The 57671-nt window shown below is 45.3% G+C and carries 48 protein-coding genes (1 of these 48 running past the window's edge); 19 read left to right on the top strand and 29 right to left on the bottom strand.

Features of this window, described 5'->3' with window-relative positions; all coding sequences use genetic code 11:
- The 4 genes from H528_RS0107020 to H528_RS14060 form a co-directional block, all read right to left on the bottom strand.
- On the bottom strand, positions 1-856 hold the start of the coding sequence (locus H528_RS0107020; protein ID WP_022853626.1) for a c-type heme family protein. Its footprint begins 1058 nt before the window's first position; only the first 856 of its 1914 coding nucleotides appear in the window; its start codon is at positions 854-856; its stop codon lies off the left edge, out of view.
- 46 nt (positions 857-902) lie between these two features.
- A complete protein-coding gene (gene feoB, locus H528_RS0107015) occupies positions 903-3050 on the bottom strand; it encodes a ferrous iron transport protein B (protein WP_022853625.1) in 2148 nt (715 codons plus the stop codon).
- Positions 3051-3334: 284 nt separating this feature from the next.
- A complete protein-coding gene (locus tag H528_RS0107010) occupies positions 3335-4681 on the bottom strand; it encodes a multiheme c-type cytochrome (protein ID WP_022853624.1) in 1347 nt (448 codons plus the stop codon).
- Positions 4682-4700: 19 nt separating this feature from the next.
- Entirely contained in the window at positions 4701-5261 is a 561-nt protein-coding gene (locus H528_RS14060) for a cytochrome c3 family protein (protein ID WP_022853623.1), read from the bottom strand.
- Positions 5262-5470: 209 nt separating this feature from the next.
- Between H528_RS14060 and H528_RS0107000 the strand changes: the two genes are divergently transcribed.
- Positions 5471-6994: a sensor histidine kinase gene (locus H528_RS0107000; protein ID WP_169352780.1), complete on the top strand. Its 1524-nt coding sequence runs from the start codon at positions 5471-5473 to the stop codon at positions 6992-6994.
- Entirely contained in the window at positions 6960-7661 is a 702-nt protein-coding gene (locus H528_RS0106995) for a response regulator transcription factor (RefSeq protein ID WP_022853621.1), read from the top strand. The genes H528_RS0107000 and H528_RS0106995 overlap by 35 nt, the downstream gene beginning before the upstream one ends.
- Here the strand turns inward: H528_RS0106995 and H528_RS0106990 are convergent.
- The 7 genes from H528_RS0106990 to H528_RS0106960 form a co-directional block, all read right to left on the bottom strand.
- Entirely contained in the window at positions 7642-8445 is an 804-nt protein-coding gene (locus tag H528_RS0106990; RefSeq protein WP_022853620.1) for a 4Fe-4S binding protein, read from the bottom strand. The genes H528_RS0106995 and H528_RS0106990 overlap by 20 nt on opposite strands.
- The gene (locus H528_RS0106985; RefSeq protein ID WP_245540432.1) at positions 8438-8893 is read right to left on the bottom strand and encodes a 4Fe-4S dicluster domain-containing protein; all 456 of its coding nucleotides are present in this window, start codon (positions 8891-8893) and stop codon (positions 8438-8440) included. The genes H528_RS0106990 and H528_RS0106985 overlap by 8 nt, the downstream gene beginning before the upstream one ends.
- A gap of 109 nt (positions 8894-9002) precedes the next feature.
- Positions 9003-9302: a chaperone NapD gene (locus H528_RS0106980; RefSeq protein ID WP_022853618.1), complete on the bottom strand. Its 300-nt coding sequence runs from the start codon at positions 9300-9302 to the stop codon at positions 9003-9005.
- A gap of 48 nt (positions 9303-9350) precedes the next feature.
- Positions 9351-10670 (bottom strand): alginate export family protein, encoded by a 1320-nt coding sequence (locus H528_RS0106975; protein ID WP_022853617.1) that lies wholly within the window; start codon positions 10668-10670, stop codon positions 9351-9353.
- 57 nt (positions 10671-10727) lie between these two features.
- The gene (locus tag H528_RS0106970; protein ID WP_022853616.1) at positions 10728-13130 is read right to left on the bottom strand and encodes a molybdopterin oxidoreductase family protein; all 2403 of its coding nucleotides are present in this window, start codon (positions 13128-13130) and stop codon (positions 10728-10730) included.
- A 14-nt stretch (positions 13131-13144) separates the two neighbouring features.
- Positions 13145-13528: a cytochrome c3 family protein gene (locus H528_RS0106965; RefSeq protein WP_022853615.1), complete on the bottom strand. Its 384-nt coding sequence runs from the start codon at positions 13526-13528 to the stop codon at positions 13145-13147.
- 114 nt (positions 13529-13642) lie between these two features.
- A complete protein-coding gene (locus H528_RS0106960) occupies positions 13643-14251 on the bottom strand; it encodes a GAK system XXXCH domain-containing protein (RefSeq protein ID WP_022853614.1) in 609 nt (202 codons plus the stop codon).
- A 329-nt stretch (positions 14252-14580) separates the two neighbouring features.
- Between H528_RS0106960 and alaS the strand changes: the two genes are divergently transcribed.
- Positions 14581-17226, top strand: a complete 2646-nt coding sequence (gene alaS / locus H528_RS0106955; RefSeq protein WP_022853613.1) for an alanine--tRNA ligase — start codon at positions 14581-14583, stop codon at positions 17224-17226.
- 380 nt (positions 17227-17606) lie between these two features.
- Here alaS and H528_RS13045 read toward each other — a convergent pair whose 3' ends face one another.
- The gene (locus H528_RS13045) at positions 17607-18488 is read right to left on the bottom strand and encodes a metallophosphoesterase family protein (RefSeq protein WP_022853612.1); all 882 of its coding nucleotides are present in this window, start codon (positions 18486-18488) and stop codon (positions 17607-17609) included.
- Between the two features lie 69 nt (positions 18489-18557).
- Here H528_RS13045 and H528_RS0106945 point away from each other — a divergent pair, with 69 nt between their 5' ends.
- The 5 genes from H528_RS0106945 to H528_RS0106925 are packed head-to-tail and all read left to right on the top strand — an operon-like array spanning position 18558 to position 22809.
- A complete protein-coding gene (locus tag H528_RS0106945; protein ID WP_022853611.1) occupies positions 18558-19391 on the top strand; it encodes a diacylglycerol kinase family protein in 834 nt (277 codons plus the stop codon).
- Entirely contained in the window at positions 19385-19978 is a 594-nt protein-coding gene (locus H528_RS13040) for an acyltransferase (RefSeq protein WP_022853610.1), read from the top strand. The genes H528_RS0106945 and H528_RS13040 overlap by 7 nt, the downstream gene beginning before the upstream one ends.
- 39 nt (positions 19979-20017) lie before the next feature.
- Entirely contained in the window at positions 20018-20782 is a 765-nt protein-coding gene (locus H528_RS0106935; RefSeq protein WP_022853609.1) for an ABC transporter ATP-binding protein, read from the top strand.
- Entirely contained in the window at positions 20782-21516 is a 735-nt protein-coding gene (locus H528_RS0106930; protein WP_022853608.1) for an ABC transporter ATP-binding protein, read from the top strand. The genes H528_RS0106935 and H528_RS0106930 overlap by 1 nt, the downstream gene beginning before the upstream one ends.
- A 9-nt stretch (positions 21517-21525) precedes the next feature.
- Positions 21526-22809, top strand: coding sequence for a phenylacetate--CoA ligase family protein (locus H528_RS0106925; RefSeq protein ID WP_022853607.1), 1284 nt, complete (start codon positions 21526-21528; stop codon positions 22807-22809).
- A gap of 408 nt (positions 22810-23217) precedes the next feature.
- Here the strand turns inward: H528_RS0106925 and H528_RS0106915 are convergent, their stop codons facing one another.
- A complete protein-coding gene (locus H528_RS0106915; RefSeq protein WP_033396388.1) occupies positions 23218-24564 on the bottom strand; it encodes a M23 family metallopeptidase in 1347 nt (448 codons plus the stop codon).
- A 126-nt stretch (positions 24565-24690) separates the two neighbouring features.
- Here H528_RS0106915 and H528_RS0106910 point away from each other — a divergent pair, with 126 nt between their 5' ends.
- Complete coding sequence (locus tag H528_RS0106910) at positions 24691-25200, top strand: ATP synthase subunit B family protein (protein ID WP_022853605.1); 510 nt, start codon at positions 24691-24693, stop codon at positions 25198-25200.
- Here H528_RS0106910 and H528_RS0106905 read toward each other — a convergent pair.
- The 10 genes from H528_RS0106905 to pyrF form a co-directional block, all read right to left on the bottom strand.
- Entirely contained in the window at positions 25187-25375 is a 189-nt protein-coding gene (locus tag H528_RS0106905) for a 4Fe-4S binding protein (RefSeq protein WP_022853604.1), read from the bottom strand. The genes H528_RS0106910 and H528_RS0106905 overlap by 14 nt on opposite strands.
- Positions 25376-25386: 11 nt before the next feature.
- Positions 25387-26850, bottom strand: coding sequence for a cobyrinic acid a,c-diamide synthase CobB (locus H528_RS0106900; protein WP_022853603.1), 1464 nt, complete (start codon positions 26848-26850; stop codon positions 25387-25389).
- Between the two features lie 57 nt (positions 26851-26907).
- A complete protein-coding gene (gene dsrP / locus H528_RS0106895; protein ID WP_022853602.1) occupies positions 26908-28068 on the bottom strand; it encodes a sulfate reduction electron transfer complex DsrMKJOP subunit DsrP in 1161 nt (386 codons plus the stop codon).
- Positions 28069-28081: 13 nt separating this feature from the next.
- Positions 28082-28882: a sulfate reduction electron transfer complex DsrMKJOP subunit DsrO gene (gene dsrO, locus H528_RS0106890; protein ID WP_028845835.1), complete on the bottom strand. Its 801-nt coding sequence runs from the start codon at positions 28880-28882 to the stop codon at positions 28082-28084.
- A complete protein-coding gene (gene dsrJ / locus H528_RS0106885; protein WP_022853601.1) occupies positions 28816-29259 on the bottom strand; it encodes a sulfate reduction electron transfer complex DsrMKJOP subunit DsrJ in 444 nt (147 codons plus the stop codon). Before dsrJ ends, dsrO begins: the two co-directional genes overlap by 67 nt.
- Positions 29252-30886, bottom strand: a complete 1635-nt coding sequence (gene dsrK, locus H528_RS0106880; protein WP_022853600.1) for a sulfate reduction electron transfer complex DsrMKJOP subunit DsrK — start codon at positions 30884-30886, stop codon at positions 29252-29254. Before dsrK ends, dsrJ begins: the two co-directional genes overlap by 8 nt.
- Positions 30887-30904: 18 nt before the next feature.
- Entirely contained in the window at positions 30905-31933 is a 1029-nt protein-coding gene (dsrM, locus tag H528_RS0106875; protein ID WP_022853599.1) for a sulfate reduction electron transfer complex DsrMKJOP subunit DsrM, read from the bottom strand.
- A gap of 21 nt (positions 31934-31954) precedes the next feature.
- Positions 31955-32494: an RsbRD N-terminal domain-containing protein gene (locus H528_RS13035; RefSeq protein ID WP_022853598.1), complete on the bottom strand. Its 540-nt coding sequence runs from the start codon at positions 32492-32494 to the stop codon at positions 31955-31957.
- 221 nt (positions 32495-32715) lie between these two features.
- A complete protein-coding gene (locus H528_RS0106865) occupies positions 32716-33798 on the bottom strand; it encodes a DUF763 domain-containing protein (RefSeq protein ID WP_022853597.1) in 1083 nt (360 codons plus the stop codon).
- Complete coding sequence (pyrF, locus tag H528_RS0106860) at positions 33791-34525, bottom strand: orotidine-5'-phosphate decarboxylase (protein ID WP_022853596.1); 735 nt, start codon at positions 34523-34525, stop codon at positions 33791-33793. The genes H528_RS0106865 and pyrF overlap by 8 nt, the downstream gene beginning before the upstream one ends.
- 33 nt (positions 34526-34558) lie before the next feature.
- On the opposite strand from pyrF, the gene H528_RS0106855 reads away from it, so the two are divergent.
- The 4 genes from H528_RS0106855 (at position 34559) to H528_RS0106835 (ending at position 40789) form a co-directional block, all read left to right on the top strand.
- Positions 34559-35242 (top strand): hypothetical protein, encoded by a 684-nt coding sequence (locus H528_RS0106855; protein WP_022853595.1) that lies wholly within the window; start codon positions 34559-34561, stop codon positions 35240-35242.
- 658 nt (positions 35243-35900) lie between these two features.
- Positions 35901-36656 (top strand): outer membrane lipoprotein-sorting protein, encoded by a 756-nt coding sequence (locus H528_RS0106850; RefSeq protein WP_022853594.1) that lies wholly within the window; start codon positions 35901-35903, stop codon positions 36654-36656.
- A complete protein-coding gene (locus H528_RS0106845) occupies positions 36650-37999 on the top strand; it encodes a DUF1302 family protein (RefSeq protein ID WP_342664971.1) in 1350 nt (449 codons plus the stop codon). Before H528_RS0106850 ends, H528_RS0106845 begins: the two co-directional genes overlap by 7 nt.
- A 549-nt stretch (positions 38000-38548) precedes the next feature.
- The gene (locus H528_RS0106835) at positions 38549-40789 is read left to right on the top strand and encodes an efflux RND transporter permease subunit (RefSeq protein WP_022853591.1); all 2241 of its coding nucleotides are present in this window, start codon (positions 38549-38551) and stop codon (positions 40787-40789) included.
- 474 nt (positions 40790-41263) lie between these two features.
- Here H528_RS0106835 and H528_RS0106830 read toward each other — a convergent pair whose 3' ends face one another.
- Entirely contained in the window at positions 41264-42154 is an 891-nt protein-coding gene (locus H528_RS0106830; protein WP_157608175.1) for an N-acyl amino acid synthase FeeM domain-containing protein, read from the bottom strand.
- A gap of 267 nt (positions 42155-42421) precedes the next feature.
- On the opposite strand from H528_RS0106830, the gene H528_RS0106825 reads away from it, so the two are divergent.
- Positions 42422-43129: an N-acyl amino acid synthase FeeM domain-containing protein gene (locus tag H528_RS0106825; protein ID WP_022853589.1), complete on the top strand. Its 708-nt coding sequence runs from the start codon at positions 42422-42424 to the stop codon at positions 43127-43129.
- On the opposite strand, the gene H528_RS0106820 is transcribed toward H528_RS0106825, so the two are convergent.
- The gene (locus H528_RS0106820; protein ID WP_022853588.1) at positions 43126-43932 is read right to left on the bottom strand and encodes an N-acyl amino acid synthase FeeM domain-containing protein; all 807 of its coding nucleotides are present in this window, start codon (positions 43930-43932) and stop codon (positions 43126-43128) included. The genes H528_RS0106825 and H528_RS0106820 overlap by 4 nt on opposite strands.
- A 443-nt stretch (positions 43933-44375) precedes the next feature.
- Between H528_RS0106820 and H528_RS0106810 the strand changes: the two genes are divergently transcribed.
- The 5 genes from H528_RS0106810 (at position 44376) to H528_RS0106785 (ending at position 52631) form a co-directional block, all read left to right on the top strand.
- A complete protein-coding gene (locus tag H528_RS0106810) occupies positions 44376-45230 on the top strand; it encodes a PEP-CTERM sorting domain-containing protein (RefSeq protein WP_022853586.1) in 855 nt (284 codons plus the stop codon).
- Between the two features lie 268 nt (positions 45231-45498).
- Entirely contained in the window at positions 45499-47340 is a 1842-nt protein-coding gene (locus H528_RS0106805) for a methyltransferase domain-containing protein (protein WP_022853585.1), read from the top strand.
- Between the two features lie 334 nt (positions 47341-47674).
- On the top strand, positions 47675-48610 hold the full coding sequence (locus H528_RS0106800; RefSeq protein ID WP_022853584.1) for a hypothetical protein: 936 nt from the start codon (positions 47675-47677) through the stop codon (positions 48608-48610).
- A gap of 692 nt (positions 48611-49302) precedes the next feature.
- Entirely contained in the window at positions 49303-50370 is a 1068-nt protein-coding gene (locus tag H528_RS0106790) for a metallophosphoesterase family protein (RefSeq protein ID WP_157608173.1), read from the top strand.
- Positions 50367-52631: an ATP-binding protein gene (locus H528_RS0106785; RefSeq protein ID WP_022853581.1), complete on the top strand. Its 2265-nt coding sequence runs from the start codon at positions 50367-50369 to the stop codon at positions 52629-52631. The genes H528_RS0106790 and H528_RS0106785 overlap by 4 nt, the downstream gene beginning before the upstream one ends.
- Before the next feature lie 487 nt (positions 52632-53118).
- Here the strand turns inward: H528_RS0106785 and H528_RS0106780 are convergent, their stop codons facing one another.
- The 4 genes from H528_RS0106780 to H528_RS0106765 form a co-directional block, all read right to left on the bottom strand.
- Positions 53119-54120 (bottom strand): hypothetical protein, encoded by a 1002-nt coding sequence (locus H528_RS0106780; protein ID WP_022853580.1) that lies wholly within the window; start codon positions 54118-54120, stop codon positions 53119-53121.
- Between the two features lie 109 nt (positions 54121-54229).
- Positions 54230-55021: a TorF family putative porin gene (locus H528_RS0106775; protein ID WP_022853579.1), complete on the bottom strand. Its 792-nt coding sequence runs from the start codon at positions 55019-55021 to the stop codon at positions 54230-54232.
- Positions 55022-55134: 113 nt separating this feature from the next.
- Positions 55135-55473, bottom strand: a complete 339-nt coding sequence (locus H528_RS0106770) for a P-II family nitrogen regulator (RefSeq protein ID WP_022853578.1) — start codon at positions 55471-55473, stop codon at positions 55135-55137.
- 5 nt (positions 55474-55478) lie between these two features.
- Positions 55479-56843, bottom strand: a complete 1365-nt coding sequence (locus H528_RS0106765) for an ammonium transporter (protein ID WP_022853577.1) — start codon at positions 56841-56843, stop codon at positions 55479-55481.
- Between the last annotated feature and the right edge of the window lie 828 nt (positions 56844-57671).

Genomic DNA, 57671 nt, shown 5'->3' with positions numbered 1-57671 from the left:
TAAGCTCGGTATGTATGCGCTTAACCTCAATGGCCAAATCTTCAAGGGAGGCGGCCATTTTTTCTATGTTATCATCTTCAGGGGAAGGGCCTTCAGCTTCTCGCCCAGGAATTATGCTTCGTAAATAAAAGGACAATTTTCTTAAATGAGGTAAAAACTCATAATGGATAAGGAGTCGCAAAGAAAAAACAATGAATATGAGAACGATTAAGCCAATTAAAAAGGTGGAAACAACCTGCTTTTTAAGGTTGCTAATAGCCGGACCAACAGGAATATAAACCGCATCAACCGCAACAATATCTCCTGGGCGATAATTAAAGCCCCCGCTTTTACCATAAAGCTTAAGCAAATCCTTGGGAGCATCTTCTGGGCGTCCGTGACATTTAAGACAGGAATTTTCCGCGTAGATAGCCTTAAAACGCGCAAAATAAAGGGTCCCCTTACGATTTAAAAGTCGGGTAACTTCTTTTTCTTTTAAAGCTTTTACCTCTTCGATAACATTTTTTTCTAAGTCATCAGCGCGGTTGATGGGATTTCGAGGGTTTAAGGCTGCTCTTTTGTATTCCATATAGGGAAAGTTTTTCCCTATACGGCGCATAATTTCTCGGCCGATATGGGAAGTTGACATAGCCTCTGGAATAAAGCGCTCATCATGGAAAATCTTATACATCTTGGGACGCAAGACTTCCTTTACATAAGACCTTGTAGCCTCAGCAGTAGCAATGAAAATCTCCGTCTCTTTGTTGGCTCGTTCGATGATTTTTTCGCGGTGATAGGAGTAATAAAAAAGACAAGTAGATAAAAAAAGCGGAAGCAAAAATAAAATCAGCCAGCTCTGGCGCAGTATGCTAACCATTATGTTTATATTTTGGCCCAGGTGCTAAATTATGGCAACCAAATCTTCAAAGACCCAAGGCCTTTGTCACCTGCGGACCTAGAAAATGAACCCAAAAGAACGTTACTAACCAGGCCACGGTCAAAGTCCAGCAGACCATGAGCCCAGGCCAGCGCCAGGAACCTGTTTCCATTTTCATCACCGGAAGGGTTGCCATACACGGCACCATGAGCAAGGCAAAAAGCATGAGTCCTATAGCGGTGACGGGATTGAAAAGCGGGTCTTTTTTGATGTTTTCCAGGAGAGAGACTTCGTCGCTTCCTCCACCACCAAGGGCGTAAATCTGGGCAAGAGTTGAGACTAGAACCTCTTTAGCAGCAAAGGCAGAGGTCAAGGCAATACCAATACGCCAGTCAAAACCAAGAGGCTTTATCAGCGGCTCGATAAGTCTGCCAAAGCGGCCTGCATAGCTTTTTGAGAGCCTTTCCGCGGCTTCTTCATTGGCAAGCTTTATTAAAGTTTCTTGGTCCTGGGCTTTGCCCTTCAAGGCCTCGTAATCTTTAGAAAGCTCTGGATTCATGGGAAAAGTAAAAAGGGCCCACATAACGATGGAAATACCGAGAATAACTGTCCCTGCTTTACGCACGTAAAGCACCGAGCGATTCCACATCTGGAGCAAAATGCTTTTAAGCGTGGGGAAACGATAAGGTGGAAGTTCCATAAGAAAAGGCGAAGGCTCCCCCCGGAAAAGCATAAAACGAAAGATAATGACCGTTACCAAGGCAACGATAAGGCCTGTGACATACATAGCCGCCAAGACAAGACCCTGGAGATTAAAAACACTCCAGACTTTTTTATCAGGGATAAAAGCTGCAATGAGTAGCGTATAAATAGGGAGCCTTGCAGAACAACTCATAAAAGGCGCGGCAAAGATGGTCAAAAGGCGCTGGTGATAATTTTCAATGGTGCGCGTGGCCATAATCCCCGGAATATTACAGGCAAAGGAAGAAAGAAGCGGCACAAAGGATTTTCCGTTTAGACCAAAAGGCTTAAGGAGCCTATCAACCACAAAGGCTGCCCGGGGCATATAGCCTGAGTCTTCTAAAAGGGAAATCAAAAAGAAAAGAATTAGTATCTGCGGTAAGAAGACAAGGACGCCGCCTACTCCTGCGATCATGCCGTCCACTACAAGGCTCTTTAAAAGGCCATCTGGTAAGCGAGCACCAACAAAGTTTCCTAGCCAGCTAAAAAAGCTGTCTATTAGTTCCATAAAAGGTGCGGACCAGGAAAATACCGCCTGGAAAAGAAGAACCATCACGGTAATAAAGATAGGTATCCCGAAAATCCGATGGCAAACAATGGCATCAATACGGTCGCTTAAGGTTTTGCGTGGCACATAGTTCACCACGTCTTTTAAAAGCTGCTGAATGGCGTAATAGCGGTACTCTGCAAGCAACGGCTCAGGCTCATCACCCAAAAGCTTCTTAATACGTTCCTGAGAGGCTTTCAGTCTTTGCAAAAAAGAAGATCCCAGGGCTTTTTGAGAAACCAGAAAAGAAATAATTTCTTCGTCCCCTTCAATAGCCTTTAAAGCAAGCCATTTAAGGGGATAGTCGCGAAGAGATCCTTGCTCCTTTAAAAGATCAGAAAGCTTTTCAATCTCTTCTAAAAGCTCCCTGGGGTATGGTAAGGGGAACTTGGGTTTTGCTTTTTCTGGTGCTTCAATCACCTGCCTGATAACCTTTTTGAGCTGATCAATCCCTACGCCCCGGTGGCCGATAGTGGTAACCACCGGCACCCCAAGCTTTTTTTCAAGGGCAGAAACGTTGATCTTAAGCCCCTTTTTCTTGGCATCGTCAATCATGTTGAGTACGAGAATTAGCGGCACCCCGAGCTCCAGCAGTTGCATGGTGAGGTAAAGATTGCGCTCAAGATTTGAGGCATCGATGATATTAACCACCACCGCGGGTTTTTCCTCGACTATGACCTGGCGGGCAACTACTTCTTCAGGGGAATAAGATGAAAGCGAATATGTGCCAGGAAGATCAATTACCCTTATGCGATAGCTGTTAAGCTTAAGGAAACCTTCCTTACGTTCAACGGTCACGCCGGGGTAGTTGCCAACTTTTTGCTTGGCCCCGGTAAGGGCGTTAAATATGGTGGTCTTGCCGCAATTAGGGTTCCCCGCAAGGGCTATTTTTATCTCTTTTTCCATGACGGGCATTCTTTCGCGGAAAAGTTGGTTGGGCAATCCTTTGAAAAGGCGCAACCAGTGCACAAGTCCTTGGGTTTACGCCAAAAGGCCCAAAGGCGCCACGAGAGATAAACGGCAGCAATCAATACTATTGCGGCTGCGATAAATTCTGTCATTCAACTACCCCTTTTATTGAGAACACGTTGCAATTAACACGTAAAAAGGCTAGTGTCAAGCTAGAGAAAAGAAAAAGGGGCAAAGCCCCGCAGGACTTTGCCCCTTTTTTTGGGACTATGCCATTAGCTTTAATATGGTGCACTGGACATTACCGGGCTTAGTTCTTCTATCTTTCCGTGCTTCATACGGTAGTTGTAAAGGGCCTGAATATCTTTATACACTTGGAAAAGCTGGAAAAATCCGTGCCAATGGGCGTAATCCGGACCGGCCATAGCGGCACCGTGACGGGCTCGACGACCAACATGATGCCAGAAATAGTACGTTAATTCCTGTACCGGATCACTCCATTTGTCTTTTTTCAGAAGACCTTTTTGTTTTAGATCATTGACCATAGCTGTAACTTTGTCCCAATAGAAGTTATAAAGGGCTACGGAATTGTCTAATTTATTGAAGTGGGCGTCAACAAAAACCTTGCTATGACAGTTTACACATACCTTACGCATAAGAATGCGGCCACGTTCGCCATCTCCTCTTTCGCCACTCCTTATTACACTTTTCTTATGAACTAAATCCCATTTAAGACGTTCGGTAACATTGTGAGTAGTGGCAAGCTCACCTATACCGCTCATGTGACAGGTAGCACAGGTAGGAGCGGAATAATCACCAGGCTCCCAGGCATCAGGAGCAGCATCCCACTTCCATTCTTCTCCTTCAGTGAGATAGCGCTGCCCGTGAGCACTTTCATAGTAAATTTCGATGTTAGGATGATCTGGACCTAAGTGACATTTGCCACAGGCTTCAGGTTTACGGGCTTCGGCAACGCTAAACTTATGTCTGTTATGACAAACTACACAATTACCAATCCCACCATCTGGATATCGGTGTCCGATTCCTCCAGGCCAGCTATCTTTAGTGGGTTTATTATCAGGACCAAGTTTCACCTCTGCACCGTGGCAGGCCTGACAGCCAGACTGGCGGGGAGCCGTAGTAAGTTTACTTTTGGGGTCCATCCCCGCAAAAACACCACCTTCAAGGTCACGCCAGAGCTTTACAAATTTAGTAAGAACGGGCCTGCTTGCCATAGCTGCGTGAGCGCTTTTGGTAAACTGTTCCACTTCAGAGGGGTGACATTTTGCACATGTTTTTGGGGACACCATGGGAGAGGTGAAAATATTGGTTCCCTTTACCCCTTCACACTGGCTGGCCATGGGAGAACCCTTGGGCACCACGTGACAATCGTAACAAGAAACCCCGGCATGGGCCATGCGGCTCATCTTCCAGTCCTGCACAATCCCCGGAGTCTTTTTGGAATGACACTCGATACACTTGATTGCGTCTTTGGAATAACCGCGGGTGATGACTAATTTCTTGCCAGCAAGATTGGTATACTCCTGCTTGGCTTGGACTTGTGAGCCTAAAACCCCGATAATCAGGGCCAAAAGAAAACTTAGACTTAAAAAACTGCGCACCCTCATACAAATCCTCCTTCGCTTTTTATTTTTCATTTTTTGCTAACTTTTGCTTGGCCATCTTTTTCTGCATCACCAGCATCAAGTTTCCGTGACCAACGGTTTTGTGGCAGGTGATGCAGGTTTCTTTGGTCATGCCAAGTTCATACTGGCGGTGGGCTAAGAAGGCTTTAATAGGAATACCAGGCGCAACGAGCTCTTTATGACAATTACGACAACTTGATTCGTAAACGTGATTTAAGGAGCCCTGCTTTGCCCAACGATCAAGCCAATACTGCGGCTCCTGCCCCTTGCCCTGCATGTTGGCGATATAGTCGTTAAGGCCTGCTTTAGCCTTGGTGATAAGGTAGTTCATAAAACCATCATGAGGGAGATGACAATCTGCACATTTGGCCTTAGCTGCACCTTTTACAGCCGGGCCGTGAACACTTGCCTGCCAGGTCTCGTGAAAGATTTTCATCGGATGACATGATGCGCAAAAAGCCGGCTTATTAGTTGCGACTATTTTTGAGGCCGTAATCAAGGAAAAAACTCCCGCAACAACAATTCCTACAATTAAACCCAGGATAATGCCACTTTTTTCCATAGAGCCTTCCCCTTTGTTTTTATTTTCAAGATTTAAAGCTTCAATCCATCAGAATGTTTCTATTTTTCTTTTAGATGATTCTGGCGTAAATGTGGAGTTAAACTTGTAACAAAATTGTTAACGTTCTATAGTAACTTACAAAAAAATAATCCAACAAAGCTGCGGGAGGACTCTTGTTTTCCCTCGTCGGAAGAAAAATTCTTTTCACCTTGGCGTTCATCATACTCGCCTTCTGGCTCTTTTTCGTATCCTGGTCCCTTAAAGAGCAGAAAAAGTTTTACTTAGAGCAAATGCGCCGCGAAGCCAAAGCCATTTATGAATTCGTAGTGCTTGCCAGAGAATGGATTTCAAGCAAAGGCGGCATTTACATCAAAAACAAAAACGAATTTGAAAAAGTAACCCCCTCTCACTTCACCAAAGAGCTTGCCGCCTTTGCTAAACCCCACAAAATGGCCTTCACCTTTAAAGTGGCTGTAATAGGAACCAAAAACCCCTATCACGTGCCTGATGACTTTGAAAAAGAAGCCATCAAGGCCTTTCAAAACTCCAGAATCCATGAATACTGGAAACTTTATACTGACCCTAAAAATCCCCTTTTTCGCTACGCTGCTCCCCTGGAATTTCAAAGTGTTTGTGCGTCTTGCCACCAGGAAGCCAAATACCACCAACCCCCTGCATGTATTAGCATCACCCTAACGGCCAAGCCCTTTTTAAAAGAACTCAAACGCAGCTATTATGGGCTTATTTTTTCGTCAGTATCGGTAACTTTAATCATTTTTATTGTTCTCTGCTTCTTACTCAAGATATTTGTCCTAAATCCCCTAAACAAATTTATAAATGTTGCTAAGCAGGTAGAACAAGGCAATCTTGATGCTAGAGTCAGCATAAAAAGTAACGATGAATGGCAAATACTCAGCGAATGTTTCAATGATATGCTTGAATCCTTAGCAAAACACCAGGAAAAACTGAAAGAAAAAATAAAAGAGGCTACGGAAGAGCTCTTCCAAGCTTACTCAAACCTAAAAAAAGCAGAAAAATATCGTTCAGAATTTTTCTCAAACATTACCCACGAATTAAAAACACCTGTCACTGCCATCAAAGGGACCATAGAACTCATAGAAAGAAAAGGCAGTATTGACGAAAGACAAATAGAAATCCTAAAGAAAAACGCTGAAAAACTTTCTAAAATGATAAAGGATCTTTTGGACTACTCTAAAATAGAAAGTGGACAAATCGAACTATTAAAAGAAGAAAATAGTATTTTTGATGCTATTGAAGATGCTATTCTTTTAGTAAGCCCGCTAGCCAGCCAAAAAAACTTGACCATTCAACTGAGAGGCAAAGATACTGTAGGATTTTTTGATCATGAGCTCATTCAAAGGGTAATAACAAATCTTTTGATAAACGCTATTAAATTTTCCCCAGAAGGGGAAAAAATCATTGTCTCTGTCTCTGAAGATGAAACAAACATCATCGTTTCTGTAGAAGATTTCGGCCCAGGGATTCCCGCAGAAGAACGCGAAAAAGTCTTCCAAAAATTCTATCGTCTGGCCAAAGATAAACGCGAGGGCATAGGCCTTGGGCTAGCTATTTGTAAGGGAATCATCGAAGCACATGGTGGAAAAATCTGGGTAGGAGACTCTAAACACAAAGGCTGCGTCTTTTACTTCACCATTCCCAAAGGAAAGAAGGAGCCTAATGATGCACGGAAAAACCAAAATTCTCATAATTGAGGATGACCTTGACATTATCTACGTGTTAAAAGAACACCTTGAGCTGGATGGTTTTGAGGTTTTTGAAGCAGAAACAGCCAAAAAAGGGCTTAAAATCCTTGAAGAAGAAGCTCCAGATTTAATCCTCCTTGACTTAAATCTTCCGGACATAGACGGCATAAAGCTTTGTAAGATGATACGCCAAAAAAGCGATATCCCTATCATCATGCTTACGGCCCGCGATAGCCTTTCGGATAAAGTTCGCGGGCTTGAAAGCGGGGCTGACGATTACTTAGTAAAGCCCTTTGAATACCTGGAGGTAGCCGCACGTATCAAGGCCTGTTTAAGACGTGTAAAAAGAGGTACCCCTCAACAAGAAGTATTTGAGGCCGGGGCTTTTAAAATCGATTTTAACCGACGCGAAGTTCACCTAAACGGAAAAAGCATTAAACTTACCCGCAAAGAATTTGATCTTTTAAAAATTCTTGCCTCACATCCCAACGAAGTACTGAGCCGCGAATTTTTGCGCAAAGAACTCTGGCCTGGTAAAGAAATTTATCCCTGGAGCCGAGCTTTAGACGTTCACATCCAGCGCCTGCGACAAAAAATAGAACCTGACCCCGAAAAACCACGCTACATTATCACTCACCCAGGGGTGGGCTATCGTTTTAATCCTGAGGGGGACTAGCGCGCCAGGAAAACTTAAGCGCCTCGAACTTACAGGCGTCAAGACAGGCCCCACAGTTCCAACAATAGGCACCGCTTGCTTCGCCCTTTTCAGGAGAAAGCCCAAGAGGGCAAGCCTTTTGACAGAGCCCACAGTGGGTGCAGGCTTCTTTTTCTTTGATTATGCGAAGTTTGCGTTTAGTGCCAAGAAATGCAAGCAGCCCCCCCAAGGGGCAAAAATAACGACAGAAAAAACGCCAGGTAAAAAAGTTAAGGATAAGCACCAGGATGATAACCACACCTTCAAGGGCCAGGGTGTGAAAAAAGACCGCCATCATGATCTCGCGCCCTACAAGCCCTGGAGGTGATAGAAAAACAAATAAAGGCGCTCCGATTATCATGGCGAGCACGATATCGCCAATCAAAGTGAACCAGATAGTTTGTTTGGGAAGGACTATCAAGTCTTTGCGGCGTTTTATCCCAAATAAACGCATAAGGCGGTCTTGCACTTCGGAAAGGAAACTTATCGGGCAGATCCAGCTACAAAAAACCCGCCCCAAAAAAGAAGCCAAAAGAACCGGAAGAAGCATTCCTATAAGCAAGGGAAGATAAATCGTCTTTGAGATCAAAATGCTTTCCAACCCTTCAAGGGGGGAAACAAACCACAACTTGCCGATAGCAAGGGACTGGTACCAACCCTGGATAAAAGAAAACTGGAAGTAGTAATTGAGAAAAGGATTCACTAAAATAATCAGAAAAGCGCAAAACAATACCAAAAATCTGAAAAAACTGTATTTTTTAGGCATTTCTCCCCTTGGAAAACGCGTAAATTGGTTCGATGTTTATGGCTTTGGGAGTCAGTGGACAACCGTGGGCACAAAGGCCACAACCAGTGCAGGCATCTTCGATTATCACCGGCCTTAACTGGTCAAGCTTAATGGCCTTTTCTTTAAAAGGACAAACGTTGTAACAGGTGCGGCAAAGGGCCTCACCACGCCAGGTAATACACCTGCGGTGATTTATCACCGCAAGGCCCATGCGGGTCTCTTCCATGGGGATAGGTTTAAGGGTGCCGGTGGGGCAAACTTCAACACATTTCATGCAAAGATAGCAGGGGACCTTGAGAACGTCTATTAAGGGAGTGCCAGCGTAAACCCCGTAGCGAATATCAAGAATTTCAATAGAACGATAGGGGCAGATCTCTGCACAGCGGCCACAGCGAATACATTTGGCCGCAAAGATTTCTTCAGGCACTGCCCCAGGCGGGCGGAGGTGATTTTCTTTTACTGGAGAATCGAAAAAGCCCTTAGCTTTTGCTCCCGTGGGAGCAAAAGCTAGCGCAAGTAGGCTTAAAAGAAAACTTCTACGATTCTGGGCGAAAGCGGCTGAACCGGATTTTGGGCTTATATTCTCCCTTTTCAATGCGTTCCACCTCGTCTTCACCGTGAAGATAGGCAAGATCAAAAGTGATGATCCCGTCAATCTCTGCCAGGGAATCTACCATTTTTTCCATTTCTTCTGAAGTTTCAGTCTCAAGAACAACAATGATATGGCCGCGCTCGTCATAGCCATAAATTGTTAAGCACTCAACCTGGGAAAGCTCATCAAGGACACGGTCTTTTTTTTCTGGTAAAACGTGAACTACAAATCCACCTATCGGCATAATAACCTCGTAAAGAAATGAGGGGAGCTTAAGCTCCCCCCACGATTTTTAGAATTTTATGGTCAAACGCGTCCAGAAGACTGTTTCGTCCTCCACAGGAACGCCGTTTGCCTCTGCGTCATTGTCAGCATCGAAAAAGGCCGCCTTTATCAGGCCTGTAATATTTTTGTTAAATGGCTTTACCAACAGGAGATCAAATTCCTGTCCGTACTTACCATCATAGTTATTGTAAAGCCCGTCGACCTTTGTCTCGGTATCAAAATAGTGGTAAACAGCTTTAAACTTCACCCCCGCAAATTTAACGGCAGCCTCTACCCAATAATCTTCAAGACCATTCCAAAGGGTTCCGCCGTTAGTGGCGAGGAACTGGTCAGCCCAGCCGTTCCATTTGTGGGCGGTAGAAAAAAGAGTATCAAAAGGTTTGTCCTTTCCATGGGCACCTTCAAGCATCTGGTAACCAAAACCAAAGCTTCCCATCTGGATGTAAGGCAGGTTGAGCTTTAAATCCGTTGCCACAAAAAGATTTAGCATCATAGCCCCGTGTTCTTCTAGGGTTTCAGAACCAACCGTTATAAAAGAGCTGGGATCACCGTCTTCGGCAAAATCGGTCTGATAAGCAATGGTGAAATCATAACGCAAGGCCGCGTTATCCTGGAAAGGAACCTTTCCAAACGCCCGCAAGCCATAAGTAACAGAGTCGCGGTAGTCGTTGTCTTCAAAATCGTTTAAGTAAGCGAAAAGGCTTATCTTATGGTTTTTAAGGCCAGCGTAGGTGACGTGGAACCAGTAGCCGTTTAAGTCAAAATGAGTCAAGAAAATGGTATTTACCCTGCTCACATAAGCAGCATCAAAAGTGACGTCTTTAATGGGACTGATAGATACCTTGGCAGCATCGAAAGACTGGCCATTCTGACGCCAGCCAATGTTACCAATCAGGCGTACGTCATCAAAGAGAATCTCCTGTTTACCAATACGCACCAGGCCAGCATGCTTGGGGCATTTGATATCAAGGTATGCCTGATGCACCCTTGAGCCGTCGGGGTCTCCGATAACATCATAGCCCGCATCTCCACCACCAGGCCAGCGATAGTTTTCAACCAGGTTGGTGACGTTGTGCAACTGAATGTAAGCAGAAAATTTGTCGTAAAGGTCTGCAGTCCGGTAACCAATACGGGTGCGAACGTTAAGCCCTACAGCCTTAGCTTTTTCTCCGTCGTTTAAGTCAGAAACTTCAAAACTCCAACGCATTTCAAAGGTGGGGGTGCCATTTTTTAGCGCCTGGGTTACATCGTCAAGAACCGCTGCCTGTGTAGTTGAAGTAAAGAGCAGTGCTAGGAAAAAAATGATAGCTGAATACATCAAACGCATAAGCCCTCCTCCTTCCCTGCTTTTTAGCCCCGCCCTCAGGCGGGGCCTTTTTAGGTTCTAGATCTTGTGCCCTACCACGTAAGGCTTAAGTGGTCTGGGGCCAGAAACGCGCTTAATCCGGCATGCGCAAATCTTAAACTCTGGCTCTTTTGAACCGGGATCAAAGGCGTCTTTGGTCACCCGGTTAATCATGCGTTCTTCTGCCATGTCATGCCAATAAACAAAGACCATCCCTTCCATGGGGCCCTCATAGACCTTGGCCGGAAGGATGTTCTTGCCACGGCGCGTTTCCACCAGCACCATATCGCCAGGGTTAATCCCTAAACGCCTGGCGTCTTTGGGGTTGATTTCCACGTAGGCATACGGATTAGCACGCAGAAGCTCTTTGATGCGGCCGGTCATACTGGTGGTGTGCCAATGGTCAATAACGCGGCCTGTGGAAAGATAGAAGGGATACTCAGCATCTGGCTCTTCAGCGGCACCTTTATATGGCCTTAGCCAAATCCAGAGCTTATGGTCTTTATGGGCTGGTCCGTAGAACTGATAGGGTTTTTCGTCCACGGCGTGTTCGTCAGCAAGGGGATCAAGCCCCCGGACAAATTTCTTGTACGTGCCACCCTTCAAGGCCCATTCCTTGGTAGGCGCAGGCCACTGAACACCATCTGGACGTTTCATAAGCACCTCATAAGTGGCCCCGCGCAGGTCGTTATCGCGATTGGCCGTAAGCTTCTGGGTATATTCATCCCAGATGGCTTTAGGAAGTTCATATCCTTCTTCAAGGCCAATGAAAGGCTCAACGGTCTTTTTGATGACCGGGTCGTTTAGTTTTTCAGCAAGCTTTAAGGCCCACTCACGCACAATCCAGACCTCAGGCTTGGCTTCTCCTGGAGGATCAACAGCTTTTACCGTAAGCTGAGAGCGCCTTTCGGTGCAGCCGTAAACACCGGTCTTTTCAAAGTGAAAAGCAGTTGGCAGCACAAGATTAGCAAGCTCGGTGGTCTTGGTGGGGAAAATGTCTGTCACCACCATAAAAACGTCTTCACGCGCCATGCCTTTGCGATATTTATCAACATCAGGAAGACTCTGGGCTGGGCTGGTACAGTTAATCCATATGGCCTTGATTTTCCCTTCATTCACCGCGGAAAACATGGCTATGGTGTGATACCCGGGTTTAGCAGGAATGCGCCCGCGAGGGACTCCCCACAGGTCTTCTACCTGGTGGCGCAACTTATCCACTTTCACTGGTCGGTGCCCCGGAAGAATATGGCAAAGGCCTCCGCCTTCACGCACCCCACCACAGGCATTGGGCTGGCCAGTAAGGGAGAAGCTATCAGCACCAGGACGACAAAGCTGGCCAGTGAGGAGATGAAGGTTGTGGATAAGGTTGTTTGCCCATACACCACGAATACGCTGGTTGATACCCATGGTCCAAAAACTCATGGTGGCAGGCGAAGTGGCAAACTTACGGGCTACCAAACGAATAATATCCGGGGTGATGTTTCCGCCACAGATTTGTGCAGCACGCTCAGGCGTATATGCGGAAATAAAACGCTTATATTCCTCAAAAGAGACTTTCTTTTTCTTCTTGCCTACGCGAAAGACGCAGTAGTTTTTGATAAAATCTTCGTTATACAACTTTTCTTCAATAATGACGTAAGCCATGGCATTAAGGAGCGCAAGGTCAGTGCCTGGCTTAAACTGGAGATGAACATCTGCAATACGAGAAGTAGGCGAGACCCTTGGGTCTGCATTTATAACGAATACGTCTTTGGGATTATCAAGCTTGCGCCGCATAACCCTGCGGAAAAGCACTGGATGGGCCTCAGCCATGTTGCTACCAATGATGAAGAAACAAAAAGCCTGTTCGATGTCCGCATAAGAACCAATGGGCTCATCAGCACCAAAAGAAGTAAGGTAGCCACCCACAGCACTTGCCATACAAAGGCGCGGGTTCCCTTCGACGTTATTGGTGCGAAGGCCCGCACGCATTACCTTCTGGAAAAGATACGTCTCTTCGGTTAGGGCCTGACCTGAGCCGTAATAGGCCACCGAGTTTGGACCATATTTCTTGACGGCTTCTGCAAATTTTTCCGCCGCGATATTAAGGGCTTCTTCCCAGGAAATCTCCCGGAATTTGTCTTTTTTGCTGGCACGATAAAGAGGCTTGGTCAAGCGCTCAGGATGGTGGATAAGTTGATAGAAAAGCATTCCCTTCATACAAAGAAAGCCAAAATTGGTACGTGAATCAGGGACACCGCGAATAGCAACGGGTTTTCCGTTTTTAAGGCCAAGCTCCACGCGGCAACCTACACCACAAAAACGACATACTCCCCTTACCCATTTGTCTGCGTCTGCAGCCTGGGCCTCTTTTTCCAAAGAAAAGGGCAAATTCATGCCTACTAAAGAAGCTGCGGTAAGGGCAGCGGTTCTTTTTAAGAATTCTCTTCTACTAAGGGCCATAAGACACCTCCTTTTTACTTATGAACAGTAAATTTGTGTGCGGGATGGCAGGCCGAACAGTTTTTGTCTTTAGGTGCGGTTTTTACCTGTTCGGCATGACAAGGCATACAACGTGAAGGCCCTGGTACCGCTTCAAAATCTTCGTACGTGCCGTGACACTGGAAACACTTTACGTTTGCGATACCATGCACAGAGTTAAACCATTCGTCGTAGATCTCCGGGGTTTCATCGCGGTGACAACTAGCACAGGGCATGAGTTTTTCCTGGTCTGTAAGGGGGGGATGCTCTGAGACAGCAGGCTTTGCGGTTTCCTGGACAGGGGCCTGCCCCTTAGGCGCACAAGAGACTATCATTCCTCCTGCCAGCAACATACTTAAAAAAAAGATTTTAAACCTCACGATACACCTCCTTCAGGCAATAAATTGCTTTTATTCTTATATATCTCGGAAAGACGTTAAAATGCGGTTATTTTTGTAACGAAAATGTAACAAAGAAGTGACTTTGATATTCTGTTATGGAATCCGTTCCCATTTGCGATCCGAAAAAAAGAACAGATCCTTGTATTTCGCAAAAGTCTTTTGTTTGTACCTTTTGTGGCAGGACTTTTCTAACCTGATTATCTCTTCGGTTATCTCTTTTACAGAAAGAAGATCTTGTTCGTTAACCGCCTGCTTTAAAAGCATCACTTTTTCCAGGCACGCACGCCATGCCGTCTGCCAGGTATCTTCCGCAAACCGGCTATATTGTTCCATCACAGCAAGGAGCGCATTTATATCTTGAAGTGATGGCAACTGCTGGTATTTCACGTCCCGAACAATGACCTTCCAAAGGCCACCCATCTGTTTTTTTAGCTGTTTTGGTTTAAGAGAAGAGCTTGATTTGTCAGACTCTGAATATTTTTTCTTGGCTAAGTCTTCTTTTTTAGCTGAAAAAGATAGCTTGAATTTAGTCTCTTCTTTATCTATTTTGATCTCCCACTTGACTTTTAGAGTGTCTGTTCGTAAAGGCCATTTTTCATCATTTAAATTCAAAAACCCTTCTTTTATAGCGAGCCCTAGCTGCTCTAAAAAAGAGCCTAACTCTTCTAACTCCATATTTTGGTAATCTTTTTTCTTGAGCATCTTCTCTCCCGTCCGCTTTTTATAGAGACCTTTGCACCAAGGATCCGTTCCCATTTTTCGGAACGAAAAATAGGAACGGATCCCAAAAGTCCTTCAAAAAGGTGTTTTGCAAAATCTCTTGTAATATTTTAATACCACAATCTTTAATATGAAGTCACCAAGAGTTCTTCCGAAAAATGGTCTTAAGGGGACAGGCCCTCTAGGCTGTTCCCGTTTTTTGTTGTGAGCAATCGCTTAAAATGGTTAATATTTTCAGAATTTGAAAATTTGCCTGGGCTCAAAATTGGTTTATCTTCAGAGCAAAAGGCGAAACGCAAGGAGGTAACCCTGTGCGCTATCTAAAAGGAAAAGAAATCCGGAAGCTTTTTCTGGATTATTTTGCCAAGCAAGGCCACGAAATAGTCCCCAGCTCGCCCTTGGTTCCTGCTGATGATCCTACGCTTCTTTTCACCAATGCAGGGATGGTTCAATTCAAAAAAGTCTTTCTCGGCCAGGAAGAAAGGCCTTATAAACGCGCTGCCTCCTGCCAAAAATGCGTACGTGCCGGGGGCAAACACAATGACCTCGAAAATGTTGGCTACACCGCCCGGCATCATACCTTCTTCGAAATGCTTGGAAACTTCTCTTTTGGGGATTACTTCAAGGAAGAAGCCATTTTCTACGCCTGGGAATTTTTGACCAAGGTGCTTGAGCTTCCCAAAGAGCGCCTCTACGTCACGGTTTACAAAGACGACGACGAAGCTTACGCCCTTTGGCAAAAGATAGCAGGGCTTAGTCAAGACCGTATTGTGCGCCTGGGAGAAAAAGACAACTTCTGGGCCATGGGCGACACTGGCCCCTGTGGCCCCTGTTCAGAAATAATTTTTGACCAAGGTGAAGACGTTGGCTGTGGTCGTCCAGACTGCCAGGTGGGATGCGACTGCGACCGCTATCTTGAGCTCTGGAACCTTGTTTTCATGCAATACGAAAGAGACGAAAAAGGGAATCTCAGCCCGCTTCCGCGCCCTTGTATTGACACTGGCATGGGACTTGAGCGTATCACCGCCACCATCCAGGGCGTAAAAACCAATTTTGACTGTGATCTTTTTGCCGGCTTGATGAGCAAAATCTCTGACTTAACAGGTATTCACTACGGCGAAAATAAAAAAACCGACGTGGCTTTCAGGGTAATTGCTGACCACTCACGGGCAGCAGCCTTTCTCATTGCCGATGGAGTCTTGCCTTCAAATGAAGGCCGAGGCTACGTGCTAAGACGCATCATCAGGCGCGCTATTCGTTTTGGCCGCACTCTAGGGCTTGAAAAGCCCTTTTTATATGACACTGCCCTGGTAGTCGTAGAAGAAATGGGAGACGTTTATCCTGAGCTTCTCCGCGCGGCTCAAACCATCGAAAAAATACTTGTGCTTGAAGAAGAACGCTTCCGGGAAACCTTAGAAAGAGGCCTTTCTTTACTTTACGAAGAAATCGAAAAACTCAAAAAATCAGGAGAAAAGATCATCCCGGGAAGCTTTATCTTCAAACTTTATGATACCTATGGATTCCCTTACGACATTGTGCGCGATATTGCCCTTGAACACGGCCTTGAGCTTGACATGCTCGGCTTTGAAAAAGAAATGGCCAAGCAAAGGGAAAGGAGCCGTAAGGCCTGGAAGGGAGAGCTCGCCAAGGCTCCTCAAGTTTTCACCAAGCTCCTTGAAAAAGGCCTTGGCAAAGAATTCGTAGGCTATGAAACCACCGAAGCCGAAGCAGAAATCCTTGCCATTGTTCAAAAAGGAAAAGAAATAGACGCCCTTTGTGAAGGGGAAGAAGCTGAAGCTGTTTTTTCAAAAACGCCCTTTTACGGCGAAGCAGGTGGCCAGGTGGGAGACACAGGGCTTGTTATCGGCAAAGAAGGCCAGGCAGAGGTGGTTGATACTTATCGCTTAGGGGAAATCTTCGTGCACAAACTCAAGTGCAAAACAGGGACCCTCAAAAAAGGGGAAAAAGTTAAGCTTTCGGTTTTTTCCTCGCGAAGGGCAGCCATTGCCAGGCACCACACCGCAACTCATCTTCTTCACGCGGCGCTCCGCCGTATCCTGGGAGATCACGTACATCAGGCAGGGTCTCTGGTAGCACCAGATCGCCTGCGGTTTGACTTTACACACTTTGAACCCTTAAAACTTGAAGAAATCTTTGCCCTTGAAGACCTTATAAACGCCCGCATACGGGATAACATCCCTGTGGAAGTAAAGTTGATGAGCTATAAAGAAGCCATAGACCAAGGGGCTATGGCCTTATTTGGTGAAAAATACGCTGATAAAGTTCGCGTTATTCGCATTGGGAATTTTTCCATGGAGCTTTGCGGTGGCACCCACGTGCACCGCACCGGAGATATTGGCTTTTTTAAGATTATTGCCGAGGGGAGCGTTTCTGCAGGAGTGCGCCGTATTGAAGCGGTAGCGGGAGAGCCTGCGGTTAATTTTGTCCATGATCTTGAAAAAGAAAAGGCCCTTATAGCCTCAAAGCTCAAAGTAGCACCGTCTGAGCTTCCAAAGCGTGTGGAAACCCTTTTAAAACAATTGAAAGAAGCTCAAGAGGAAATCGAAACTTTAAGACGGCAGCTTGCCAGAGGGGGCCTTGAGTCTCTTTTAAATCAGGTACAAGAAATAAACGGCATAAAAATAATTGCCGCTGAGGTTCCGGCCAAAGATGCCAAGACCCTTCGTGAAATGGGGGACTTTCTGCGCGAAAAACTGGGCTCAGGGGTGGTGGTGCTTGGGGCCTCAGTTAACGGAAAGGCCCAACTCCTTGCCATGGTCACCAAAGACTTAAAAGAAAAAGTCCATGCTGGAAAAATTATCTCAGCGCTTGCTCCTTTAGTAGGTGGCAGAGGTGGTGGCCGCCCTGACATGGCCCAGGGGGGCGGACCAGACGCACAAAAACTAAAAGAAGCCCTAGAAAAAGCTCCAAAACTTATCGCTGATATGATTAAGTGATTTGTTCAGGCCAGAGCAGTAAAGGGCTAGCGCCCTTTGGATGCTTCGGTCTTTTAGCTTGACAGTGCAAGGGTCTTAACGGATCCGTTCCCCTTTTTCGGAACGAAAAATAGGAACGGATCCCAATAACAACAAAACCTCTACAACCTCTAGAACATCTAGAACATCTACAACCTCTACAACCTTTAGAATTCTAAGATTACAGATCACAGCTTTTGCCTTTCGCCTATCACCTTTCGCCTATTTAATCGACCTGTGGATTCTTCGGGCTCAAGGATCCTCAGAAGAATGACAGGGTAGGCAGTGGATGCTTCGGGTCTAACGACCCTCAGCATGACACAGTTGGGACTGGACGCTTCAACTGGAAGACAGAGGCGTTATTATTTGGCAAGCTCGATATTATCCCTGCTTTCGCGCTCGAAAGCACCCCCTCTAAAAACATACGTTTCAAGGTTTATGTTCAAGGAATTTTCCTTATTATCAAAGCCGATTCTAAAAAACCGGCTTTTTCGCAGGGGATCGTTCCCAACATACGTAAGAGATGGTGCACCAAGAAAAAGGCTTTTACCCAAACGGGTTTCGTAATAACCACGAATAATCTTGTGGGTATGGCCAAAAAGAACTATCTCTAGGCCTTCCTCGCGCAAAAGCTCAGCAAGCTCAGTGGTTTCCTTAAGGGCCTTAAGGGTCGAGATCATGCCCGGAAGCGGTGGGTGATGAAGGGCCAAGATCCTCACCAAGCCTGCTTCTCGTAAAGTTTTTAAAACATCTTTCAAGCGCGCTAATTGCTTATCACCCAGTTCTCCCATGGCAAAAGGGGGCACGTTTGGACAAGTGGTATCAAGGCCAATGAGAGCATAGTGTTCTTTTTTAAGAACGGTGGGATAGTCGCGCGATTCGTCCAAGTGAAGATACGGGCTCCATTTAGCAAAAGTTTTTTCAAATGGCTCAGGCACGTAAAAATCATGGTTTCCGGGCACTAAAAAGATTTTTTCTGGGGGGCCAAGGCGTTCTAAAAAATCCTTTGCCAGCGAAAACTCCTCAGGAAGCCCCAGATGAACCAGGTCCCCAGTAATTACCACCTGAGAGACTTGAGCGGCTGCGAGCCATTTTTGAAGTGCCATCAAAGGCTCAAGGGAGTGCTTGCGCCCGCGGCTAAGCTTCCAGCGTAAAAAACCAAGGGCCCTTCTTCCCAAAAGTTTGCGTGGTGGAGGGGCTTCCACACTCAAATGCAGGTCTGAAAAATGAATGACGTATTCCATATTTTTAGTAACATAGCCTTAACTTTGCTTTTACTCTAGTGACCCAGTGCAAAAATTAAGAGAATCAATATGAGAATCGAAAGCGCGGTTTTGTTCTGGAACCCGTTAGGGGGAAAAAACCTAAAAGAAGGGCTTTTGCTTCTGGCCCTGGCGCGTCACGCTCACCTTAGCACCGAAAAAATCAAAAATTACCCGGAAATAGAAAAAGCCTTAAGGAAACATCTCGCGCAAGGGAAAAGGCTTTTTTTAATAAGCGGGGGAGATGGCACTATTTCAGCCTTTTTAACCGCTTATTTTAGAGAGCTAAAACCCCCTGAAATTGAAATCGCCGTTTTACCAGGGGGAACCAACAACTTAATCGCCTGGGATGTGGCAAGACCATTTAACCAGTTAAAAATTTTTAAAGCTTTCTTATCGCACCAAAGGCCTCGCATGTTAAAACGCAAAGCGCTTCGGATAGAACCAGGTAAGTTTTTTGGTATGTTTTGCGCTGCAGGCCTCCTTGCCGAGGGTACTTTTCTCTATAACGAACTCCGTAAAAAAGAAGGCGTAAAGGGCATGAAAAATATCTTAAAAGTCATAGCCAAACTGGGGAAAAGGGGGCTTCGCCGTGAGCTTCCCTTGCTCGTTGAACCTCAAAGCCTTGTTTACGCCCCGGAAACAGCTATGTTTACCACCCTTGAAAGGCTTTTTATTCCGCTTTTCCCCTTTCCCAAAGTAAGAAACTGCAGAGAAATAAAAGGGGGTATTTTTCCGCAAAAATTGATTCCTTTTAAGACCTTTTGTACGCCCAAAGTAAGGATTCACACCCCTGCCATTGCCCTTGACGGCGAGATGATAAAAAGCTCTGATAATGTATTTGAGCTCACCACCACAAAAGAGCTGACTTTTTTAAAATGGTAGCACGAATTATCAAACATATTCTTAATTTTTTGGCCTTGCTTCTGGTTTTGCCTGCCTGGGTCATGGTGGTTCTCGAAAAAAAGCTAGGCCTGGGGATAAGAGTTTATCTTTTTTGGGCCCAGTTTCTGGCGCAGGTACCAGGCATCCTGGGGTCTTTTTTAAGGCGTGCTTTTTACTGGTTGGTCTTACCTCAGGTCTCCTGGAATTGCGAAATAGGCTTTGGCACCTTTTTTAGCCGCCCGTGGGGGATCATTGAAAAAGGCGTCTACATCGGCCCGTACTGCATCATTGGCCAAGCAATCCTTAGGGAAGGCAGCCTCATCGCCTCTAGGGTTAGTATTCCAAGTGGTCGCAGGCAACACAGGCGAGACCCAACAGGAAAAATTCTACCAGCAGAGCACGGAAGCTTCGAAACTATAGAAATCGGCCCGCATGCCTGGATTGGCGAAGGGGCCATTGTGATGGCAAAGATAGGGGCCCGTGCCACAGTAGCCGCTGGAGCGGTGGTTACTAGGCCTGTCCCAGATGATTGTGTGGTAGGAGGAAACCCTGCGCACATTTTGCGCAGAAAAACCTTCAAGGCGTAATATTGCATTCTCTAACTAGCCTATTATGGTTCGAGCGAAATGGCTGAAACGCTTTTACGGGTAGAAAATCTTACCAAGACCTTTGGCGGCCTAGCAGCGGTCAAAGACTTAAGTTTTGAAGTTAAAAAGGGCCTTATCACCGCTCTCATCGGCCCAAATGGCTCAGGGAAAACCACCACCTTCAACATGATTTCAGGGCATTTAAAACCCTCCTCCGGGGCCATTTATTTTGAAAAAATTCGCATTGACAAACTGCCACCTTTTAAAATTGCACGTTTAGGTATTGCACGCACCTTTCAAAACCTTGAAATATTCGGGCACCTAAGCGTTATTGAAAACGTCCTCCTGGCGGTTCAAAACCGCCGCCCGGTAAAATTTTGGGAGATAGTCACACGGGCCCCTTCTTTTTTCAAAAAAGAAAAAGAAGCCCAAAATATAGCTTTTTCTTACCTCAAGCCCCTTGGTCTTGAGAACTGGGCTCTAAGCCCTGCCCAAAGTCTTCCCTTTGGGCTTCAGCGCTATCTCGAAATTGCTAGAGCCTTAGCCCTTGAACCAAAAATGCTCTTGCTTGATGAGGCGGCCTCGGGGCTTGACGCCTCAGAAAAAGAACTTCTTCTTAAGATCATCTCCAACCTGAAAAAACAAGGTGTTACTATTTTGTTGGTAGAGCATGACATGAACATGGTAATGGAAATAGCCGACGAAGTGATAGTTCTTGACCAGGGGCAAAAAATCGCCCAGGGCACACCACGGGAAATCCAGCGCCACCCTGATGTAATCGCTGTTTACTTGGGGGAAGGCTGATGCTTGCAGTGCGCAACTTAGTAGCGGCCTACGGCCCTATCAAAGCGCTTAAAAACGTCTCTCTCCACGTGGCCAAAGGCGAGATAGTTTGTCTGATTGGGGCAAATGGCGCGGGGAAATCCACCCTTATGCTAACCATCATGGGGCTGGTTAAGCCTGCCCAGGGGGAAATCGTTTTTGAAAATGAGCCCATTCACACCCTTTCAACCCCGGCCATTGTGGCGAAAGGTATAAGCCTTGTGCCAGAAGGACGCCAGATTTTTTATCCCCTAACCGTAGAAGAAAACCTCGAACTCGGGGCCTATCAACGCTATCGCAAAGAAGCTAAAGAACTCATCAAAAACGACCTGGAAGAAGTCTATGAGCTTTTTCCTCGCCTTAAAGAAAGACGCAAACAAATTGCCGGCACGCTTTCTGGGGGAGAGCAACAAATGCTTGCCATTGGCCGGGCATTTATGGCGCGCCCAAAGCTTCTTATGCTTGATGAACCTTCCCTTGGGCTTGCTCCGCGTCTGGTGGACACTATCCTTGAAACCATCAAAACTTTGAATGAAAATGGGCTTACGATCCTTCTGGTAGAACAAAATGCCAGGCGTGCCCTAGACCTTGCCCACAGGGGATATGTGCTTGAAACAGGACGCATTATCCTTCAAGGTCGCACCGAAGACCTCATCGCAGACGAAGACGTTAAAAGGGCATACCTTGGCAAGGATTACCGCGAATTTACCGATTAGGAGTAGCCTATGGAGCCTGACAAAACTATAGAATACCTATCTCGCGAAGGCTGGCGTCAGTGGCACCTTGAGCTTCTTCAGAGCAATATCAACCGGGTTTATAACCGGGTACCCTTTTATCGGAAGCTTATGGACATGCGGGACATTGCCCCTGAAGACATAAAAGACCTCTCAGATCTTAAAAAACTTCCCTTTACCACGCGCGAACACCTGGAAGAAAACTACCCCTATGATCTTTTTGCCGTGCCCCTTCGGGATATCGTAAGGCTGCACACCTTTCCGGGGCCACGAACCCCTATTGTCAAGGGATTTACCAGGGGCGATGTAACGGCTATCCGTCGTCTTACCGCACGTTTCCTCTCAATAAGCGGTGTTAACTCAGAAGACATTATCCAGATCTGCCTTGACCCGGGCATGTCGGTCTGGATAACCGAAATCAAAGAAGGAGCAGAAGAGCTTGGCGCCTCGGTCATTCCCCCTGATCCGCAAAATGTCACCAATCGCATACGGGTAATGAAGGATTTTCGAACCTCGGTCCTGATTACCACCCCTTCCTATGCCTTTTATCTGGCGGACTTTATGCAAAAAGAGGGGATCAGCCCGCCAAAGAGTCTAAGGCTCATTATCTTCGTGGGAGAAGGCATAGCCCAAGAAGAAAGAATTCGTCTGGAACAAGCACTAAACGTAGCCACCCGCTCAGGCTATGGGGTCACCGAAGCCGTAGGCCCTGGGATGGGCTACGAATGTGAAGAGAAAAAGGGCTACCACCTGGCTGCGGATTATTTTATACCCGAGATAGTTGACCCCAAAACCGGGGAAGACGTCCCTCCAGGGGAAGTGGGAGAGCTTGTAATTACCACGCTCACTGTAAAAGCCAATCCTTTGATCAGGTTCCGCACCGGAGACATAGCAAGGTTTATCCCTGAACCCTGCCCTTGCGGGCGCACTACCCCTCGTATTTCCCAGATTCTTGCCCAGGCTGACGGACGCGTTTCTATTCGTGGGGTAAAAATATCGCTTTCTTACGTGGAAACCTTACTTAAGCAGGCTTATGGCCATATCCCCGAGTATCTTCTTTGTATAAAAAAGAAAAACTACCTTGAGAGACTTTATCTCTGGGTGGCTATTAACGAAAAACTCTTTGAGCCAAGCATTTTAGGGCTCCATCAGGTAGCAGAAAGATTCGAAAGGCTATTCATCGAAACCTTCGGGCTTGAGTGCAAATTAAAACTTGTAGAACGATACCATCTCAAGCAGGTAGCCCAGGGTAAAAAAATCGTCTATCTGGATTAATCTGTCACCAAACGGCCTCTTTACGGTGACGAGGTGCTTGACTCCTTTTCTTGGTACCGCTCATAGTTATTATTTGTACCTCTACCCTGTCATGCTGAGGGCCCTTGGGCCCGAAGAATCCACAGCCTACCCTGTCATCTGAGGGAGCGAAGCGACCGAAGAATCCATTAATGGATCCCTTCGCCTTCGGCTCAGGGCAGGCTCTTCGCCTCACTGGCGCTCGGCTCAGGATGACAAAGGAAGGGCGAAAGGCCGAAGGGGATCAGTAACCTGTGACCGGTGATCTGTGAGTTGTAGAGGTTGTAGAGGTTGTAGAGGTTTTGTTGTTATTGGGATCCGTTCCCATTTTTCGTTCCGAAAAATAGGAACGGATCCTACGATATCGGGTGTTTTAACGTTACAAAAAGCTTAAAAGCTAAGTTTTTCTGCAATGCGGGTTTTTACCCAGTTGGGGTCAAACCACTCAAGAGGCTCAACAAAGACTCCTTGCACTAATACCGAGAAGTGGAGATGATCTCCACCTGCAAGGCCAGTGGTGTCTGTGTAACCAATGAGTTGTCCCCGTTTTACAGTGTCCCCTGGTGCCACGGTAAACCCTGACAAATGGGCATATAAACTAAAAAGCCCAAAACCATGGTCAATGATAATGGTATTGCCGTAAATACCCAGGTAATCAGCAAAAATCACTTTGCCACCTGCTGCCGCAGGCACCGGAGAACCCGCTATCGAAGCGAGATCAATACCAAGGTGGTAGGCATTGCCTATTTTTTGGCCTTTGTAATAGTAAGTGCGATAATCGCCAAAAAGGGCCCTGGTAGCTGACTTCGGAAGTCTCAGAAAGAATCTTTTGCCATAAAAATCCTTGATTTGAGATTTACGGCACAGTTCCTTGATTTTGGCGTTATTTTTCCTGCGCAGTTCAGTGTTGATATAAATAAAGGCCTTTAAGTAATCGTCGCGTGGAATCTCGGGGTACCTATCCCAGAACTCAGGAATTTTACGCTTGAGAAAATTATCAGAAATATTAATGACATCATTGCGATATCTTTTGGGCTTAAGATAATAAGCCACAGGGAAAGAAGCTTTATTGCCTGCCAGGTCTTCGGCTTCTATCTGCACCCGGTGAATACGTTTGGTATTTACGGGAACCGCTATTAAACAGTAGTAAAGATTAGGAATTTTAGGGTCTGGGTACCCTTCAAAGAAAAGATCATCAACCCACACTCCTTGGCGAACGACAGGCTCCGAAATGGTATACACCACGAGATTGCTTCCCCCGCGAACAAGATAGTGCATGGGGGACTTAACCACGATGCGCGGAGAGGTTAGGTCAAGGACTATTTCTTTTTGAAAGACCGCGCGATTTCCCTTTAAGCTGTTGCGCCAGGAGCCATCGATTATCTCTACTATTAAAGAGGCCTTGCCACTTTTAAACCCGAGTTTAAAAGGAGAAAAGACAACTTTAAGGTCATCTTCTTTGGTGGATGACCCCCAAATAGGATCCACAGGGTAAGTTTTTTCGAAAATTTTGGCAATTTTTTTGTCTTGCTTAAGGTAGATGTTTACCGCACGGAGACCAGAACGATTATCAGCAATTAATATTTCTAACTGACTTTGCTTCCCCAAGGCCTTGGGCAGGGCTATTTTTTCAATACGCGGGGGATTTCCTTCGAATTTAAAGAAAAACAAGAAAGAAAGGAAAGCTAAAACACCAACCACCAAAAGCAATATCACGAAAGACAATATCTTCTTCATTTTTTCACCCTTAACTTTTATAATGCGCTTATGTTTCAAACATCTATAGTAAATCTTTTCAAAAATTCAAAGTCCCTAAGCATCGTATTGTTGTTATTTATTTGGCTAGCCTCAAGCGGTTTTCAAATGCCCACAAGTTTAGAAAACATCCTGAACAAGATACCTTATTTAAACAAAATTATGCGTCCTGAGAACCCTCCAAAGGAATTAGAAAAAGAGACCCAAAAATACCTAGAAAAAGCTTACTGGGAAGGTGCTCCTATATATGCCAAAGAATTATGGCAAAAAGCACAAGATTATTACCAAAAAGGCCAAAAGGCTTTAGCGCAAAAAAACTATTCCCATGCCAAATTTTACTTTGGCAAAGCCAAAGAGATAGCTCAAAAAGCAGAAAAAGAAAGCCTTACCAAAAGACAAGAACTGAAAAAACAAGCGAAAGAAAAGCTCAATAAATTTCTTGAGCTTCACCCAGAACTCAACCAAAGCCTTGAAGGACAGCTAAAGATTAAGTTACTCAAAGAGTTAATCGAGGCAGAAAAGTTTGACGAATTCAATAAAGAAATTAAAAACCTAGCTGAAAAATTAGACAAAAAGAGGGGGATTGCTCCCCCTCCGCCAAAAGCTACATCTCAGTAACAGTGATAGCACCTTCAGGGCAAACTTCTACGCAGGTTTCGCAACCAAGGCAATCTTCAGGGCGAGCAATGACAGGCTTTCCGTCTTCACCTTCATCAAAAACCTGGGCAGGGCAAGAGTTGATGCATTCCTGGTCAGCACTGCACTTGTCGTAATCAACAGTAATCTCAAACATACGCTCCTCCTTCATTTTAATTTTATAGTTTGATTTATCCCATTTAACACTAAACTACGAGGTTGCAATACGTCTCTCATATTTGAGGAAATTCCTTCTTTCCAGTTGAGCGCCGCCTTAAGCAATCCCAACGCCCACGCAGGCTGCCCTAAAACGTGGACATGGGTATAAGCCCCAAAAATATTGCGATAAACGACACCATCTAACTTATCACAGAACCCATGACCTTTATCCAGTTTCATGCATAGCGTAATTTCGCTGGGAGTGCAATTAATAGGTTTTGAATAATGAAATTCATGCCCTACGATTTTGGTTCCTGGTTCATAAAAGGGATTTTTTTCAATAATGGTGGCTTTAACATATCCATGCCCCTGGGGTCTATCCTTGACCTCAAAATCAACGGGTAAAGCCCCTACCATCTCAAAAACCTTACCACGCCAGATGATGCGTCGGCCCAAAAACATAAGGCCACCACATTCAGCATAGATGGGAAGGCCCGCATTTGCCGCCTCTCGCAAATCCTCTCTTAAGGAACGATTGGCCTCAAGGGCTTCGCCTTGCGTTTCTGGAAAACCTCCACCAATATAAAGGGCATGAATGTCAGCAGGTAAAGACTTATCTCTCAACGCGTCCAAGTAAAGGATTTCTGCTCCAAGTGATTCAAGAAAAGCGAGATTTTCAGGATAATAAAATTGAAAAGCCTTGTCTCTAAAAACTCCTATTTTTACGAGAGATTCTCGCTTGGCCCAGGCAAAAGGTTTTCCCTTTAAAGGCGGAGCTTTCCTGGCAATTTCGCAAATTCTTTCGAGGTTAACATTTTCTTTTACAGCCTGCGCAAGTCTTTGAACTACTATTTCTCCCTCGCCATGTTCCTGCCAAGGTAAAAGTCCCAGATGCCTCATGGGAAAAGAAAATTTCTTAAGCCGTGGAAGAATCCCTAAAACTTCAAGGCCGGTATATTTTTCGATAGACTGAGTAATTATTTTTTCGTGGCGAGGACGCACTATTTGATTAAGAATTACGCCCCCAATAACGATATCTGGCTCGATTGCCTGGCAGCCCTTAACAAAAGCCGCCAAGGAACGGGTAACCTTGGTACAATCAAGGACTAGAATAACAGGAGCCTTTAGAATTCTTGCAAGCTGCGCGCTGCTACAGGTGCCCTCAATGTCAACTCCATCTAGGAGCCCTCTATTGCCTTCGATAACAGAAAGATTCCCCTCTAAAGCGTGGGTAACAAAAGAAGACAAAATAACTTCATGAGACATGAAAAAAGGATCAAGGTTATAGCAAGAATACTTAGCCGCGTAAGAAAGCCAGCCTGCGTCGATATAATCAGGACCTTTTTTGAAAGGTACGACCTTTTTACCCTCAGCAACAAGCGCGGCTAATAGTCCTAGGGAAAATAAAGTCTTGCCGGCACCGCCTTTTTGTGCGGAAATAAGTAGCCGGGGAAATTCAAATTCCGGTGTCATATCCGTTTATTCTTTAGTGGGAAATAAAAAAGCCGGGCCGAAGCCCGGCTGGCTAGCCTAGATTAACCTTCTGCTTTCCATTATGGAGACAACCATCTTGAAAAGAATGGTGATTACCAGGAACCCAAAGGCCCAAATACCGACGGAAATCATGACCTCAGGAAGTGTAGGCATATATTCGGTTATTTCTTCTAAAGGATTAGGAATAAAACCTCCAATAACAAGCCCCATGCCTTTATCAATCCAGGTTCCGATAACCACAAGGATACATATAAAAGGTAGAATCTGAAGGTTATTACGCACCTGGGGAATCACTAGAAGAACAGCTGCTGCAAGCATACAAAAATAAGCAGTCCACATCCAGGGGACAAGCTTGGTATGCCCCTCAAGGCCAAAGAAGAGATACTTAAGGGGATGAATATGTCCGGGGATATTACTGTAAAGTGATGTAAATAACTCACAACCGAACAGGAATAGGTTGGCAATCAAGGCGTAAGTAATGGTCTTGGCAAGGGCCCTGATAGCCTTTTCACCAGGATCAAACCTAGTAAAGGCTTTGACAATATAAATAATGATGAGAAGCAACGCAGGCCCAGAACAAAAAGCCGAAGCCAAAAAGCGAGGTGCCATAACAGCAGTTAACCAGAGGTGGCGGTCAGGCATACCGGCGTACAAAAAGGCCGTAACCGTGTGAATACTAAAGGCCCACGGGATAGAAATATAAATAAAAGGTTTTACCCAGTTGGGGTATTTTGTGCCCTTGTACATGGCAGAAAGGGCATTCCAGCCACAGATGATGTTAAGAAGCAGGTAGCCACAAAGAACAATCATATCGTAAAACATGACCGAATTGGGAGTTGGGTGTAACGCCACGTTCATTACCCGGTGAGTTTGACCGATATCCACCAGAATAAAAAGAATACACATCAGCACCGCGGCAATGGCCATAAACTCACCAAAAATAACTAACTTCCCATATTCTTTGTAATTATGAAAATAATAAGGAAGCACCACCATAACACCTGACGCCGCGATACCAACTAGATAAGTAAATTGTGCAACATAAAAACCCCACGAAACATCGCGGCTCATGCCGGTGATACCCAGACCAACCTGCATCTGGTAGATAAAACATGCCAAGCCAATTAAAAAAAGGCCCGCCAGGAAAAACACCAATGCATAGTATTTCTTGCTACCAACTAAAGCCTTCTCAAACATAGGTCCACCTCACCTAAATGATATAAAAGACACTAGGACCAGTACCTAACATGACTTTCCTACGAATACTGTGATGCTCTCTAAGCAGTTTATTAACCTCTGAATGTGGATCCGCAAGATCACCAAAGGTCAAAGCACCATACTTACAAGAAGTAACACATAGGGGTAGTTCACCATCACGAAGATGATCAAAACAAAAAATGCATTTTTCTACCACACCACGCATACGAGTGGGATAAGCCGGGTTGGGTTCTTTGATATAGGGCCTAGGATCAAGCCAGTTAAAACTTCTTGCCCCGTATGGACATGCTGCCATACAGAAACGGCAACCAATGCAGCGGTGCATGTCCATCATCACGATACCATCTTCGCGCTTAAAGGTTGCCTGTGTAGGACAAACTCTCACACAGGGTGGACGCTCACAATGGTTGCAAAGCACCAGAAACGGACGATGATGCAATTCTTCGCTGTCATATTCGTGAGCCTGATATGGAAAAGCGTTATGAAAATGCGTTTTCCATATCCACTTAATCTCGTGCTTTTTATCTGGCATGTGGGGCACGTTATGAAATTTATGACACGCGTCAATACAATCAGTGCATCCAGGATGCTGAGCACATATACGCGTGTCAATTACCAAAGCCCAACGCCCCGCCTTAAGAGACTTATCCGTCTCTCCTTCTACAGGCTGGGCCTTTACTTTCCTTCCGGAAAGTAAACCAGCTGTACCCGAAGCCCAAGCCCCGACTAATGATGCGAAGCCGGCTGCTTTAAGGAAGCTTCTTCTGTTAAATTTGCTTCTTTTGTCGCCCATCCTTCTTTCTCCTCCGGGGAAATATGACAATTCCAACAATAAGGTTTGGCCTCCACAAAATTATGGCACCTGTCACAGAACTTTTGTCTATTGTCGTGACATTTTAAACAGCCCTTTTGAAAGAGCATTTGATAACGTTCACCTTTGGAGTTGACATAATATTTTTTTCCTTCACGAACCACTGCATCGCGCCACTTGTTGAGTAGTTGCATGTGCTCCCTAATCATCCATTCTTTAGGCTCAACGCATTCTTTGTATTGTTTGGGGAGCTCAACTTCTACCCGCGGCGCTGCTTTGCCTAAGTTGTACCAAAAAGGCAGCGTCACAAAGACCACAAAGACTATTATCCCTGCGATTACTTTGCCGGCATCATGCATTTTCTTCGCCCTCCGGCTTCAAAGGTTCTTGACGTAAGTTAAGTTCTCTTTCACGCTCGCCTTTCTTTTCATGTGGAAAGACCAGCGCGTTAGCGACTAATTCGTGTACACCACAAACCTGCACTTCTGGGACCCAATAGTTCATAAGGGTAGATAATGCAGCCCTATCAATAGCACAGATACACGCAAGCATATTCACGCCGTATTTTTCATGGACATACTTAACAGCATTAGCCCGTGGCAAACCACCACGCATACGCATGTCCATAAATTCGTCAGTGTTAAGACCAGAACCACTTCCACAGCAGAAAGTCTTTTCACGGATAGTATTCTCAGGCATTTCATAAAAATTGTTGCAAACATTTTTGAGAATGAAGCGTGGCTCTTCAAAAAATCCCATTCCACGCGAGGGGTTACACGAGTCGTGATACGTAACGATATACTTGTCATTGCGAGAAGGATCTAAATCAAGCTTACCATGAGCGATTAAATCGGCCGTGAACTCACAAATATGGATCATCTTGGTGGATTTGGCGTGCTCAAAAACAGTCCCTGTGATGGGGCTGCGTGGTGTTTCCAGATTCTTAGGAGCAGGACCTGTGGCAGTATCCATATACTGGTGCTTGACACGCCACATATGACCACACTCACCACCAATTATGAAACGCACACCCAGGCGCTCTGCTTCGTGATAAATCTTGGCGTTAATCTTGGCCATGGCCTCGTGAGAGGTGAAAAGACCAAAGTTTCCACCCTCAGAGGCATAAGTGCTCATGGTCCAGTCGATATCAAGGTAATTAAAGAGCATGATGTAACCCATCATGGTGTAAATACCGGGATCGGCAAAGTAGTCACCAGATGGCGTTACAAAAAGCACCTCAGCGCCTTTTTTGTTAAAAGGCACTTCCAGCTTGAGGCCGGTTACTTCTTCAATATCCCAACATAAAAATTCGATATTTTCTTTTACGGTGTGGGGCTGAAGACCAAGATGGTTTCCGATTTTGAAGCAGTTTCTTACCGGCTCAAGGATCCAGTTGATATTGCAACCAACCAGATGGAGCAATTCACGCCCCATCATGGTTACTTCACAGGTGTCAATACCGTACGGGCAAAAGACCGAACAACGACGGCACTCACTACATTGATAAAAGTAGTAAAACCATTCTTTAATAATATCTTCGTTGAGCTTGCGAGCACCTGCCAACTTGCCAAAAAGCCTGCCCTGCCAGGTAAGTTCGCCCTTGATAACCGAGCGCAAAAGCTCTGCCCGCAAAACAGGCATGTTCTTGGGATCGCCTGACCCTAAGAAATAGTGGCACTTATCCGCACAGGCACCACAACGGACGCATATGTCCATAAAAAGTTTAAAGGAGCGGTATTTCTTCAGGCGATCGATAATGCCATCAACTATTATCTCCCGGCTGTTAGGAGGCAGCTTCCAGTCGTCATCAAGAGGCGACCACTCACGAGGATTAGGAAAACCTATTTCCTCTAAGATGTTCTTTTTAGCTGGATAACAGAACCTCCCTGGCTTTATCTCTGGAGGAACGTCATCCATCCAATCCTTATCAGGCGGGGTCCAATCTATCGATTTCAGCAATTCATCAGGTTTAGGCATCTTAGCCATAGCTACCCTCTCCGTATATTATTTCGATTCTGCTTGTTTTTCTTTGTTTTTATAACAATCTTCGTCTATAGGCTGACCAGACTGTTCAAGTACTTCTTTGAATTCTTCCTGCCACTCACAGTAAGTCTTAAATTTGGGCTTCTTCCACCAAGGCGCAGGCTCATGGCGCTTGGCGCGGCTGTTGTTAGCAAGGTTTCTCGTGGGGCTGAAGAACACTCCTGCCATGTGGACCAATTTGCTAAACGGAAAGTATGCCATCAAAGCACACAAGAAGAAGAGATGAATATAGAAAATCACCCCCACATCCGGCACTTTGGGAGAAAAGTGCACCAAACCAAGGGTAAATTCTTTGACCTGGACGATGTCAACTTTGATAAAGTAGCGCATCAGAATGCCAGAAAGCACCAAGCCAAAGATAAGGAAAAGGGGCATAAAGTCAGAGGCTAAAGAGATGTATCGGAGTTTCGGATCCGCAAGACGCCTCAAAAGGAGATAAGTAAGTGCTGCTACGATAATGCCATCTGTAAGGTAAAAGTGGGGGATACCAATATGGAGAAAAGCATCAATTTGTTGATCAAGGATACTCAGCCAATATGGCACCGGATAGGAGAAAAACCTGAAGTGACGAATTAGGATGACAAAGAAACAATAGTGGAAAGCAATAGCACCTAACCAGAGCCACTTATTGGAACCATAAAGGAGGTTCGGGCCCTTAAGCTCAGCCTTCAAATTACGGAAAAGAGACCGAAAGGCAAAAACCTCAAGAGCCATGCGTAACAGCACTTCGAAGTTGTTGTAAGGGGATTCAAGGCGGCTGCGCTTCACCCACTTGAGCGACTTTTGCTGGCCACAGGTGGTAACAATACGGAAGGGAACCGGAACTTTAGCCCATTCTACAATGCGGTAGATCATCCCCCCTAAGAAAACAAAAAACGCTGCGTAGGGGATAACAACAGCAAAAAGACTCTTGAGCCCGATGAGCCCTACCCCAATGTAAACAAAAAGAACCAAACCCAACGCCGCAATTAAAGCAAATACAGCACCCATATATTTACCTCTCTTAGCTCATCAAATTTGTTCTGGAGGAATACTTCCTTCCCTTTCGTCATACACCATCTTGGCCCTTCTCAGCAGCATATACATACGGCTTTTCCATTCTTCAACCTTCAAATGGTACAATCTTTCCCGACATTGGTGATATATCTCGAAACCTTTAAGCGTAATCTCGTCTATTTGGTCTTCTAGGGCCAAAAACTCTTTCAAAAGGGAAATATCTTCAAGTTCGGCGGAAAGGACATCGCGGATGGCTTTTTTTACGAGAGGTATAGCGCGCACCGCCTCCGCAGGAGTAAATTCCTGCACTGCTCTTACGCGCAAAATTTCATCAAGGTATTCTTTTATTTTATCTTCACTGGGTTCTTCTTTGATTATTTCCTGGAGAATACCGATGACACCGGTGCTTAAGCGGGCACCCACAGGGTTGGTAAATTCGTCTTTGTTTTTTTTAAAAAAAGCCGCGGCTTCTTTAGGGTAGGTTTCGAGGATCAATTCATACCAGCGGCTTTCAATATCTGCCCTTCTCTCTTCAATAAGTTCTTTGATTTTCATAGGGCCTCTCTTGTTTTGGCTGTTTTGAGCTTTTAAAAAATTTTGTGTCCTTGGTCAAGAGAAAAATCTTCCGTTTTAATGATGATTTCCTTCATTTTATGCAAATATTCTCTTTTAAAGAAAAATTTCCTTGCAAATTCCTATACAAAGAGACCTTTAGAAAATTGCTGAGGACCGTGCCCTTTTTCGTTCCGAAAAATAGGAACGGAGCTAAGTTTTTTCTAAAAAAGACGATGAAGGCGTCTAAAGGCCTTTGCCTTTTCTGAATATTCAAGCCGTGCCTGGTTAAGCATTTCCTCAAGGTAAGCAATACTTTGGTCATAAACCGGCTTGTTGACCGGATAAGGATGCCCGTCTTTGCCGCCGTGGGCAAAGGAAAAACGCGCGGGATCTTTACGCGAAGCAGAGACATCGTAGATTAGCTCAGAGATAAGAGTTAGTGCCCTTAAGTTTTTAGGGCCAAGCCCCTCTAGTGCAAGCATTTCTTCAAAGTTCTTAGGCTTAAGCTCATAGGTCTTTAATAAAACTTTTTTTAAGCCCCTTGGTTCAAGGTCATTTTCGGTAATTTCATGTCTTTTATGTAAAATCAATTTCTTAGCTTTAGCTATTTCTTTTAAGATGGTATCAGGCTTTTCCTTTGAAAGGGCTAAAATAGAACTTCTCACCTCTGCACTTTCCTTGGCCACAAGGTTTAAAACTTCCTTTTCTATTTTTTGCGCGGCAATCCCTGTGTGGGGCTCATTTACAAAACTTTTAACCCTCTCCCCCAGCCAATGATAACGCCTGGCATAAGAATTAGACTGGTTCATTCCCTGTTGCACCACAGCCCAGGCCCCTGATTTCGTAAAGAAAAACGAATGGTGGTAAAGCTGGTAACCGTCCTGAAGCGCAGTATTGTCAACTTTGGCAACAAGCCTGCTATGATGAGTAAGCCTTTTAAAGCTACCTGGCAAAGCACATGCCTCAAGCCAGTCTTCTATTTCTTGAGGGGTGCGCCTTGAAGCCCTGGCCTTGCCCCCGCAAACGAAAATCCCAATATCTTTGGCAAGGGGCCTTAAGGCTTCTTTTAAGGCACCGCACACAGTAGTAGTTAGCCCGGATGAATGCCAGTCAAAACCAAGGACACAGCCAAAGGCCTGAAACCAATAAGGGTCAGCTAAGCGGCGCAAAAACTCTTCCGGGCCAAACTCCCTTGCAATAACTTCTACCAGGGCGCGGGAAAGACGCACCATACGCGCAAAAAGCCATCGCGGGGCATGACCACCGTGAAGAGGAAGCTCTGCCACCCCGGTCCTTTTACCCAAAGATGAGCCCCCTTTCTTGAAAGGCTTCTTTCATCTCGTCAAGGATCTTGGCCGCTGCAGAAGAAGGGTCTTCAGCTTCGCGAATAGGCCTTCCTATTACGAGATAATCAGCCCCTGCGCGAATGGCTTCTCCTGGAGTGACCACCCGGGCTTGATCCTGGGGATCTGCTGCCCAAAGGGGCCTTACCCCCGGTACAATGGTGCGCAAATGACGATAGGCCTCTTTTACCGCGGCGACTTCCTTGCCAGAACAGACTATTCCGTGACACCCCGCCCGATATGCTAAGTTCGCGAGACGAAGTACGGCTTCTTTTATATCGCGCGAAAGCTCTGGCGCATAACCTATTTCCATGAGCTCAGCCCGGGTATGGGATGTAAGGATGGTGACCCCAAAAACTTTGGTTCCGCCTTCGATGGCTTCAACGGTCTTGCGCACAGCCTGGCGCCCTGCAAGCATGTGCACGGTCAAAATGTCAACCCCATGGCGACTAGCAGCCCTTGCTGCCTGCTGCATGGTGGCAGGGATATCGTGAAGTTTAAGATCGAGGAATATCTCTTCCGCACCAGCATCACGCACAGCTTCAATGGCCTGAGGTCCGTGGGCTACAAAGAGCTCAAGCCCAATTTTAAATATGCCTACCACTTCTTTTAGGCGAGCCACCCAGGCACATGCTTCTTTTAGTGAAGGAACATCAAGGGGGAAAATTAGCCTTTCTTTTACGTCCACAAAGCCTCCTGGTAAAGTTATAAATTTGTTGAGATGAAATATTGTGCCAAGGAAAACAAAGACAGGCAAATATACGTTTACCCCAAAGAAAACCTGCCCAAAAGTGATATTATCATTTTAGGTACCATTCATCGCGTAAAAAAAGGCCCTGAACTATTAAAAGAAGTCCTCTTTTGCCTAAAACCAAAAATAATTACCGTTGAAATAAGCCCTTATTCCCTTGCCAAAAGACGCCAAAACGAAAAAAGATGGCTTAAAACTTTTGATAAACTAATCCTTCAGGAAAAGATTCCCTTAAATGATGCCCTTGCGTCACTGCGCGAAACACTACGCATGCCTTATGAGTTCCAGGTGGCAAAGAGTTTAAAGCTGGCGCCTGCAGTACCCATAGATTTAAACCGGCCGGCCCAAAAATATTTAAGGGAGCTCGAAGAGAGCCTTTCCCCAGACAATTTAAGAAAACTAAGTCTTTTAGACGTGTCTTTTTCTCGCGAACTGACTCTTGCCAAATTGTTCCTGGCTGGCCTTTATGAGCCGGAAAAAACAGAAGAAGATATTGTGAGAGAAAGACACCTGGCCTTTAAAATCAAAAAACTTGCAAAACAAAAAAGACCCTTAGTTCACATTGGTGGGTGGCGTCACCTCCCTGCCCTGCTCGGTCTCATTCCTGAGGCAAAAGGAATCTTGCTTGATCCTTCACTGCGCTCAGGTGACTGAAAGGGGAAAGCTCAGGGTGACAACTTGACATCGTCATTCCGAGGGACCGTCAAGCCCGAAAAAACAGGTCGATTAATGGATTCTTCGCCTGCGGCTCAGAATGACTAAGAAAGAGTGGCTCAGAATGACTAAGAAAGAGCGGACCAGGAAGACTAAGAAGGAGCAGAACAGGATGACTAGAAGGAGCAGACCCGAATGACTAGAAGGAGCAGACCTGAATGACTAAGAAAGAGCGGACCAGGAAGACAAGCAGGAACAGATCAGGATGATAAAGAGGGAACAGATCAGGAGGACAAACCCACAATTTCTTCTGAGGAAGCGTAAGCGACCGAAGAATCCACATTCCTACCTCGTCATTCTGAGGGCCGTTGGGCCCGAAGAATCCACAGGTCGATGGTGGCAACGGATCCGAGAATGGACCACAAGACATGGTCTCGTGTTATATTTGCCCTGAAAAAGGGCTTAGCCGATTAATACTATTGGGGCAAAACGCATATTTTAAGGATCCATCCCCGAAACAATGTTTGCTAAAAAATGCTCCCGGTCCTGTAAAAATAGGCCTAAGGGGACAGGCCAGGGGGCCTGTCCAGCGACGCTTTTTAGTATTTTCGTTATGAGCAATTGCTAATAACGGCCAACAACAAAAACGGAGGTCACTATGCGTGCATTTCTTGTTTTACTTATAATTGCCATAGCAAACCCAGTTTGGGCCCTTACCGGAGAAGAAATTGCCTGGAAGGTCTATAACCGCCCGCAGGGCAAAGACTCTCTTGCAGAAAGTGTCATGATTTTAAAAAGTGCAAGTGGGCGTGAAAAAACGCGAACAATGAAAGTTTACTTCCGCGAAGACCAAAAGGCCCGCTATACCCTTATCCGCTTTCTCTCACCTAAAGACATCGCTGGCACCGCCTTTTTGTCCATTGCCTACCACAATGGCGACGAAGACCAATTTCTCTATCTCCCTGCCCTTAAGCGTACCCGCCGCATCGCTGGCTCTTTCAGGTTTCATCGCTTTGTTAACTCGGACTTTATTTACGAGGACCTAGAAAGGCACTATCCTCCCAAATATCATCACGAACTTCTAAAAGAAGAGCCTTTTCAGGGGGACCCTTGCTACGTGGTCAAATCCTGGCCCAAAAAGAAAAAGGACTCCATCTACGGATACTGGATTCAATGGATAACCAAAGAAGGCTTTTTGCCAGTGCGCATTGACCTTTACGATCGTAAAGGCCGCCTCTCAAAAAGATTTACCGCCAAAGAATGGAAAAAAATCCAAGGATACTGGACTGTGCTTTCCTCTGAAATGGAAGATTTAAAAAATAAGCATAAAACCATTCTCAAAATAAATAAAATCGTATATGATCAAGGACTTGATCCGTCAATCTTTACCAAAAGGAGCCTTGAGCGCTGGTAAAGAAGGCCTTACTTGCCATAATTCTGGGGTTCTTTCTTTGGAATTCGGCTTACGGAGCGGAAAAATTTGACTTTTCTGGAAGATTTTTCGCCCGCGGTGCTATTGATTTAAAGCACGACAAGGCCATTGAAGATCAGCGGCTTGACCACGAAAAACTGCGTCTTGAGGCGCGCTTTTCTCCCTCTTACAGCCTAGATATCAAAACAGGAGTCCTGTTAGACCGTCTGGCATATTATGGCAACAAAAACACCCGCGAAGAAACCCGGGTAGAACCCTGGGAAACTTACCTTCGCTATGTTGGAAGAGCCTTTGAACTAACCATCGGGAACCAAATTATCCGCTGGGGCAAAGTCGATGAGCTTACGATTCTGGATAACCTAACACGTCAGGACATGCGCGAGCTTTTCACCCTGCGTTTAGAAGAAAGACAGCGCCCCTGGCCCTGGCTACGCCTACAATACTTTCAGGATAGCTTCACCCTTGAAGGGGTTTTTACCCTCTGGCCCCTGTGGCCGGAGCGCGATGACTTTGACTCAGACTGGGCCGTATTTGACCACCTGCGCAAAGAGCTTGCCAGAGACCCTATCTTTCAGGCACTAAACCTCAAGCTTAAAAAAGACGAACCACCAGTTGGTCTTAAAAACGCTGAATGGGGCCTGCGCTTAAGTGGCACCAACAAAGGGGTTGACTGGGAAGTATCCTATCTCTACGCCCACGACAGGTCTTTTTACTACTACGTGGAAGATTATCCGGTAAAGGGCCTCTGGCTTGAACACCCTGCTGAACCTTTGAAAGACTTAAGGGCACAGCTCCCATCTTTAAACATTACCGGAGACACCATTTATGTCAGCTATCCGCGGGATAGCATCTTTGGTTTTGCCTTTGAAACTACTTTTCACGACATGGGAGTAAGGGGTGAAGTTGCCTACCACACCAGCCGCGTTTTTCTAAAGAAAAATCTTGAAGCTGTAAAAAAGCCTTATCTCCAGTGGGTCATCGGGATTGATTATCGCTTTGAGTCTGGCCTTTATCTTAACCTCCAGTTCTTGCAACAAAGAATACTTGGTTGGAGCGAAGACATCCTCTTTGACCCAAAGCTTGATTCATATATTTTTGTGCGCCTTTCAAAAAGTTTTCTGCAAGATTTCCTAGAAATACGCCTTGATGGTACTTACGGCATCACCACCCGGGGATATTTCTTGAACCCTGAGATTGCTTACAAAATAACAGACGATTTCGAAATATTTGCCGGGCTTCATCTGATTGACGGGCCTCAGGGGACTTTTTTCGATGTGTTTGACCATAACGACCAAGTTTATTTAGGTCTGGAACTGAATTTCTAAATAAACCTTTCCGATAAGTTATTAAATGAAAGCAAGAAATGTTCTTCCCGATATTGCGTTGCGATTTGTTCGTTATTGCAGGACATATTTTTGCCACGGCAAGGGAGCAAGGCAACCGAATTATCCACCTTATTAATGTCATGCTGAGAGATCAAAGAGACCAAAGCATCTACTGCCCCTATGCTGCCATGCTGAGGGTCGTCAGGCCCGAAATATCCATTCCTACTTGTCATGCTGAGGAAGCGAAGAGACCGAAGCATCCACAGGTCGATTGGTGGATTCTTCGCCTGGAGGCTAGCTGTGGATCCTTCGCTTCGCTCAGGATGACAAATCATCACTGTCATGCTGAGGGGGCATCAGCCCCCGAAGCATCCACAGGTCGAAGAGCAGCAAGCTGGATCCGTTCCCATTTTTCGAAACGAAAAAAAGCGCAGGCGCAAAACTCGCCTGGCGTGACAAGGGGACAGGCCCCCTGGCCTGTCCTCTCTTGCGTAAACGTACAAGTCGTTTGGCATAACGGTCGAAAATACTTCTTATAAGGGCTAAAAAATGGCACACTCTTTTTATGAACGTTACGTACTGAAGTTTAAAAAGCCTTGGCTTGTGGCTGTCGCCCTGTTTATTTTCTTTTGTGCCTGGCAAGCCGCCACCCTTCCGGTGGTCACCTCAACAGATGCCATCATCCCGCGGGACAACCTCTGGCACTTTTACGAAAAATTTCGCGCACAATTTGGCGCAGACGACGGCATCGCCGTGGTAATTCACGCCAAAGAAAACATTTTCACCCCAAGCACCCTTGCGTATATCCAAGAGCTTACTTCAGCCTTTGAAGAAATTAACGAAGTGGAAAGTGTACTTTCTCTCACCAACGTTGAGGACGTAAAAGGTGGAGAAGAAATATTTTCAGTTGAACCTCTGGTAGGAGAAGAAATCCCAAAAGACCCGAAAATACTTGCGCAAATAAGAGAACGTGCGCGAAAAAATCCCCTTATTTACGAAAATCTCGTCTCCAAAGACTTCCTCACCACGATGATTTTACTGCGCACCGCCTATCAGGGTGAAGACTTAAATTTTGAAAACCGCCTACTTCACAAAGTAGAAAAAGTCCTCGCTGAACATCCTTTACCAGATGGGCTTGAGATTCACCTGGCGGGCTGGCCGGTAGTAAACGTCAACATGGCCGCCTATATGAACAAAGACTTGATGATATTCGTTCCTGGCTGTTTTGTGCTTTTGTGTTTTTTAGTCTATGCCTTTTTGCATTCCTGGCGTGCAGTACTTGGGGCAGGACTCATTATCAATCTTTCCCTCCTTGCGGCCATGGCCTCCCTTAACCTTGTGGGAGGTGCTTTAAGCCCCATGACCTCGATTCTTGCGCCTCTGACTATGGCTTTAGCCCTTTCAGACGTAATCCACGTAGCCACAAGCTATTTCAAACTTCCCGAAGGTAGGCGTTCTATTTCTCAAGTAGTCGCAGAAACCTGGGTCCCTTGTTTTCTCACAAGCCTTACCACTGCCATTGGCTTTGCCTCGCTCATGGTCTCTCGTGTTCCTTCTATCCGTGAATTTGGTGGCGCGGCAGCCCTTGCCATGTTTGCAGAATATTTCTTAACCTTCACCCTTTTTGCCTTTTTGCTCCCCTGGATTGCCAAGGGTCGTTTCAGGATCGGCTTCAATAAAGGGATCATCAATCCCCTTGTAGATTCTTATCCCTGGTGGGCTAAAAAAGTACTCATTGTTTTTGTCTTCGTTTTTGTTGTCAGCCTATCAATTGCCGACCATATCAAAGTTGACACCAATGTGATTGACTTTTTCCATCATTCAACCCCGGTATATCAAGACGTAATCTTTGTGGACCGACACCTTGGTGGTGCGCAAACCATAGAAATTTCATTAAAAAACCCAAAAGGAGATTTCCTTGACCCTGCACTACTTAAAAAAATAGACGAAGTAGCCAGCTGGCTTGAAAAACACCCTATGTTTTCAAAGGTCGTTTCGCCGGCAGAGTTTTTTAAGCTCATGAACCGGGCGTTTCATAACGAAGACCCTAAGTTCTTTAGCGTACCAGAAAGCCGGGAACTTCTTGCCCAATATTTGCTCCTTTACGGGGGCACCGAGCTAGAGCACTTCTTAAACGAAGACCAGAACTGGGCGCGTATCTCAGCACGCACCCCTGAACACAGTTCCGTTGAAATTAACAAAGCCGTAAAAGAGCTTAGCCAGGAACTTCAAAAAGTCTTTGCTGGAACAGGCGTTGAATTTTCCATAACAGGCAAAACTTATCTTGTTAATCGCACCGCAGATGATATCGTAAACAGCCAGGTGGAAAGCCTTTTGACCGCGGCCTTTCTCATCTTTGGGATTATGTTCCTTGTCTTGCGTTCCTTTAAAATGGGGATTCTTGCGATCCCCTCAAACGTCTTTCCCTTGGTAGCCAATTTTGGCTTTATGGCTTTAGCGGGCATCCCTCTTAACACCTCTACCGCTACGATCTCAGCGGTAGCCATAGGTATAGCTGTTGATGACACCATTCACTTTTTAGTACGCTATCGGCGCAATCGCAAAGGAGAAGACCCGATAAACGCGGTTAGAACCACCTTGCGGCAGAAGGGCACCGCAGTTTTAACTACCTCGCTGGCGTTGGTAGCCGCCTTTTTGGTCTTGGGCGTCTCAAAGTTTATCCCCACGGTACAGTTTGGTATGCTTTGCGCCCTGGTAATAGGGCTTGCCCTTTTGGCTGATATGCTCCTTCTTCCGGCGCTGATTTACGTTGGCCGAAAAATCTTCTGAAAAACTACCCGCGGGGGATACTGCGCCAGGCCCTTCGCCTGTAGTTCAGAGCCTCGGCTCATGGCGGCAATCTCTACTTGTCAGCTGAGGAAGCAAAAGGGCCCAAAGCATCCACCGATCAATTAAGCGATTAATAGATTTTTCTGTCTTCGGCTCAGTAAGACAACCCCTACCCTGTCATTATGAGGGCCGTTGGCCCGAAGAATCTACAGGTCGATTAAGGGATTCTTCGCCTCGCCAACGCTTCGGCTCAGAATGACAAAGAAGGAGTGGCTCAGATGAGAAAGGGAAAAACTCTCTCTGGCCTGTCCCCTTAACCGTTCCCATTTTTCGGAACCAAAAAATGGGAACGGCTCCCGAGAGCTTTCACCTAAAAAATGTTCTCCGTAATAAGTAACGACAATCTGTGAGTTGTAAAAAATAGATGTTATTCGGCCGTGAAGTGTCATTGCAAGCACCAAAGGCAAAGCAATCTCAGGCTAAAGCCTCTTTCTTGTTCAAACACCCCGGCCCATAATAATTTAGGAAAAATTCTTTGAACTTGGGTTCAAGGCTTTCGAATTTATTCGTCCGCTCAAGAAAAAAGTAACTAAAAATGTCTGAGGTCATATTGCGGGGCTTACTGAGCTCGGAAATATCTTCCGGATATCTTCTAAGGAAGAAGAAATCTACGATGATTTCACCTTCCTTAAAGGGGAGGTAGGCTTCTTCGTATTTTTTTTGCACATCGACAAGCTCAAGCCTTTCAAGATAAGCCGGAGCATCGACCAGGTTGGGATAATAGCGAAGCGGGCCTATGCGCTCAAAAAGAAGAGTAAGTTCATAAAAAGTACTATGCTTGGGATGAACCGAGATAACGAGATCAGTTACCCCCTGCTTGGCAGCGTATTTATAAAGCATACGAAACACGTAAAAAAGCCCGTTTCTGCTGTAGATATCCGTTTCTGCGGCAAGGCAGGTGAATTCAGCGAGTTTGCGGCCCTCTTTGCGCAACTTGTCAATAATGTCTTTGTACAAGGAATCACTGGGAAGTCCTAGCTCTGAGTCAATCACCAGGGTAGCAGTACTAGTAACCTTTCCGGTTTTCATGTCGCGAGCAATACAAACCCGGCTATCTGGCAGAGCTTGATACGGGGTGAAAAAAATTTCCTCTGGCTGGCGAGGAAGGAGCCCTACCGCGTGGTAGCGACGGTAGAGAAGATTGAAGGCCTCTTCGAACTCTTCTTTTTTAGTACAAAAAGAAATTTTAACAATTCTTTTTTTAAGGCATTCCGGAATGCGCGAAAGCATCATACGCCTGCGCCTGCGTCGTATTTCAATAGGAAGCTCTGGTTTAGATATTTGTTCAGCCTCTTGTGCTAACATATTTTCCCTTCCTTTTATTTTGATCTCTACAGTTTTTATCGGTTTGATAGTCTTGAAAAATAAATGACATTTTTGAAAAAAGATATTCTCCCTCACCCATTGCTGGGAGCATTTTTTAGCCAACATTGCTTACGGGTATCCGTTCCCATTTTTTATGAAAAAAGGAGCGGAGCTTAACAACGTCAGTGTCTAATGCTCCCAGTAATAAAGGAGGCGGATTTTATTAATCCACTCTTTTTATCGATAAATAAAAAATAAGGATAAATTATGAGAGATAGCAAAAAAGAACAGCATTGGATTTTAAGGCGTCTTAAGCTTTCAAAGTTCGCAGAACACGTTTACCAGTGGCAACAAAATCTAATAGTAAAATTTGTTGAAAAACCTAAAGAGTTAAAAACTATCTATAGATTTGTTCATGAGCGCTATATAGACGCCGGCATTATAGAACCTCAGCCTAATGGCCTATGGGTTACAAAATATCATTTATTTCCTGATACTAAAGTAGTAGCTGCTTATCTTAAAAATGACTCCAATTTTGAAAAGCCCATTTGCACGGCAACTATCGTATTTGATAAACTGAAAAGAGGCCTTCCTTGTGACGGAATATACCAAGACATATTGGATGAATTAAGAGCCCAAGGGAAAAAGTTAGTTGAACTATGTTCTCTTGCAGCTTTGCCAAATTTACAGGCAAGAAACGCTTATTTCATTCTTTTTAAGATGCTTTATAAATATATCGAGCAAAAAAGATATACTGATATCGTAGTAGTAATCAAACCGAAACATAGAAGTTTTTATAAAAAAATTTTACGATTCAGGTGTTTTAAAGAAAGAACTTATCCACGTTTTAGAAATGTTACTGCTCTTTTGGCACATCTAGATTTAATCCATGCAGAAAAAGAATATAAAGAAATATACAGCGAATTTCCTAAAGATTACAACTTATATCTATTTTTTAAGAGACCTTTATATTAAGCAATCAAGCGTCTTTCTGAAAGGACCATATCAAAGTGAAGAGAAAAGAACCTCTGAAAATGTGGAGGAAAAGAAGGAAAAAGTCTCCAGAAGTCCATATAAAAATGCCAAAAATCTTTAGATTTCATGTTCGTAATACGCGAAAGCTCCCAAATATCGCTTAAAAAGCTTATATCCAACAAAAAATCAGCAAAAAGACGCCCTTCAGGGAACTCTCCATAAAGGGAGTAATATTTTTCCCTGACAGTGGTAAGGTCAAGACGTTCAAGGATAGCGGGAGCATCATAAAGATTTTTGTAGTATCTCACCGGACCTATAGGCGTAAATAGGAAAATTTTTTCATAGAACTCCCTGTGCTTTGGATGAATAGAAATAACAAAATCGGTAGCGCCTTTTTTGCGTGCGTAGCGGTATAGGAGACGAAAGACATAAAGAAGACCATTCCGATAGCAAAAGTCACGCTCTGCAGCAAGACAGGTTATTTCTGCAAGTTTGCGGCCTTGGTCTCTTAAGGCATCCAGTTCTGCTTGGTAAGTGCTGTCGCTTGGAAGGCCCAACTGCGAATCAAGCACAACGGTGGCCGTGCTCACAAGGGTTTTGTTTGTGCCGGATAGCTTAAATCCCAGACAAACCCTGCTCTCAGGAAGTGCCTGGTAGGGTGTGTAAAAAAGTTCCCTTTCATTGGGGTGGATCAATTTGCAGGCCAAATAACGACTATACACCAAAGAGAAGGCTTTCCTGAAATCTTCTCTATTTTTGGCAAAAGAGGCCTTGTATGCGCTGCTTTTAAGAACATCAGGCACTTTGGAAAGCAGTAAGCGCCTGCGCTGCCACCAAGAGTTTTCGCCTTTCGTAAGCCCCCTCCTATTTTGAGGAAATCCTCACTTTTTAACTTTCTGCACAGGACAAAAGATAGCCATGTTCTCAAAAAAAAGAAAGAGATCTTTGCATTTTTTAACTATTTTTTTGGCTAGCGTTTTAACGAAATGGGAAAAATTTTTCCCATAGTGAGAAAAAATTTTCCCATTGGAAAAGGACACAAAGCATTTTTATGGTCCCAAAAGGGTATTTTTCTTTCATTTTTCTTTTGAAAAATGTGTCTATTTTTGGCACAGTCCTTGCATTCTAAATAGAAAACAAACAAAAAGTTTAAAAGGAGGTGGGATGGGATTTAAAAATTTTGTTAGCAGTTCAATTAACCTGTTTTCGAAAAAAAACAAAAATTAAAAGTAAAAGGAGGAAAGGGATGAGAAAGTTTAGTATTTATTTGAGTGTTATTTTGCTGGCGCTTTTTATCAGCACCAGTGCATTTGCTATCCAGTGGCCCACTATCTGGAAGGGTAAATTCACCAATTGGGAATACTTTAATCCAAACGCAGTGCCTGGTCAGGTTTCAGCGGATGGAATTGAGGACAACTGGGGTATTGCTCGCATGACCAGCATTTATGATCTCACAGATCCTAACCAGCCCCAAGTATGGAGTGATGTTGCTGGAGATAATAACTCTTTAAGAATTTTCTTCTGGGGCTTGGACTTGGCTGAGTGGGATAATAATACCCTTGATTACAAGATGCATGCAGCTGATACTGGTGCTTATTTAGAACTTTATGAGTGGAACGAAGACTGGGATGTTTCTATCGTTGACCCTGCAAACCGTACAAGCACCGAAGAATTTGCCGGTATTACCAATGGTGGAACTTTGCTTGCCCGTTTTGAATTCACCTATGGTGTAGTACCTGGAGATAACGAAACCATCGCCGCGGGAAGAACTAACGATACCAATAATCCCCCCCAAGGAGATGGTCAGGCCTATTTAAAGGTAGTTCCTAATGTAGGGACCATGTGGGAAATTTTTGACCAAGACCGCAACGCAGTTTTAGCTGCTATGGCAGCAGATGGAATTGTCCCTCAAGATCCCGATGCCATTGACCCCGAAGCAGATATCTGGCTTAAGTTTAGCTTTTCTCCCGATTCACTGACAGATTTCGACCTTAAATCTGAAGACCCTGTTTACGGGGCCACTCCAGAGCCTGCCACCCTGGTACTTTTGGGCGCTGGCATGCTCCTTGTGGGAAGTGTCGTAAGAAAACGCACCAAGTAAAAAAAAATTTCATCATAAAAATTATTTAAGAAAGGGGCCTTAAAGGCCCCTTTCTTCTTTTTCGATAAATTTTAAGAAAAGGCCATTTGATCTTTGTAATAACAATTTATAAAAAAATCTGAATCTATGTTAATATGCCGGAAGAATAAAGAGACCACGAAAAAACAAGTCGCCTCTTGATCACGGACCAAGGTGATATTGCTACGGCGAACTATGCCTATCTCACATGATTTTATAGAGTAAATAGCAACTTAAAGGGAAATTAAAAATGCTCAAACTACCAGAACGCGTCTTAGAATTAGAAGTGATGCTTTCCCTAGAAGAAGTGCGGGCTTATGATGGCCTGGTACGCAAATACTTAAAAATTTTGCACTTTGGCTTTCTTGAAACCATTATCAACTTCGCCCCTGAAGAAGGCCTATTCCTTGATATTGGCACAGGCACAGGTCACTTGGCTATAGAGCTTGCCAAGCTTTGCCCAAAAATTTCTATCGTGGCGGTGGATCTTTCTGAAAATATGCTCACCGTTGCCCGGGAAAATGCCCAAAAAGAAGGCGTGCTTGAACGCATTAATTTCATGAAAGCTGACGCCAAAAACATTCCCTTTCCTTCTGAGAGTTTTGATTGTGTGTATTGCCATAATATGCTCCACCATATCCCGCAGCCCATAGAGCTTTTGCGCGAAATAAAAAGAGTGGCCAAAAAAGACGCCGCCATCCTAGTGCGCGACCTCATCCGCCTCACACCCCTTGAAAGGGCTTTTCACGTCAACGTTTTCGGTGCCACTTATACTGAACTCATGAAAAAAGAGTATGAAGACTCCATCAAAGCTGCCCTGAGTAAAGAAGAATGGTGTGAGCTTGCCCAGATAATTGCCATCCCTGGCGCACGGGTGACTTATCAGTTTGTAACCCACCAGAGCCTTGAGCGCCCTTCCTCAAGACGCCGGAAAAAATATTTCAAGGTTCCCGTGCCCCCTCAGATAAGAATTGCTACCAGTTTTTACATCTCTAAGCCCTATGACTGGCACTTACCCAAGCCTGAAACTAAACTATCCCCTGAAATTGAAACCGTACTTAAAGCAGCAAGTTGGGCACCTTCAGGGGATAACCTTCAGCCCTGGCGCTTTAAGCTAGAAGGTGAGAACACCATCCATTTTCTTTATGACCCTGTGGTTGATACCTCTTTTTTCAATTTCGAGCAAAACGCCACCATCTTTGCCGTGGGTGCTGCCCTTGAAAACGCAAGCTACCTCTTAGAAAAAGCCCATATCGGGCATAATTTTGAGTTTTCCCCTGAAAAACAAGACCGCTATCATAAACTTGTCGTGTTGAAGATTAAATGGCCAAAAGAGAAAGCCGATCTTGAAGACATCTTGCTAAAAAGCCCTGTTGTCAAGCGCACTACCAACCGTAAGCTTTATGAAAGAAAAGACCTAACGGAAAAAGCCCGGGAAAAGATTATCTCCTGCGGCAAAGACCTTGGCATAGAAGTAAAGATCTTAGAGGGGAAAAAGCTAGAAGACCTTGCTGAATTGCTTTATCTGGCAGACCTAATCCGGGTGGAAAGAAAAGACCTTCACGAATTTTTGCACGACACCATCCGCTGGTGCCCTTCTTGCCAGGTATTGGGAGACGGCATGCCCATCAAATCTCTTGAAGCAGGCGCCCCTGGGGAGCTTGTGCTCAAAGCTACCAGGCCTTGGTCGGTAATGAAAAATCTTAATAAACTAGGCTTTGCCAGGGCCATGGCAGAGCACACTAAAAAGCTTGCTTTGTCCTCTAGCGGGATAATGGCCTTTTGTGCCGAAAGCCTTGATGAAAAGGCCTACTTTAACGTGGGAAGGGCTTGTGAGCGCGCGTGGCTTTCCTTGACTGAAATGGGTCTTTTTGCACAACCCCTTGCCGCAGCGCCTCTTTTTATGATTCGCTGGCAAAAGGGAAGATGGTTTGATTTTACTGCCAGGCATCAGTTTTTTATGCAAAAAATAGCAAGGGGCTTTGAGCGCCTAGGGCTTAAAAATTGCCTGATGTTTTTGCGTTTTGGCGTGGCAGAACCACCTTCCGCCCGCGCCCCTCGTAAACCGGTAACTGATTTCGTCATCTCATAAAAACAGGGCTCCAAATGCGAATGTAGGGGCGACGCATAGGTCGCCCTTACCCAATGGCGCAAATTTCCTACTCGCCTATTACCTGTTCACCCACCCTTCAATTCCCGTAGGGAGTGAACTGTGGGCGTAAGGCGAGATCTGTGATCTGTGATAGGTAGGTTGTAAAGGTTCTAGAGGTTCTAGGGGTTGGGATCCGTTCCCATTTTTCGGAACGAAAAATAGGAACGGATCCTAAGGATAGCCAGGACGAAAAACTCTCATAAATCCTGAAAATGTTCGCACGTGTCAGTGAATTTAAGTTAAAATGTCACGAAAAAGCTCACGGGAGCATAAAATGCCGTGGTTTTACATAGCTCTAGCCGGAGTTTTTTGGGGGCTTGCAAGTCTGGTACGAAGCATCCCTTACCCCTTAACCCCTTTTGTAGCAGTTTTTCTTTTTCTCGTCTGGCCCAATAAGCGCCAGGGTCTTTTGGTAGGCCTTGTCTTTTTCCTGGCTGTTTTTGTTACGCTTTCCCCCTGGATAATACGTAACTACCAAACCTTTGGCCATTTTGTAGCGGTAGATACCATGGGGGGGCTAAACCTCTACATGGGAAATTACGAACACACCCCCTTACATCGCGCCTGGGCAGCAGTGGATAACCCCCCTGAAATTGCCTGGTATCACGGACATGAAAAAGAACTTGCCTCGCTTAACGAAGCTGAAAAGCAACGCTGGGCTATTAAGGAAGCGCTTGCCTTTATGAAAGAACATCCTGGCCTTACCGCCCTGCGCACCGTAATAAAAGCAGCCAACTTCTGGCAGCTTGAACGCACTATCATTGCAGGAATGCAAAAAGACTATTTTCCAGGCCTTCAAAACAGGTTCCTTGAAATAGTCTTTGCCTTAAGCATTCTTCTGGCTTATGTTTTAGTAGCAATTTTCGGTTTTTCCGGGCTTTTTTGGGAAACCAGTACCTGCCTCACAAAAAAGAAAGTTCTAACAAGCAGCTGCACCGCGCTTTGGTTTTTCTGGTTAATCATTCTTTATTTTACCGCTATTCACGCCTTGGTCTTCGGACACTCGCGCTATCACCTGCCCCTTGTGCCAATTCTTTGTATGTATGCGGCTTTCTTAACAGTTTCTTTCAAGGAAATTTGGCAGACTAAACGCCGCTTTTTGCTGAAAATAATGATTCCGGTAAGTGTTTTTTTCGGGGCTATCTGGATTTACGATGTCTTTATCGGTAGCAGGGAAAAAATCGAAGCCCTTTTGCAAAAACTTCTTTAAATGACAATCCCTGTTTTTCATGCTGAGGGAGTTAGCACCCGAAGAATCCACCCCTGTCCAGCCATGCCGGGGACGAAGCGACCAAAGCATCCCACTGATCGATTGTTGGATCCTTCGCTTCGCTGACGCTCCGCTCAGGATGACCACTTGACACTGTCATGCTGAGGGAGCGTAAGCGACCGAAGCATCCACAGGAAGATTAGAGGGCTAAGGGCAAACGGCGAAAGGTTGGCAGTGATCAGTAACCTGTGAGCTGTGATCGGTATGTTGGATAGGTTCTAGAGGTTGTAGAGGTTCTAGAGGTTCTAGAGGTTGTAGAGGTTGGGATCCGTTCCCATTTTCCGGAACGAAAAATGGGAACGGATCCTTCTCTAAGTAGCTGTCCCGTGGAAGTATCCTTGCGAGCACCGCATTTCCATTGTCATAGCAAGGGAGCGCCCCCTTCTGTGTCATTCTGAAGGTGCGTTAGCACCTGAAGAATCCACAGATGGTTCTAAGCGACCAAAGCTATCCTATGAAATTGCTTTGTCGGCCTACAAATCCGCTCGCCACGACACTTTGTCGGATAAAAGAATTTTTATTAAGATAAGGCTCTGCAAAAAATAAAATGAAAGAGACTTTTAAAAAATTGCCGAGATCAGTTTTGCAAGCACAACCGTAAGGATCCTGGCAATAAAAACTTAAATTTAAAAATGAAACTGTATCACCTATCAGACTTACATCTTGGGGCATCGGCTCCTTCTTTTTCTGCTGGCAAAAGAGACGCCCTGGTGCTCAAAAAATTAAAAGAGATCTTACGCAAGGCAGAAAATGAAGGTGTTTTTGCGATAATACTCGCAGGGGATATTTTTGACTCAAACGCAGTGCTGACCACCCTTGCTAGGAGTTTTTTTGAGATACTTTGTGAGTTCCCAGAGCTTTGCTTTGTCCTTATCCCTGGAGGTGGAAGCTTTCACCAAGGCGAAATCTCAGGCCATGATGCCTTTGGCCCGGATTCTGTTTATTTGCGCCCGGAAATAAAACCATACCTTGAAGCTCAACATATAAACCTTCTTACGCCCGATAACTCCGCCACGTTGATAGACTTTTCAGGGAAAAAAATCGGCTTTTATGCCGGCTTTTTTGCTTTTCCTGATGTTTCTCTTTTTCCTTCAGCTGATTATCACGTAGCCATAATGCACGGAGCCTTTGGCCCAAATCAGGCTTACGAAACTCCCCTTCCCCAGGAAGTTCTTTCAAGCTTCGATTACCTGGCTCTTGGGCATTACCACGGGTTTAAAAAGCTTGCGGAAAACGCCTTTTATAGCGGAGCCTTTGTCCAATTCGAGTATCTCCCCGGAGAAAAGGCCCTGAGCGGTTATCTTGAAGTCAGTCTCGCGCCAAAGGGCCTTTTAGTTGAGCGAAAGGTGCTCGAAGGAGCCCCTTCTTTTCTGCGCCTGTGTGTAATGAGCGAAAACGACCTGGACAAGATCAAGAACCTTGATTTTGAACATACTTTTTTGCGCGTTGAATCCTACCTTGAAAACTTCAAAGAAGAGCTTGCCGCACTTTGCAAACACTTTCCCGGGCACATACAAATCGCAGAGGGGGCGGAAATCCCCAAGGCAGACCTCATCTTCTATCAAACCTTTGAGAAACTACTTGAAGAGGTCCCGGATGAACTTCAGGATGAAGTGCGGGAGTTTGTCCTTTACGGGCTTTTAGTCTCACAAAAGCCCTCAGCTCTTAAATCCTTTCTGGAAGAAAAATACCTGAAATGAAACTCATAAAGGCAGTCTTTAAAAACTACAAAATCCTTGAAGAAAGCGAGTTCAGCTTCAAAGAAGGCCTTAATTTCATTAACGAAGCAAACGAATTCGGCAAATCAACCATTATTGAAGGCATTGTCGATGCGTTTTCTTTAAATCCCGCAAGCCTTATCCCCAAAAAAACCGAAGGCAAAGAAATCCCCCCGGTTATCAAAATCGCCTTTGTCATTCAGGAAGATACTTACGAACTCAAAATAAACGCCCAGGAAGAAAGGGTCTTCCTAAAAGGCAAAGACGGTACCGAGCTTGAAAGCCCCCAGGGTATCAAAAAATTTTTGGCAGCTAAAGGCTATCAGCATTTTCCCCACGTGTTAGAAGGGCTTTTGGTCTTAAAAGAACGCGATCTTTCTGTAGGGGCAACCCGGGGCCTAAAAGACATCTTCGATGCAGTGCTTCGCTCAGCAAGTGTTGAAAACCTTGAGAATCGCATACGAAACGAGTTTATCCTTCAACGTGCCGGGCTTCGCCAAAAGCCCTTTGGCCAGCAAAAAAGGGCCCTTGAGGAAAAACTTTTAGATCTTGAAGAAAAACTTTCCTCGCTTTTGCGAGAAAAAGAAGAATTCGAAAAAAACAAAAAAAACCTCAAGAAAATCAAAGAAGAAATAAAAAATTTGAGCCAGAAGCAAAAAGAGCTTTTGCAAAAATACGAACAATTAAAACACATGCGGGCTTATCTTGAGCTGCGTGCCCTTGAACAGGAAAAAGAAAACCTTGAAAAAGAGCTTAAAAATTTAGTTGCTAGGGAAGAAAAACTAAACCGGGAAGTCTTAAATCTTGCGGAAAAAATCAGCTCTTTAAAAAAACACATAGAAAAACAAAACGAAGAAATAGCAAAGCTTATTGCCGCCAAGGAAAAGATAAAAGTTCTCAAAGATCGTTTACAAAGGGTTGAAAAGGGGCTTTGCCTTTTTAAGGAAATCCAGCAAAAAGAAGCTGCACTTGGAGATAGTAAAAATCTAGATCCAGAGGCCCTTGAAACCAGCCTTCGTGACTGGAAGACGTTTTTAGCCCTTAAAAAACGGGCTCGGGGTCTCATCAAGATCCTTTCTGCCAAGGGCCAGGTATTTGTAAATAGAATTCCTGCTGAAGGGCAAGAAATAGCTTTTCAAGGTAGGGTACGTCTTGAGTATCAGGACCTTTGCCTTGACATTTTTGCTGATACTAAGGTGGCGGATCTTTCCGAGCGCGAGGAAAAACTTGGACAAAAATTCGGCAGCCCAGAAAACCTCTTATCAATTATCAAGAAGTTACGAGAACTCAAAGGGCTTTACGAACAGACTAAATACTACGAAAGTCTTGATGAGCTCTTGAAACAGAAAAACGGACTTACAAAAGAACTTGAGTCTCTTTTTGCTTCTTTGGCCTCGCTTGAGACCAAAAGAAAAGAACACGAAAAGCTTAAAGAAGAACTTACAAGGCATGAGATTCAGGAAAGAAAACTCCAACAGGAGATCTTTCAAGCAAGGGAAAGAAGTAAAACCCTCTCAGAAAAGCTTTCGGCCCTTGAAGATGAAATAAAAAGTTTCCCGCGGGATTTTGAAGAAAAACTTTCCTTAAAAACCCTGCGAGCCTACGAGGGCTTAAGTCTCAAAGACATTTCGGAAAAGATCTCGCAAGCAGAAAAGAGCCTTTTACAAATGGAACAAAAGCTTAACGATCTAGAGATAGAACGAGTTCGCTTTGAAGAAAGAGTGAAGCGTGAGCCAGATCTTGCCCGTTTTGAGGATCTCCTCAGGGAAAAAGCGCGCCTTGAGCAGAAAATTTTGCGCTTAAACCGCCTGGAAAAAGTCCTGCGTATTTCTGCGGACTTGCTGGCACGCTTGAATGCCGAGCTTAACAGAGAATATCTCCGCAATTTTGAAGAACACGTTGCCAAGTACTTTTCCCTGATAACTGGTGGAAGATACCAAAAAGTTTCCTTTAAAGAAGAAAGCCTTTTTTTCGACCGAGAAGCTTTTGCCAAAAACTGGGAAGCCGTAAGGGATGATGGCAAACGTTTTGAGATTGACAGGCTGTCTGACGGCACCAGGGCACAGCTTCTTTTGGCTGCACGTTTGGCCCTGGTAAGGCTCTTTTTTAAGCGAGAGGCCTTTTTCCTTTTTGATGAACCCTTTGCCTATTTTGACAAACACCGCAGGGAAAGAACCATCTCTATCCTCAAAAATCTGGCAGAAACTGGCTGGCAGGTCATTGTAATGAGCGCTCACAAGTAAAAATTTTGCTACTTCTGGGGACACTTAAAGGGATAACACGGAGCCCTATCACCTGATCATCTGACTGGTAACGAGAGGAGATCCATTAAGGCGGAAGAAGTGATCCCTGTGCCTGACACAATGATAGATCTAGATTGCTTCGCTCACTCAGTTCGCTCGCATGACCAAATAGCAGGCATTCGCTCAAAATGACACTTCCCCGGGACAGCTGCTTGGAGAAGGATCCGTTCCCATTTTCATTCCGAAAAAACGGGAACGGATCCCAACCCTCTACAACCTCTACAACCTCTAGAACCTATCCAACACACCGATCACTGCTCACAGATCACAGGCCACTGATCACTGCCAGCCTTTCGGCCTTAGCCTTTTGCCTTTAGCCCGTTTAATCGACCAGTGGATGCTTCGGTCGCTTCGCAACCTCGGCATGACAGGATAGGAAACTGTCATCCTGAGCGGAGCGAAGGATCCAGATCGATCTAAAAAGTTGTTATCTAACCCGATGAAAACCGCGAAGTTTCATGAGTTCTTCGTAAAGCCTGCGTAATCTGATAAAGGCCTCGTGGTCTCCCCCCTGATCGGGATGAAGTTCACGTGCCCTTTTTCGAAAAAGGCTTGAAATTTCTTCTTTCCCCATGCGCAAAAGGGCTTGCTCTGAGACCTGAAAAAGGGCTGCTGCCTTGGCCAAAACCTCATGTAAATTTTCACGCTGGCGTGCCGCCAGGTGGGCTTGATGGGCCTCAAAAAAGCGTCGCTGGGCCTCCAGGCGATCAAAATACATGATTACGTAACGCGAAAGGTAGTCCTTCAAAACGGTTTCTTGCGAAAGCCCCATGCGGTAGCTTGCATCCTCTGAAAGCTTGCAGAGCTCTTCAAGAAAAGCCTTGTCGAGCTCTTCAAGCATCTGGGCTTCAGGATGATATTTGCTCAAACGATGGGCAAAATGCCTGGCTAACCCAAAAGAAGTGTAGATGTAGGCCAGTGTCTCTTTGGGCCGCAACTTATCTTCTGCAGCCATAATGTATTGTTCGATTTCATCGCGGCTTTTCTCATATAAGACATTGAGAAAAGACAGAGGTTTGTTCAACAAAAAGTCGATATTGGTGCCGCCAAATTTCAAAAACAAAAGACGCCGACAATCAAAGATGTGATAATTCTTTTGGCGGGCAAGCTGTTCCCGAAAAGAGATCTTTTGCCTTTTTACGACGTGATGAGCCGAAAAATTATCAACCACCCGGCGGATATGTGGACGCACAAAGGGCCAAAAGATTTTCTCTAGTTCGAATTGGTCGGTCTTAATGCCTTGTTTGGCGAGCTCGGTGATAATAACTTCGTCGATATAAAAGCTATTGCCACCCGGATAGATGATATAGCGCGAAGGGTTGCGACCAAGGGCTAAAAGATCTCTACTGCGCCACAAACCATCGGCAAAATAAGACTCACGAATAAAATAGTAGGTAAATTTTCCGTGCTTTTGTCTTGCTAAATACAACTTAAAAGGCCTTTTTAGTATTCAGGGTTTATTTTACCAGGAAAAACAGGACGGGACAATTGAGAACAAGTCGCAAAAAGGCCAGGCATGTGCCCGGCCCTTGAAAACGTTAGAAGCTAATGCTTACCCCCACGCCACCGTAGAGGAAATCATGGTTATCAGTAACAGAGGCTTTTTTGATAACTTTTTTGGCATCACTGCTTAAAGCAAAAGAGTATGCGATCTGGGGAGTAACGGTGATCTGTTTGGTTACAGGGATGCTCAAAGAAGCGCTAAGATTCATGTTCATCCAGCCAGAATAGCCATCATTAGTGTTATCAGGATCAGCATAACCATCTTTTGGATCATCAGAGCTAAGGTAAAGGGCGGTAGCACCAAGGTCTAAGGAAGCATTGTACCAGGGGAGAGCAAAGCTTCTGTCCGCAGAAAGTTCAATCCACCAGCCAGGATAATGGGAAATTTCCTTATAGACGGTGATACCGGCGTTGATCCCGGTAACAGGGCAGGTGCCCGAAAGCCCGGCATAAAGTTCAAAGGAGTCCGGAAACCCATCAAGCGCGTAATAGATGGTGCCCACGTTAGCGCTTAAACCATAAGGTAGCCCTTCAAAGGTATAGTCCACGGTGAAATCCGTCTCAGTCCACTCAGCTTGGTCAGCACCAACAAGGTCGGTGTCGTAGTTGCCCCAGAAGTTGAGAGAAAGAGCTTTGTAGCCAATGGTCATAGAAGGCTGAACCACAAGAGAATCATCAGAGAAGGCCATGCCGCGCCAGATGTACTGGCTAAGCACGTCAACCGAAAAATCCGCGGAAACATCTTCCGCCTTGGCCTGAGAAAAACCTGCCAAAAGCACACATACCATCAGACAAGCTCCCACCAACCAATTCCTAATCCGATCCATACTTAAACCTCCTTTATTTATTTTGATTTTTTGTGTCTCATGCAACTCCTACTCCTAAAGGCGGGGAAGGTTAACACCTTCCCCGTGTTACGTAAAGCAGGAGGAGGTAAGACCTATATGGCGGCTTCGCCTCGTTCGCCACTTCTTATGCGCATGGCATCGACCACGTCGTAAACAAAGATTTTTCCGTCTCCTATTTCGCCGGTACGCGCAGCCTCAGCAATCACCTTGAAAAGTCGTTCCAAGTCTTCATCCTTACAAACAACCCTTACTTCCATTTTAGGTAACAGGTCAACCCTAAACTCACGGCCACGGAACTGTTCCACAAGCCCTGCCTGGCGTCCGTGACCTTCCACCTGGGCTACGGTCACTCCTGGATGCCCTGCCTTTTCCAGGGCTTCGAGCACGTCTTGTAGTTTTTCTGGCCTTATTATGGCTCTTATCTCCTTCATTTTGTTTACCTCCTAATCACGTAAAATTCAGGATAAGCAGGGGTTCCGTGTTCGATGATATCCACACCCTGAATCTCTTCACGGGGATCAACACGGATGCCCACCAGGATATCAAGCACCTTAAAAAGCACGTAACCAGCACCAAAGGCCCAGATGAAAAGCACCACCGCACCAATTAGCTGGGCAATGAGCTGGTCAACACCACCACCGTAAAGAAGCCCTTTCACAAAAGGCGGCTCAATAGCATAGTTGCCGTAGGTGCCGTCCGCAAAAATTCCAACGGAAATAATACCCCACAAGCCGTTAAAACCGTGGACAGGTACCGCACCAACAGGGTCGTCAATCTTGAGGGCCTCAAGCAAATATACGCCACCTACCAGGATAAACCCAGCGATAATACCAATGACCACTGCGGCCCATGACTCAACCCAGGCACAGGGAGCGGTAATAGCTACCAGCCCAGCAAGAACTCCGTTTAAGGACATACCAAGGTCGAATTTTTTGGTCTTGGCCAGGATAATGAGCATGGCTGTTACCGCTGCCGCTGCCGCAGCCAAAGTGGTGTTAACCGCAATCACCGAAATCCTTAAGTGATGCGCAGAAAAAGTAGAACCTGGGTTAAAACCATACCAGCCAAACCATAAGATGAAGACACCCAGGGCTGCCAAGGGAATATTGTGCCCGGGAATAGCCCGCGGTTTTCCGTTCTTGTCAAACTTCCCATAACGAGGGCCAAGCACCATGGCACCGGCAAGACCAACCAAGCCACCAACGGCGTGAACTACACCAGAGCCTGCAAAGTCAAGGTGCCCAAGACCAAAGGGAAGCTTAGAAAGCCAGCCGCCACCCCATACCCAGTGGGCATAAATAGGATAAATAGTACCTACAATAGCCATGGAATATAGGAAGTAAGCCTTAAACTTAATACGCTCGGCCACGGCTCCGGATACGATGGTGGCTGCCGTAGCAGCAAAGACAAGCTGCCAGAAAAAGGCCAAGTAATTGTCAACATCGTAGCCGTCACCTGCCAGGAAAAAACCAGAAGTACCAATTAAGCCATGCCAATCATTACCCATAAGAAAGGCGTAACCAATGGCCCAAAAAATCAAAGAACCAATACAAAAGTCCATCAGGTTTTTCATAAGAAGGTTGGTAGCGTTTTTGGCCCGGCAAAAACCAGCCTCTACGCAGGCAAAACCAGCCTGCATGAACATAACTAAGAAACCACAAAGAAGAACCCAAACAAAGTCAACCGCCTTACCTGGATCCGACTTGATAGCCTCAGCCCCGGTGGGATCAGCAGCCAAGACTGCCGGGGCTAGAAACAACAAGAAAAGACCTACTAATGAAAAAAAACGCCATCTGCCCATTGCTATACCTCCCTCTAAAATTTTTATTTGTCACTTTATTAAGCAACTAATGTGCCAGTTAACCCTTTGTCTTTGCTATCAAGGTAAAGACCAGTAGAAGTCTTTAAGGTTTATGAGAAAATTACGAAACTGTTAAAAAATTTTACGGGGACCAAAACAAACTGAAACAAATTTGTAAACAGTAAACTTACAATTGTTAGTTTTTTTTTTGCGAAAGCATAAATGGCACACACTTGGCACCGGGCACTAGGCACTAGGCGTTAGGCAACAGGTGGTGGCTTATTGGTGACAGGCAATCAATCATTGCAGGAAGCATTTTTCGGTAAACTTTGCTGCCCGGGATCAGTTCCTATTTTTTGTACGAAAAATGGGAACGGATCCTAATGACGTTAGGTATTTAATGCTGAGAGAGCACCTTATTTTATCATGCTGAAGAACGTTAGCGACCAAAGCATCTACAGGTCGATCTATGGATCCTTCGCCTCACTAACGTTCAGCTCAGGATGACAAAAAGGGAAACCCAAAAAAGAAAGGCTCAGGATGAAATATTAATGGGAACACATTTTATCCGCGAAGGTGTCATAGCGAGGCTACTTGTACACCCGCACGATCCCAGCTACACCGTCATCACGAGGCGTGCTATCGCACGCCGAAGTGATCTCATAAGATTGCTTCGCTCACTGTGTTCGCTCGCAATGACTGACAAAAATAGTGCTTTCGATACCCATTCAATCCAAACCTCGACAACCTCTAAAACCTTTAGAACCTCTACAAATCTGCTACCTGAGATTGCTTCGTGCCTCGCAATGACACGCAAAAAAGCGCTCG

Source organism: Thermodesulfatator atlanticus DSM 21156 (genome assembly GCF_000421585.1).
Lineage (GTDB): Bacteria > Desulfobacterota > Thermodesulfobacteria > Thermodesulfobacteriales > Thermodesulfatatoraceae > Thermodesulfatator > Thermodesulfatator atlanticus.
This window is presented reverse-complemented; position numbering and strand designations above follow the sequence as displayed.

Bases quoted from the DNA above. Each gene is read 5' to 3' on its own strand.
- feoB (WP_022853625.1), bottom strand. From the start codon at position 3,050: ATGGAAAAAGAGATAAAAATAGCCCTTGCGGGGAACCCTAATTGCGGC.
- H528_RS0107010 (WP_022853624.1), bottom strand. From the start codon at position 4,681: ATGAGGGTGCGCAGTTTTTTAAGTCTAAGTTTTCTTTTGGCCCTGATT.
- H528_RS14060 (WP_022853623.1), bottom strand. From the start codon at position 5,261: ATGGAAAAAAGTGGCATTATCCTGGGTTTAATTGTAGGAATTGTTGTT.
- H528_RS0106995 (WP_022853621.1), top strand. From the start codon at position 6,960: ATGATGCACGGAAAAACCAAAATTCTCATAATTGAGGATGACCTTGAC.
- H528_RS0106990 (WP_022853620.1), bottom strand. From the start codon at position 8,445: ATGCCTAAAAAATACAGTTTTTTCAGATTTTTGGTATTGTTTTGCGCT.
- H528_RS0106980 (WP_022853618.1), bottom strand. From the start codon at position 9,302: ATGCCGATAGGTGGATTTGTAGTTCACGTTTTACCAGAAAAAAAAGAC.
- H528_RS0106975 (WP_022853617.1), bottom strand. From the start codon at position 10,670: ATGCGTTTGATGTATTCAGCTATCATTTTTTTCCTAGCACTGCTCTTT.
- H528_RS0106970 (WP_022853616.1), bottom strand. From the start codon at position 13,130: ATGGCCCTTAGTAGAAGAGAATTCTTAAAAAGAACCGCTGCCCTTACC.
- H528_RS0106960 (WP_022853614.1), bottom strand. From the start codon at position 14,251: ATGCTCAAGAAAAAAGATTACCAAAATATGGAGTTAGAAGAGTTAGGC.
- H528_RS13045 (WP_022853612.1), bottom strand. From the start codon at position 18,488: ATGGAATACGTCATTCATTTTTCAGACCTGCATTTGAGTGTGGAAGCC.
- H528_RS0106945 (WP_022853611.1), top strand. From the start codon at position 18,558: ATGAGAATCGAAAGCGCGGTTTTGTTCTGGAACCCGTTAGGGGGAAAA.
- H528_RS13040 (WP_022853610.1), top strand. From the start codon at position 19,385: ATGGTAGCACGAATTATCAAACATATTCTTAATTTTTTGGCCTTGCTT.
- H528_RS0106935 (WP_022853609.1), top strand. From the start codon at position 20,018: ATGGCTGAAACGCTTTTACGGGTAGAAAATCTTACCAAGACCTTTGGC.
- H528_RS0106930 (WP_022853608.1), top strand. From the start codon at position 20,782: ATGCTTGCAGTGCGCAACTTAGTAGCGGCCTACGGCCCTATCAAAGCG.
- H528_RS0106925 (WP_022853607.1), top strand. From the start codon at position 21,526: ATGGAGCCTGACAAAACTATAGAATACCTATCTCGCGAAGGCTGGCGT.
- H528_RS0106915 (WP_033396388.1), bottom strand. From the start codon at position 24,564: ATGAAGAAGATATTGTCTTTCGTGATATTGCTTTTGGTGGTTGGTGTT.
- H528_RS0106910 (WP_022853605.1), top strand. From the start codon at position 24,691: ATGCCCACAAGTTTAGAAAACATCCTGAACAAGATACCTTATTTAAAC.
- H528_RS0106905 (WP_022853604.1), bottom strand. From the start codon at position 25,375: ATGTTTGAGATTACTGTTGATTACGACAAGTGCAGTGCTGACCAGGAA.
- H528_RS0106900 (WP_022853603.1), bottom strand. From the start codon at position 26,850: ATGACACCGGAATTTGAATTTCCCCGGCTACTTATTTCCGCACAAAAA.
- dsrP (WP_022853602.1), bottom strand. From the start codon at position 28,068: ATGTTTGAGAAGGCTTTAGTTGGTAGCAAGAAATACTATGCATTGGTG.
- dsrO (WP_028845835.1), bottom strand. From the start codon at position 28,882: ATGGGCGACAAAAGAAGCAAATTTAACAGAAGAAGCTTCCTTAAAGCA.
- dsrJ (WP_022853601.1), bottom strand. From the start codon at position 29,259: ATGCATGATGCCGGCAAAGTAATCGCAGGGATAATAGTCTTTGTGGTC.
- dsrK (WP_022853600.1), bottom strand. From the start codon at position 30,886: ATGGCTAAGATGCCTAAACCTGATGAATTGCTGAAATCGATAGATTGG.
- dsrM (WP_022853599.1), bottom strand. From the start codon at position 31,933: ATGGGTGCTGTATTTGCTTTAATTGCGGCGTTGGGTTTGGTTCTTTTT.
- H528_RS13035 (WP_022853598.1), bottom strand. From the start codon at position 32,494: ATGAAAATCAAAGAACTTATTGAAGAGAGAAGGGCAGATATTGAAAGC.
- H528_RS0106855 (WP_022853595.1), top strand. From the start codon at position 34,559: ATGAAATATTGTGCCAAGGAAAACAAAGACAGGCAAATATACGTTTAC.
- H528_RS0106850 (WP_022853594.1), top strand. From the start codon at position 35,901: ATGCGTGCATTTCTTGTTTTACTTATAATTGCCATAGCAAACCCAGTT.
- H528_RS0106835 (WP_022853591.1), top strand. From the start codon at position 38,549: ATGGCACACTCTTTTTATGAACGTTACGTACTGAAGTTTAAAAAGCCT.
- H528_RS0106830 (WP_157608175.1), bottom strand. From the start codon at position 42,154: ATGTTAGCACAAGAGGCTGAACAAATATCTAAACCAGAGCTTCCTATT.
- H528_RS0106825 (WP_022853589.1), top strand. From the start codon at position 42,422: ATGAGAGATAGCAAAAAAGAACAGCATTGGATTTTAAGGCGTCTTAAG.
- H528_RS0106810 (WP_022853586.1), top strand. From the start codon at position 44,376: ATGAGAAAGTTTAGTATTTATTTGAGTGTTATTTTGCTGGCGCTTTTT.
- H528_RS0106805 (WP_022853585.1), top strand. From the start codon at position 45,499: ATGCTCAAACTACCAGAACGCGTCTTAGAATTAGAAGTGATGCTTTCC.
- H528_RS0106800 (WP_022853584.1), top strand. From the start codon at position 47,675: ATGCCGTGGTTTTACATAGCTCTAGCCGGAGTTTTTTGGGGGCTTGCA.
- H528_RS0106790 (WP_157608173.1), top strand. From the start codon at position 49,303: ATGAAACTGTATCACCTATCAGACTTACATCTTGGGGCATCGGCTCCT.
- H528_RS0106785 (WP_022853581.1), top strand. From the start codon at position 50,367: ATGAAACTCATAAAGGCAGTCTTTAAAAACTACAAAATCCTTGAAGAA.
- H528_RS0106775 (WP_022853579.1), bottom strand. From the start codon at position 55,021: ATGGATCGGATTAGGAATTGGTTGGTGGGAGCTTGTCTGATGGTATGT.
- H528_RS0106770 (WP_022853578.1), bottom strand. From the start codon at position 55,473: ATGAAGGAGATAAGAGCCATAATAAGGCCAGAAAAACTACAAGACGTG.
- H528_RS0106765 (WP_022853577.1), bottom strand. From the start codon at position 56,843: ATGGGCAGATGGCGTTTTTTTTCATTAGTAGGTCTTTTCTTGTTGTTT.